Source organism: Bradyrhizobium sp. 138, assembly GCF_023074075.1.
Taxonomy (GTDB): domain Bacteria; phylum Pseudomonadota; class Alphaproteobacteria; order Rhizobiales; family Xanthobacteraceae; genus Bradyrhizobium.
The window spans coordinates 170001-226255 of the sequence record NZ_JADPKT010000003.1 but is presented as its reverse complement, the minus strand read 5'-3'; the positions used below and the strand labels follow the sequence as shown (position 1 = coordinate 226255).

General features: G+C 64.7%; 51 protein-coding genes, 2 tRNA genes, 1 rRNA gene and 1 riboswitch (1 of these 55 only partly in view). Of the genes, 29 read left to right on the top strand and 25 right to left on the bottom strand.

Annotated elements, in window-relative coordinates; translation table 11 throughout:
* From IVA79_RS02085 to IVA79_RS02050, 8 genes are all read right to left on the bottom strand, one after another.
* Positions 1-219 carry the 5' portion of a diguanylate cyclase gene (locus IVA79_RS02085; protein ID WP_247550032.1) on the bottom strand. The gene continues 1686 nt to the left of window position 1, outside the view, so 219 of the gene's 1905 nt are visible here — the first part of the coding sequence; the start codon lies at positions 217-219; its stop codon lies beyond the left edge, outside the window.
* Between the two features lie 181 nt (positions 220-400).
* Entirely contained in the window at positions 401-622 is a 222-nt protein-coding gene (locus tag IVA79_RS02080; RefSeq protein ID WP_247550018.1) for a dodecin, read from the bottom strand.
* A 292-nt stretch (positions 623-914) separates the two neighbouring features.
* A complete protein-coding gene (locus IVA79_RS02075) occupies positions 915-1472 on the bottom strand; it encodes an HNH endonuclease (protein ID WP_247310535.1) in 558 nt (185 codons plus the stop codon).
* Positions 1473-1686: 214 nt separating this feature from the next.
* Positions 1687-2664, bottom strand: coding sequence for a peptidyl-alpha-hydroxyglycine alpha-amidating lyase family protein (locus IVA79_RS02070; protein ID WP_247550015.1), 978 nt, complete (start codon positions 2662-2664; stop codon positions 1687-1689).
* Between the two features lie 31 nt (positions 2665-2695).
* Positions 2696-4471, bottom strand: coding sequence for an NAD(P)/FAD-dependent oxidoreductase (locus IVA79_RS02065; protein WP_247550012.1), 1776 nt, complete (start codon positions 4469-4471; stop codon positions 2696-2698).
* A gap of 161 nt (positions 4472-4632) precedes the next feature.
* A complete protein-coding gene (locus tag IVA79_RS02060) occupies positions 4633-6159 on the bottom strand; it encodes an acyl-CoA synthetase (RefSeq protein ID WP_247550010.1) in 1527 nt (508 codons plus the stop codon).
* Between the two features lie 23 nt (positions 6160-6182).
* Positions 6183-7367, bottom strand: a complete 1185-nt coding sequence (locus IVA79_RS02055) for an ABC transporter substrate-binding protein (RefSeq protein WP_247550008.1) — start codon at positions 7365-7367, stop codon at positions 6183-6185.
* A 35-nt stretch (positions 7368-7402) separates the two neighbouring features.
* A complete protein-coding gene (locus IVA79_RS02050) occupies positions 7403-8377 on the bottom strand; it encodes a nitronate monooxygenase family protein (RefSeq protein ID WP_247550006.1) in 975 nt (324 codons plus the stop codon).
* Between the two features lie 179 nt (positions 8378-8556).
* Between IVA79_RS02050 and IVA79_RS02045 the strand changes: the two genes are divergently transcribed.
* Positions 8557-9444, top strand: a complete 888-nt coding sequence (locus tag IVA79_RS02045; protein WP_247550005.1) for a LysR family transcriptional regulator — start codon at positions 8557-8559, stop codon at positions 9442-9444.
* Positions 9445-9541: 97 nt separating this feature from the next.
* Here IVA79_RS02045 and IVA79_RS02040 read toward each other — a convergent pair whose 3' ends face one another.
* Positions 9542-10195, bottom strand: coding sequence for a DNA-3-methyladenine glycosylase 2 family protein (locus IVA79_RS02040; protein ID WP_247550003.1), 654 nt, complete (start codon positions 10193-10195; stop codon positions 9542-9544).
* A 96-nt stretch (positions 10196-10291) separates the two neighbouring features.
* Between IVA79_RS02040 and IVA79_RS02035 the strand changes: the two genes are divergently transcribed.
* The 3 genes from IVA79_RS02035 (at position 10292) to IVA79_RS02025 (ending at position 13365) form a co-directional block, all read left to right on the top strand.
* The gene (locus IVA79_RS02035; protein WP_247550002.1) at positions 10292-11146 is read left to right on the top strand and encodes a nucleotidyltransferase domain-containing protein; all 855 of its coding nucleotides are present in this window, start codon (positions 10292-10294) and stop codon (positions 11144-11146) included.
* Positions 11146-12015, top strand: coding sequence for a tRNA glutamyl-Q(34) synthetase GluQRS (gene gluQRS / locus IVA79_RS02030; RefSeq protein ID WP_247549999.1), 870 nt, complete (start codon positions 11146-11148; stop codon positions 12013-12015). The genes IVA79_RS02035 and gluQRS overlap by 1 nt, the downstream gene beginning before the upstream one ends.
* Before the next feature lie 105 nt (positions 12016-12120).
* Positions 12121-13365, top strand: coding sequence for an ATP-binding protein (locus IVA79_RS02025; RefSeq protein WP_247549997.1), 1245 nt, complete (start codon positions 12121-12123; stop codon positions 13363-13365).
* Here IVA79_RS02025 and IVA79_RS02020 read toward each other — a convergent pair.
* Entirely contained in the window at positions 13292-14185 is an 894-nt protein-coding gene (locus IVA79_RS02020; protein WP_247549995.1) for a YihY/virulence factor BrkB family protein, read from the bottom strand. The genes IVA79_RS02025 and IVA79_RS02020 overlap by 74 nt on opposite strands.
* A 174-nt stretch (positions 14186-14359) precedes the next feature.
* On the opposite strand from IVA79_RS02020, the gene IVA79_RS02015 reads away from it, so the two are divergent.
* From IVA79_RS02015 to IVA79_RS01990, 6 genes are all read left to right on the top strand, one after another.
* Positions 14360-14554, top strand: a complete 195-nt coding sequence (locus tag IVA79_RS02015) for a twin transmembrane helix small protein (RefSeq protein WP_212079797.1) — start codon at positions 14360-14362, stop codon at positions 14552-14554.
* Between the two features lies 1 nt (position 14555).
* A complete protein-coding gene (locus IVA79_RS02010; RefSeq protein WP_247549994.1) occupies positions 14556-15128 on the top strand; it encodes a cob(I)yrinic acid a,c-diamide adenosyltransferase in 573 nt (190 codons plus the stop codon).
* Positions 15129-15251: 123 nt separating this feature from the next.
* Positions 15252-16001, top strand: a complete 750-nt coding sequence (locus IVA79_RS02005; protein WP_247549985.1) for an electron transfer flavoprotein subunit beta/FixA family protein — start codon at positions 15252-15254, stop codon at positions 15999-16001.
* Entirely contained in the window at positions 16001-16945 is a 945-nt protein-coding gene (locus IVA79_RS02000) for an FAD-binding protein (protein WP_247549983.1), read from the top strand. The genes IVA79_RS02005 and IVA79_RS02000 overlap by 1 nt, the downstream gene beginning before the upstream one ends.
* A gap of 191 nt (positions 16946-17136) precedes the next feature.
* A complete protein-coding gene (locus IVA79_RS01995) occupies positions 17137-18018 on the top strand; it encodes a 3-hydroxybutyryl-CoA dehydrogenase (RefSeq protein ID WP_247550542.1) in 882 nt (293 codons plus the stop codon).
* Positions 18019-18213: 195 nt separating this feature from the next.
* Positions 18214-18408 carry a hypothetical protein gene (locus IVA79_RS01990; protein ID WP_247549982.1) on the top strand — a complete coding sequence of 65 codons (195 nt, stop codon included), beginning with the start codon at positions 18214-18216 and terminating at the stop codon, positions 18406-18408.
* A 7-nt stretch (positions 18409-18415) separates the two neighbouring features.
* Here the strand turns inward: IVA79_RS01990 and IVA79_RS01985 are convergent, their stop codons facing one another.
* Entirely contained in the window at positions 18416-19081 is a 666-nt protein-coding gene (locus tag IVA79_RS01985) for a TlpA disulfide reductase family protein (protein ID WP_247549980.1), read from the bottom strand.
* Positions 19082-19182: 101 nt separating this feature from the next.
* On the opposite strand from IVA79_RS01985, the gene argH reads away from it, so the two are divergent.
* From argH to lysA, 3 genes are all read left to right on the top strand, one after another.
* Positions 19183-20580, top strand: a complete 1398-nt coding sequence (gene argH / locus IVA79_RS01980) for an argininosuccinate lyase (RefSeq protein WP_247549978.1) — start codon at positions 19183-19185, stop codon at positions 20578-20580.
* Between the two features lie 93 nt (positions 20581-20673).
* Positions 20674-20970 carry a lipoprotein gene (locus IVA79_RS01975; protein WP_247549976.1) on the top strand — a complete coding sequence of 99 codons (297 nt, stop codon included), beginning with the start codon at positions 20674-20676 and terminating at the stop codon, positions 20968-20970.
* Between the two features lie 24 nt (positions 20971-20994).
* On the top strand, positions 20995-22260 hold the full coding sequence (gene lysA / locus IVA79_RS01970; RefSeq protein WP_247549974.1) for a diaminopimelate decarboxylase: 1266 nt from the start codon (positions 20995-20997) through the stop codon (positions 22258-22260).
* 135 nt (positions 22261-22395) lie between these two features.
* Here the strand turns inward: lysA and IVA79_RS01965 are convergent, their stop codons facing one another.
* Positions 22396-23268: a helix-turn-helix domain-containing protein gene (locus IVA79_RS01965; protein WP_247549972.1), complete on the bottom strand. Its 873-nt coding sequence runs from the start codon at positions 23266-23268 to the stop codon at positions 22396-22398.
* A gap of 166 nt (positions 23269-23434) precedes the next feature.
* Here IVA79_RS01965 and IVA79_RS01960 point away from each other — a divergent pair, with 166 nt between their 5' ends.
* Both IVA79_RS01960 and IVA79_RS01955 read left to right on the top strand, forming a co-directional pair.
* Positions 23435-24415, top strand: coding sequence for a helix-turn-helix transcriptional regulator (locus IVA79_RS01960; RefSeq protein WP_247549970.1), 981 nt, complete (start codon positions 23435-23437; stop codon positions 24413-24415).
* A 154-nt stretch (positions 24416-24569) separates the two neighbouring features.
* On the top strand, positions 24570-26339 hold the full coding sequence (locus tag IVA79_RS01955) for a tannase/feruloyl esterase family alpha/beta hydrolase (RefSeq protein WP_247549968.1): 1770 nt from the start codon (positions 24570-24572) through the stop codon (positions 26337-26339).
* Between the two features lie 64 nt (positions 26340-26403).
* Here IVA79_RS01955 and IVA79_RS01950 read toward each other — a convergent pair whose 3' ends face one another.
* Positions 26404-27312 (bottom strand): NAD(P)-dependent oxidoreductase, encoded by a 909-nt coding sequence (locus tag IVA79_RS01950; protein ID WP_247549967.1) that lies wholly within the window; start codon positions 27310-27312, stop codon positions 26404-26406.
* A 136-nt stretch (positions 27313-27448) separates the two neighbouring features.
* Entirely contained in the window at positions 27449-27832 is a 384-nt protein-coding gene (locus tag IVA79_RS01945) for a carboxymuconolactone decarboxylase family protein (protein WP_247549965.1), read from the bottom strand.
* 167 nt (positions 27833-27999) lie between these two features.
* On the opposite strand from IVA79_RS01945, the gene IVA79_RS01940 reads away from it, so the two are divergent.
* A complete protein-coding gene (locus IVA79_RS01940) occupies positions 28000-29949 on the top strand; it encodes a TIGR02302 family protein (RefSeq protein ID WP_247549963.1) in 1950 nt (649 codons plus the stop codon).
* Positions 29937-31088, top strand: a complete 1152-nt coding sequence (locus IVA79_RS01935) for a DUF4175 family protein (RefSeq protein ID WP_247549954.1) — start codon at positions 29937-29939, stop codon at positions 31086-31088. Before IVA79_RS01940 ends, IVA79_RS01935 begins: the two co-directional genes overlap by 13 nt.
* 107 nt (positions 31089-31195) lie before the next feature.
* On the opposite strand, the gene IVA79_RS01930 is transcribed toward IVA79_RS01935, so the two are convergent.
* Together IVA79_RS01930 and IVA79_RS01925 are read right to left on the bottom strand one after the other, a co-directional pair.
* Complete coding sequence (locus tag IVA79_RS01930; protein WP_247549952.1) at positions 31196-31570, bottom strand: response regulator; 375 nt, start codon at positions 31568-31570, stop codon at positions 31196-31198.
* Between the two features lie 49 nt (positions 31571-31619).
* Positions 31620-32498 carry an MJ0042-type zinc finger domain-containing protein gene (locus tag IVA79_RS01925; RefSeq protein WP_247549950.1) on the bottom strand — a complete coding sequence of 293 codons (879 nt, stop codon included), beginning with the start codon at positions 32496-32498 and terminating at the stop codon, positions 31620-31622.
* A gap of 152 nt (positions 32499-32650) precedes the next feature.
* Here IVA79_RS01925 and ftsE point away from each other — a divergent pair, with 152 nt between their 5' ends.
* From ftsE to IVA79_RS01905, 4 genes are all read left to right on the top strand, one after another.
* Entirely contained in the window at positions 32651-33310 is a 660-nt protein-coding gene (ftsE, locus tag IVA79_RS01920; RefSeq protein WP_063694655.1) for a cell division ATP-binding protein FtsE, read from the top strand.
* The gene (locus tag IVA79_RS01915) at positions 33303-34271 is read left to right on the top strand and encodes an ABC transporter permease (RefSeq protein ID WP_247549948.1); all 969 of its coding nucleotides are present in this window, start codon (positions 33303-33305) and stop codon (positions 34269-34271) included. The genes ftsE and IVA79_RS01915 overlap by 8 nt, the downstream gene beginning before the upstream one ends.
* Positions 34272-34343: 72 nt before the next feature.
* Positions 34344-35048: a YdcF family protein gene (locus IVA79_RS01910; protein ID WP_247549946.1), complete on the top strand. Its 705-nt coding sequence runs from the start codon at positions 34344-34346 to the stop codon at positions 35046-35048.
* 23 nt (positions 35049-35071) lie between these two features.
* Positions 35072-35842 carry a lysophospholipid acyltransferase family protein gene (locus IVA79_RS01905; RefSeq protein ID WP_247549944.1) on the top strand — a complete coding sequence of 257 codons (771 nt, stop codon included), beginning with the start codon at positions 35072-35074 and terminating at the stop codon, positions 35840-35842.
* On the opposite strand, the gene IVA79_RS01900 is transcribed toward IVA79_RS01905, so the two are convergent.
* Positions 35839-36450, bottom strand: coding sequence for a gamma-glutamylcyclotransferase (locus tag IVA79_RS01900; protein ID WP_247549941.1), 612 nt, complete (start codon positions 36448-36450; stop codon positions 35839-35841). The genes IVA79_RS01905 and IVA79_RS01900 overlap by 4 nt on opposite strands.
* Before the next feature lie 110 nt (positions 36451-36560).
* On the opposite strand from IVA79_RS01900, the gene IVA79_RS01895 reads away from it, so the two are divergent.
* Positions 36561-37745, top strand: a complete 1185-nt coding sequence (locus IVA79_RS01895) for a DUF2125 domain-containing protein (protein ID WP_247549939.1) — start codon at positions 36561-36563, stop codon at positions 37743-37745.
* Between the two features lie 102 nt (positions 37746-37847).
* On the opposite strand, the gene IVA79_RS01890 is transcribed toward IVA79_RS01895, so the two are convergent.
* From IVA79_RS01890 to IVA79_RS01880, 3 genes are read right to left on the bottom strand one after another with little or no spacing between them, the layout of a single operon-like run.
* A complete protein-coding gene (locus IVA79_RS01890; protein ID WP_247549938.1) occupies positions 37848-38783 on the bottom strand; it encodes a prephenate/arogenate dehydrogenase family protein in 936 nt (311 codons plus the stop codon).
* Entirely contained in the window at positions 38780-39877 is a 1098-nt protein-coding gene (gene hisC / locus IVA79_RS01885) for a histidinol-phosphate transaminase (protein ID WP_247549936.1), read from the bottom strand. The genes IVA79_RS01890 and hisC overlap by 4 nt, the downstream gene beginning before the upstream one ends.
* Positions 39878-39912: 35 nt before the next feature.
* Positions 39913-40761: a chorismate mutase gene (locus IVA79_RS01880; protein ID WP_247549935.1), complete on the bottom strand. Its 849-nt coding sequence runs from the start codon at positions 40759-40761 to the stop codon at positions 39913-39915.
* 157 nt (positions 40762-40918) lie between these two features.
* Positions 40919-40998, top strand: a riboswitch (SAM riboswitch).
* Positions 40999-41089: 91 nt separating this feature from the next.
* Here IVA79_RS01880 and IVA79_RS01875 point away from each other — a divergent pair.
* Positions 41090-42286, top strand: a complete 1197-nt coding sequence (locus tag IVA79_RS01875; RefSeq protein WP_247550540.1) for a homoserine O-acetyltransferase — start codon at positions 41090-41092, stop codon at positions 42284-42286.
* 1 nt (position 42287) lies between these two features.
* On the top strand, positions 42288-42950 hold the full coding sequence (metW, locus tag IVA79_RS01870) for a methionine biosynthesis protein MetW (RefSeq protein WP_247549933.1): 663 nt from the start codon (positions 42288-42290) through the stop codon (positions 42948-42950).
* A gap of 51 nt (positions 42951-43001) precedes the next feature.
* Here metW and IVA79_RS01865 read toward each other — a convergent pair whose 3' ends face one another.
* A complete protein-coding gene (locus IVA79_RS01865; protein ID WP_247549931.1) occupies positions 43002-43865 on the bottom strand; it encodes an alpha/beta hydrolase in 864 nt (287 codons plus the stop codon).
* Positions 43866-44066: 201 nt separating this feature from the next.
* Between IVA79_RS01865 and IVA79_RS01860 the strand changes: the two genes are divergently transcribed.
* Entirely contained in the window at positions 44067-44840 is a 774-nt protein-coding gene (locus tag IVA79_RS01860) for a TIGR02594 family protein (RefSeq protein ID WP_247549929.1), read from the top strand.
* 151 nt (positions 44841-44991) lie between these two features.
* Here IVA79_RS01860 and IVA79_RS01855 read toward each other — a convergent pair whose 3' ends face one another.
* Entirely contained in the window at positions 44992-45780 is a 789-nt protein-coding gene (locus tag IVA79_RS01855; RefSeq protein ID WP_247549927.1) for an MOSC domain-containing protein, read from the bottom strand.
* A gap of 253 nt (positions 45781-46033) precedes the next feature.
* On the opposite strand from IVA79_RS01855, the gene clpB reads away from it, so the two are divergent.
* Complete coding sequence (gene clpB, locus IVA79_RS01850; protein ID WP_247549925.1) at positions 46034-48673, top strand: ATP-dependent chaperone ClpB; 2640 nt, start codon at positions 46034-46036, stop codon at positions 48671-48673.
* A 77-nt stretch (positions 48674-48750) separates the two neighbouring features.
* Here the strand turns inward: clpB and IVA79_RS01845 are convergent, their stop codons facing one another.
* The 3 genes from IVA79_RS01845 to IVA79_RS01835 form a co-directional block, all read right to left on the bottom strand.
* Complete coding sequence (locus IVA79_RS01845) at positions 48751-49017, bottom strand: hypothetical protein (RefSeq protein ID WP_247549923.1); 267 nt, start codon at positions 49015-49017, stop codon at positions 48751-48753.
* A gap of 87 nt (positions 49018-49104) precedes the next feature.
* Positions 49105-50724 (bottom strand): hypothetical protein, encoded by a 1620-nt coding sequence (locus IVA79_RS01840; protein ID WP_247549921.1) that lies wholly within the window; start codon positions 50722-50724, stop codon positions 49105-49107.
* Between the two features lie 144 nt (positions 50725-50868).
* Positions 50869-52932, bottom strand: coding sequence for a M23 family metallopeptidase (locus IVA79_RS01835; RefSeq protein ID WP_247549919.1), 2064 nt, complete (start codon positions 52930-52932; stop codon positions 50869-50871).
* A 1115-nt stretch (positions 52933-54047) separates the two neighbouring features.
* Here IVA79_RS01835 and IVA79_RS01830 point away from each other — a divergent pair.
* The 3 genes from IVA79_RS01830 (at position 54048) to IVA79_RS01820 (ending at position 55985) form a co-directional block, all read left to right on the top strand.
* A 16S ribosomal RNA gene (locus tag IVA79_RS01830) occupies positions 54048-55536 on the top strand.
* A 188-nt stretch (positions 55537-55724) separates the two neighbouring features.
* Positions 55725-55801 (top strand) — tRNA-Ile (locus IVA79_RS01825).
* Positions 55802-55909: 108 nt separating this feature from the next.
* Positions 55910-55985: transfer RNA gene (locus IVA79_RS01820), tRNA-Ala, on the top strand.
* Positions 55986-56255: the final 270 nt, after the last annotated feature.

Below are 56255 nucleotides of genomic sequence, written 5' to 3'. Positions count from 1 at the left end.
GACCAGGAGCGTGTCGACGAGCTCGAACGTGTCGTCCGCATGCTGGACCAGGGAGTGCGCCAGATTGGTGACTTCGACCTCGGCGTTCCCAAGATCGGCCTTACGCGCTTCCCATTCGCGCCAGGCACTCAAGCCCAGGATCGCTACGCAAATCAGCACGACGAAGCCCGCCGCCCAGAGCGGAAGACGCGTCTTGCTGAGTTCGCGACTCGTGACCATGAGGCTTGCTCCAAATTGGAGCAAACCTCCCACTTTCACCTTAACGGCCTGTTGCAATATTTGCGATGATTGCGCGAGGTCCGTACTCGACCGGAGACGGCTGTGGATATTTCGATAGCCTCGCGTTAGGCGGATGTTCACCACACGCCGCGCGTGGCGGTTCCGCCCGGCGTCCGCCGCCTCATCCCTCCAGCGTGAAGCCGACGCGCAGTGTCACCTGATAGTGGCGGACAGCGCCGTTCTCGATGTGGCCGCGCGTCTGCACCACCTCGAACCATTTCATCTCGCGAACGGTCTTGGCGGCGCGGCTGATTGCATTCTTGATCGCGTCGTCGATCGAGGTCTCGGACGATCCGACGAGGTCCAGGATCTTGTAGACGTGATCGTGTTCGGTTGCGGGCATGATGAGCCTCTCTCGGTTGCGCTGCGACACGCCTTGCCGCGTGCGCTCTGATCTGAACGAGCGCCAGTCCTCCGGGTTCCGTCCCGCATGCGCCAGGAGAGCGTGGCGCGCGCCGTCCCCACCTGCCGCCTGCACGAAGACGGCTGAGCTAACCACCACGCATGTCATGGCATCTGCGAGTGCGATGATGGTCGACCGTTGGATGAGCGGCCGGCCCCGAAGGATGGCCCGCGGCTGTTCCGATGGAATCGATTCGAAAAAGCAGGAGTTGGGAAGTCAGGCCGCAGTCACCCTACGGATCCAGCTCCGTATCCCAGTACAGATAGTCGAGCCAACTGTCGTGCAGGTAGTTCGGCGGGAACAGGCGACCGTTGCGGTGGAGCTGGTGCACGGTGGGCGCGAACGCACTTTGGCGCGGAAACATTCTTGCTTGCGCCGGCGTCAGATTGCCCTTGCGCAGGTTACACGGCGAGCAGGCCGCGACCACGTTCTCCCAGGTGGTCTGGCCACCCTTGCTGCGCGGGATGATGTGATCGAAGGTCAGGTCTTCGGGCGAGCCGCAATATTGGCAATTGAAGCGGTCGCGGAGGAAGACGTTGAAACGGGTGAAGGCGGGATGGGTGGTCGGCTTGACGAAGGATTTGAGCGAGACGACGCTCGGCAGCTGCATCTGCAGCGTGGGACTGTGGACCGCCTGATCGTAGTGAGCGACGATGTTGACGCGGTCGAGGAACACCGCCTTGATCGCGTCCTGCCACGACCAAAGAGACAGTGGGTAGTAACTCAGCGGCCGGAAGTCCGCATTCAGCACCAACACCGGCCAACTGCCTTGCGAGACATGTGCGTTCAAGTAACGCTCCCGGCCTCCAATATACGCTGCGAAGCAGCATGTATTGACATACTACATGCAGCGTGACGGGATTGTGAAGCCCGTTGAGCGACTTATTCAGGTCCAAGCAATGCGGCGGCGGGGTGGCAAAAGCGCTCAAAAAGCCGCGATCCCGGGGAGGGCCATGCGGTCGGCGCGGAACAGCCTTCACCGGTACGCTGCGCGCTACCTTTGGCTACTCCCGCATCCGCTCCAGCTTCTGCAGGCAGCGCGTCGTGCGCACCGTGGCCGGCATCTCCTGGTCCGGAAAGCTGGTCTCCCAGTTGGTGACGCCGACCTCGCCGACATAAATGTCGCCCCTTGAGTCCAGCGCGATGCCGTGGGGTGCCAGGAATTTGCCGCTGGCAATGCCCGGACCCTCCTCGCCGCCGAGCCGCGCGATGCGATTGCCCTTGGCGTCCACGATCGATAGCCTCGGGCCGAGATTGGGCACATTGCGGTTGATGGCGAGGCCGGGGCCGAGCTCGCCGATCACGAAGGTCGGGCTCTTGGCCGTGCCGCAGCAGCACAGCGCGCAGGGCCGGTGCAGATTGTTCCACTGCGTTTCGTATCTGCCCTCGCCGTTGAACACCTGGACGCGGTGGTTCTCGCGGTCGGCGACGTAGACAAAACCGTCGGCATCGGTGGCGATGTTGTGCACGATGTTGAACTGGCCGGGATCGGTGCCCGGCTCGCCCCAGCTCTTGAGCAGCTTGCCGTCGGGGCTGAACTTGTGCACGCGCGCATTGCCATAGCCGTCGGAGACATAGATCTCGCCGTTCGGCGATAGCGCCGTGTGGGTGCAGCGATGGAACGGCTCGCCGCTCATGAACGGTGACGGCTTTGCGGGGATGCCGATCGTCAGCAGCACCTTGCCGTCGGTGGTGCATTTGCGCACGGTGTGGTCGCCGTCATCGGTGCAATAGAGATTGTCGTCGGCATCGATATGCAGGCCGTGCGCGCGCGAGAACAGCCCCTCGCCGAAGCTGCGCAGGAAATTGCCCTCGCGGTCCAGCACCACCATCGGATGGGCGCCGCGGTTGAAGACGTAGATCTGGTCGCGGCTGTCGACCGCGACAGAAGCGACGTCGGTCAGCTCCCAGCCGTCCGGCAGCTTTGCGAAATTGTCGACGACGCGGTAGCGATGCTCGCCGGTGCCGAGAAAGGCTGGCATGGTCGGTCTCCTTGTTCGCAATGACGGGGGTCTACGGTGTGCTTACCTCCCGCCCCAAGATCCCTTCCTCGATCGCCTTGATCTGGAGCGCGAGATATTTCGAGTTGATGCGGCACTGCGCGAGGCTGCCGGCGATGAACCAGAGGCCGGGTTGCCCAGTGCGCGCATACATGTTGCGTAGTTCGAGGCCGTCGCCAAAACCCCAGATTGGACCGACGCGGTCCGCGATGGCATCGCCGAACAGCTTTCGTACCAGATAGTCCTGCGGCTTGTAGCCGGTCGAGAGCACGATGAGGTCGGCCGCAATGGTCGAGCCGTCCTTCATCCGCGCGCCTTCCGCGACGAAGCCCTCGATGTCGGAAAACTGCCTGAGCCCGATCTTGCCCTCGACGATCAGGTTGGAGCAGCCGACGTTGAAATAATAGCCGCCGCCGCGGGTGAGATATTTGAATTGCCACCCCGTCCCGGCCTCGCCGAAGTCGAGCTTGAAGCCGACGCGAGAGAGGCCGTCGAGCAGCTCCTGGTCGAGCGCCTTGGACTGCTCGGTCAGCATCACATGGATCTTCTTCGCCAGCGGCGTCGGCATCGAGGCGGCGACCAGATCATTGTCCTCGAGCGTGCCTTCATTGTAGGTGGCATAAGCGAGCTGCGCCGACGGTTCGATGTTGGTGACCAGCGTTGGAGAGCGCTGCACCAGCGTCACCTCGGCGCCGCTGGAATAGAGATCCTGCGCGATGTCGTGACCGCTATTGCCGGTGCCGATGACGATCGCGCGCTTGCCGGTCCAGTTCTCGCCGTCCTCGTAGCGGCTGGAATGCACCAGCGTGCCCCGGAAATTGGCGAGCGTTGGAATGTCGGGCATGTTGGCGATGCCGCTGACGCCGGTCGCCATGATGACATGGCGGGGATGCATGGTTTGCCTGCTGCCGTCGGCGCGGCGCAGTGAGACCGTCCAGCGTCCCCTGGTCTCGTCATAGGCGCCGCCTTCGAACTCGGTGCCGGTCCAGAAGTTCAGCTCCATGGCATCCACGTAAGCTTCGAACCAGTTGGCGAGCTTGTCCTTGGGAATATAGGTCGGCCAGTTCGGCGGAAACGGCATGTAGGGGAGGTGATTGACCTGCACCTGGTTGTGCAGCGTCAACGCGTGATAGCGCTTGCGCCAATTGTCGCCGATCCGCATCTCGCGATCGACGATCAGCGCGTCTACTTGCAACTGCTTCAGCCGCGCTGCGATCGCAAGCCCGGCCTGGCCGCCGCCGACCACCAGCACGGCCGGATCGCGTGTCGCATAGTCGCGCGAGGCGCTGCGCAAATCGAGCCAGTTCGGCCCGCGGAAATCGCGCGAATAGGCCTGGCCGCGCGGACGTAACATGCCGAGTTGCTCTTCGAAACCCTTGAGCTCGTCGAGGGCGGTCAGCAGCGTCCACGCCTTCAGACCATCGCCGTCGGCGCTGTCAGGAATGAGCCGGATAATGCCGCTGCCGCGCCCGATCGCGGTTTCGAAAGTGAAGATCGCTTCGATGTTATTCGCGCCGGCACGGCTCACCCAGCGTGGCGGCGCCCGGTTGGGCGCGATCTTGAAATTGCTCGGCGTCGCCTTGGCCGCGAGCGCGGCCAGCGCCTGCGCAATCGTCTCGCGGCCCGCAATCGTCTGCAGGTTCCAGCTCAGCGCCAGCACGTCGCGCCAAAAGCTGTCGGCGAGGAAGAGACGGTCCAGCGTGGCGGGATCGGGCCTGCCCAGCATACGCTCGAAGTCATCGAGCCAGGCTTGCGCGGCGACGGAAATATCCTTCGTCCTGTCCAGCATGCGACCTCGAGGCCGTCTTCGCGGCGTTTCCTCTGAGGTCGAACGCTATACGGTTTCGTCGCCCGCCAAAAGCCGGGGACCCGGGCGAAGCAGGCATGCGGCCTTGCTCGGACGGAATATGGCTGGGCATTCCGCCCGCGCCGACGCTGGCCGAAGAGCGTTCAGGCGCCCCCCGCCTTCTTGTCCGCCCAGTAGGGATCGCGCAGCTTGCGCTTGAAGATCTTTCCGGTCGCCTCGCGCGGCAGGGCGTCCAGGAATTGGATCTCCTTCGGCACCTTGAAGTTGGCCAGCCGCTCGCGCAGAAATGCCTGCACCGCGGCGGCGGAGAGTTGCGCGCCCGTCTCCGGCTCGATGCAGGCGCACAACCGCTCGCCATATTCGGCGTCGGGGATGCCGAACACGGCGCAATCGCGCACCCCCCGCATCGCGATCAGCACGTTCTCGATCTCGGCGGGGTAGATGTTGACGCCGCCTGAGATCACCATGTCGCGTTTGCGGTCGCACAGGAACAGATAACCGTCGTCGTCGAGATAGCCGACGTCGCCCACGCTGACGAGACCCTCGCGCCCCGCCTCGGCGCGCGCCTGCGCCTTGCCGTGATAGTCGAAATCCGGCACCGCGGTCTGGCGCATGTAGATTTCGCCGACCTCGCCAGCACCACAGAGGCTGCCGTCGTCGCGAAAGATCTTGACGATGCCGCCTTCGATGGCGCGGCCGACCGTGCCGGGCTTCTTCAGTGCCTCCTCCGCGGAGTGCCAGACCGGGATGCCGGTCTCGGTCGAGCCGAAATATTCATTGATGACCGGTCCCCACCACTCGATCATCGCCCGCTTGACCTCGGGCGGGCAGGGCGCAGCGCCGTGCACGACGAAGCGCAGCGAGGTGAGATCGTAGCGCTGCTTGACCTCCTCGGGCAGTCGGAGCAGACGGACGAACATGGTCGGCACCATGTGGATGTGCGTCACGCGGTGGCGTTCGATCAGCGCCAAGAGCTCCTCGGCGTCGAACCGCGGCTGGAGGACGATGGTGCAGCCGTTGCGAAACGCCATCATGCCGTAGGAATGCGGCGCCGAATGATACATCGGCCCGTTGATCAGCACGATTTGGTCCTGGCGCGGCTTGATGCCATAGGCGATCGCGCCGACGCGTTCGGAAGCGGCGGCCTGCTTGGGCTGCATCGGCCTGCGCCGCACGCCCTTCGGCATGCCCGTGGTCCCCGAGGTGTAGATCATCGCCGCCGCGCGGCGCGGCGGCTCCTGGGTTTCCGGATGCCCGTCGCGCCAGCAGTCCCAATCGGTCAGTCCGGCGGGGACCTCGGTCAGATCAGCGGGAATGGCGAAGGTCGCCGCGAGCTCCGGCGGCGTCGCGACGACGAGGAGGCGGACATCTTCCGGAATGCCGTTGCGGATCTGCGGCAACAGATCGGCGTGGCAGACCAGCACCTTGGCGCCGCTGTCGGTCAGGATGTAGCGGACCTCCTCGGCCTTGAGATGCCAGTTGATTGGCACCACCGGGCTGCCGAGTGCCGCCGAGGCCGCGACGACCTCGAACAGCGCAAAATCGTTGCGCAGCATCATGGCAACCGGCGCGCCTTCGGCAAGGCCGAGGGCGCGGAGCCCGCTCGCCGCACGCTTGATGCGTGCCTGGATCGCGTCATAGCCGATCCGGCGTTCGCCGCTGATAATCATGGTCTGTCCTTATTCCGCTGGCTTCAGCGATCATCCAGCACGTCGCCGAAGCCCACCCAGCTCTTGCCGTTGAAACGGCGGAGCTGAAGCTGCTGGAACGGCAGATAGTCGTCCGGGCCGGTGCTCACACTCATGCCCGGCAGCAGCAGCGGCAACTTCACCTCTTTCAGAGACGCGGCCTGGCGCATGATGTTGTCGCGGCTGACATCATCCTTGCAGGCCTTCAACACCGTCATCAGCAGCGTCGCATAGTGATAGCCGGCCCCGTAGTTGGAATTGGAGAGGTCTGCATTCGGCATGTATTGCTTCATGAAGGCAAAGTACTCCTTCACGCCGGGATCGTCGGCCCATTGCGGATCCATCGTGTCCTTCTGGTTGCTCGACGAGATCAGGCCGACCGCGTTGTCGAGGCCGGCAGGTTCCAGGAACGAGATCGACGAGGCCGAGGTCGGCACGAAGAACAGCTCGGGCTTCCAGCCGATCTCGGCGACGCCCTTGATCATCTGCGAGGTGAACTTGCCGAGCACGACGCCGAACAGCACATCGGCGCCTGAGGCCTTCAGGGTCGAGAGTTGCGAGCTGATCGTCGGTGCGCTGGTCTCATAGGTCTGCTCCGCGACGATCATGCTAGCTGCCCTCTCCCCGAGCGCGCGCTTGAAGCCTGCGACATAGTCGCGGCCGAAATCGTCGTTCTGGGAGAGGATGGCGATCTTGGCGCCCGGCTTGGCCCGCAGCACGTGCTTGGCATAGACCACGCCTTCGGACTCGTAGGCGGCCATGCCGGGCATGGTCCAGGGATATTTCTGCGGATCGGCCCATTTGGTCGCGCCCGAGAGCACGAACAGCTGCGGCACCTTCTTGCTGTTCAGGTAGCGCTGCACGGCGCTGTTGGTGGCGGTGCCGAGCGAGCCGAACATCATCAGCACCTCGTCCTGCTCCACCAGCTTGCGGGTCTGCTCGACCGTCTTCGGTGGCGAGTAGGCATCGTCCAGCGTGATGAACTTGACCTTGCGGCCGTTGATGCCGCCTTCGGCATTGACCTTCTCGAAGAAGGCTTCCTGCGTCCGTCCGATCGCGCCGAAGCCGGAGGCCGGGCCGCTATAGGGCAGGGTCTGTCCGATGCGGATCTCGCCCGTGCCTTCGGCACGGGCGCTGCCGCCGGCGAGCGTCAGCAACGACATACCGATCAACGCAGCTGCCAGCTTCATGGTGTCCTCCCGTTCTGTTCTTATCGTGCGAAACGTCAGGCGCTTATGCGCATCAGGAAATCCTGCCGGGCCTGATCGAATTCACCCTTCATCCGGTCGACGAGCTCGGCGACGGCAGGGACATCGGTGATCTGGCCGATGCCCTGGCCGCATCCCCAGATGTCGCGCCACGCCTTTGATTTCATGTTGCCGCCAGAGCCGAAATTCATTTTCGACTTGTCGGCGGCCGGGAGATTGTCCGGGTCCAACCCGGCGGCAGCGATCGAGGGTCCGAGATAATTGCCGTGCACGCCGGTGAACAGGTTCGTGTAGACGATGTCGTGCGCGGCGTGCTGCGTCAGCGCGGACTTGTAGACCTCGTCGGCATTGGCTTCCTGTGTCGCGATGAAGCGCGTGCCCATATAGGCGAGGTCGGCGCCCAGCGTCAGCGCCGAGGCGATGCCAAAACCGTCGCTGATCGCGCCCGACAGCAGGATCGCGCCGCCAAACCATTGCTTGACCTCGCGCACCAGCGCGAAGGGCGACAGCGTGCCGGCATGTCCGCCCGCACCGGCGCACACCAGGATCAGGCCATCGACGCCCTGCTCGGCGGCTTTCCGCGCATGTTTGACGTTGATGACGTCGTGGAACACCAGCCCGCCGTAGGAATGCGCGGCCTCGACGATCTCCGCCGGCGGCCGCAGCGAGGTGATGATGATCGGCGCCTTGTGCTTGACGCAAATCTCCATGTCCTTCATCAGCCGGTCGTTCGAGGCATGGCAGATCTGGTTGACGGCGTAGGGTGCGACCTTCTTGCCGGGATTGCGCGATTTGTACTCGCCGAGCTCGTCTTCAATGCGGCTCAGCCATTCGTCGAGCTTCTCGACCGGACGGGCGTTGAGCGCGGGAAAGGAACCGACGACGCCCGCCTTGCACTGGGCGATCACCAGCTCCGGTCCGGAGACGATGAAGAGCGGCGAGCCGACGACCGGCAGCTCCAGATTGTTCTTGAGCAGGGCAGGCAGTGCCATCCGATCCTCCTGACGACGCGCATCGCCGGTCCTTTCGGACGATGGTGAGCGCTTCCATGTCGATTGTCGCGCTGGCGGGTGCTCCGCCTCGCGGTTTGACCCCACTATAGGGTTGGACGGCGCGCGCCGGATCGTTCAAGATTGAACATACGCGTATTCAACTTTGAACGGAGCTGCCTGTGGATTGGGACCTCTGCAAGACCTTCGTCGCAGTCGCCGATACCGGCAGCTTCACCGCCGCGGCGCGGCGGCTGCATGCCAGCCATCCGACCGTCAGCCGCAAGATCGCGGCTCTGGAGGCGCAGCTCGGCACCAAGCTGCTGGCCCGCGCTGCCGACGGCTTCGTGCTCACCGCCGACGGCCGTACTTTGCGCGAGCATGCCGAGGCGATGGCGACTGCCGCGCTCCGCGCCGAGGCCGCCGTCGGCGCCGGCGGGCGCAAGGCGCGCGGAACCGTCAAGCTGTCGATCGGGGCGACGCTGGCCTCGCACTGGCTGATGCCCCGGCTGCACGCCTTTCTGAGCGCGCATGATCACATCCGGCTCGAAATCATCACCCATCCGTTTCCGGCCAGCGTGCGGCGCCGGGAAGCCGACGTCGTGCTGCGGCCGCTGGACAGCGGGGAGGAAAATCTGGTCGGCCGCAAGATCGGCCGTCTCGGCACCGGCTTCTATGCCTCGCGCGACTATGCCGCGGGCCGATCCCTGCCGGAGCGCAGCGGCGAGTGGAAGGGGCACAGCGTGATCGGCTTTGCCGATCAGGATTCCAATGCGCAACTGGCGCGCTGGAGCGATGCGATCACGCGCCAGGGCACGGTCGTGATGCGCTGCTCCTCGCAGGGCGACATGCTCGCGGCGGTGCGCGCCGGGATCGGAATCTCCGCGCTGTCGTGCTTCGTCGCGGAAAGCTATTCCGACCTCGTGCGCGTCGCTCCGCAGAAGCTCGCCAGCGTGGCCGACCTGTGGCTGCTGGCCCATCCCGACCTCGTCGAGCTCCCGGCAGTGCGCGCCGTGGTCGACTTCGTGGCCGAATGCGCCCGCGCCGATCGCGAGCGGCTGCGGGGCTAAAGCATGATCCGGAAAAGTGCGCAGCGGTTTTCCGAAAAGATCATGCTTGGACAACAACCTAAAGCGCGATGGCGAGTCGTCCAAATCGCATCGCGCTTTAGTTCGACCCGGCCAGCACGCCCTCGCGCTTCTTCACCGCGCGATAATAGCTCCACCACAAATGCGCCGCCGCCCCGCGCAGCGGACGCCAGGGTTCGGCGAGCGGCGCCATCTGCTTCTCGGTCGGCCGCGCCTGAAGGCCGAGGCCGATCTTGATGCCCTCCTGCACGGCGAGGTCGCCCGCCGGCCAGGCATCGCCGTGGCCGAGGCAAAACAACAGATAGAGGTCCGCGGTCCAGGGGCCGATGCCGGGCAGCGCGATCAGCGTATGATGCGCGGCGTCGGCATCTTCCTCGGCGAGCACGTCGAGGTTCAGCCGCTGCGCTCTGATCTCGCGCGCGAGATGCTTCAGCGTCTTGATCTTGGCGGCCGACAGGCCGAGCCGCCCCAGCCGGTCGGCGCGGGCGCGGCCCACGGTGTCATGGTCGAACGGATCGAACGCCGCCGACAGCCGCCCCCAGATCGCCGCGGCGCTCGCGGTCGAGAGCTGCTGCCCGCAGACGATGTGGGCAAGGCCCGCAAAGCCCGGCTCGCGCCGCCTCAACGCCGGCATGCCCGCGATCTCGAACACCGGTTTCAGGCGCGGGTCACGCTTGATCAGCGCGTGGACGGCCTCTTCGAGGTCGGACTGGGTTTCGAGGTGGATGGTCATGGTGATATCAGCTCGCAGTAATGCGGATTTCGCGTCCTGTGGACGGCTCGGGACGATAAGATTAAGACGATACTATCGCGATCTCGGAAGCGCTGAATGAGTTTGAGACATATTCCTCTGGAGATGGACGACGAGAAAGTCGCCTTGATCGATGCCATGCTCGACCGCGTCCTCGATGAGCATCGTGTCTTCTTGCCGCTGGCCATCGAAAGCGGAAGCCGGGCCTGGGGCTTTGCCTCTCCCGACAGCGACTATGACTGCCGTTTTGTCTATGTGCGCCGCGCGGTCGATCACATTACGCCGTGGGCAAGTCGCGATGTCATCGAGCTCCCGTTCGAGGGCGATCTCGACGCCAATGGATGGGATTTGCGCAAGGCTCTGCAGCTCCTGTTGAAGGGCAACGCGGTGATCGTGGAATGGCTGTGCCCGCCGGTCGTGTACCGGGGGCAGGCGTGGTTTCGCGACGAGTTTCTGGCGTTTGCCAGAGAGGCGGCGAGCCGGGAGGCCGTCTGCCGTCACTATCTTCATCTCGGCGAGCGGCAGCGACGGGTCTATTTTGGTGACGGGACGAGTGTTCCGCAAAAGAAGATCTTCTATGCACTTCGCCCTGCTGCCGCCTTACGATGGCTGCGCCTGCATCCGGCTGAGGCCGTTGCGCCGATGCATTTTCCGACCCTTATGGAGCAGTGTGACCCGCCGAGCGAATTGACGGCGGAAATCGTCGGCCTGATGGAACGGAAGGCGGTGACGCACGAACTCGGCTCGGCACCTCTGCCGCGCGCGGTGGCGAGCTTCATCGATTCGGAGTTTGAGCTTGCCCGCGGACTGTTTGAGGCAGGTGCGGCAAGTGCGTCGGAAGAGATGATCCAGCGGGCAGGGACGTTTTACCGCGGCGTGGTGGAGCGCCTTGAACGCGAGAACGGCACGACCCTTCCGTTCCGGCTTGCCTGATGCCACCCGTTTTCCGATTTGCCCCCAGCCCCAACGGCGTCCTGCATCTCGGCCACGCCTATTCCGCACTGCTCAATTTCGAGCGCACGCGCGAGACCGGGGGGCTTCTGTTGCTGCGGATCGAGGACATCGATGCGACGCGCTGCCGGCCGGAATTCGAGGCGGCGATCTACGAGGATCTCGCCTGGCTTGGGATCACCTGGGAGACGCCGGTGCGGCGGCAGTCGGAGCATCTCGCCGATTATCGCGCCGCGCTGGACAGACTGTCGGCGTTTGGCCTCGTCTATCCCGCCTTCGAAAGCCGCGCCGAGATCGCAAGGCTCGTTGCCGCACGTGAGGCGGATGGTCTGTGGCCGCACGATCCCGACGGCGCGCCGCTCTATCCTGGCGATTCCAAATCGCTGCCTGCCGACGAGCGGTCGCGGCTGATCGCGTCAGGCGTGCCCTACGCGCTACGGCTCGACATGGCGGCCGCCTGTCAGCGCGCCGCCGGACTGAATTGGAACGAACTCGGCGACGGCCCCGACGGAGAGCGCGGCATCGTCCCCGCCCGTCCCGAGGCGTGGGGCGACGTGATCCTGGCCCGCAAGGAGACACCGACCAGCTACCATCTATCTGTCGTCGTCGACGACGCGCTCCAGGGTGTCAGTGAGATCGTGCGGGGCCAGGACCTGTTTCACGCCACCTCGGTGCACCGCCTGCTCCAGGTCCTGCTCGGCCTGCCCGAACCCGCCTACCGCCATCACCGGCTGATTTGCGACGGTGAGGGGCGGAAGCTCTCGAAATCGAGCCGCTCGACCGGTCTGCGCGAATTGCGCGCGGCCGGCATCACGCCTGCCGGCATCCGTCAGCTGGTGGGATTAGGTTAAGTTTCTCTGGGGGTTAGCAAAACGTCGCCGTGACTCCAGGTGTTTGGGCGTGCCATGCTCAACAGACAGCCTAGGGGTCCGAAGGGGATACTTCGAAGGGGATTCATGGCGGCGAAAAAGCGCCCAGCGCACTCTACGCGGACGTCCAGCCGACCGCCTCGGAAGCGGTCCGGGGCGGCCGGACAGGTGCGCAAGCGCAAGGCGGTCGCGCCAGACGTGGTCCAGGCGGCGCTCGCCGCCTTTGCCCATGAGGTCCGCACCCCCCTGACCGGCATCCTGGCGATCAGCGATTTGCTCGCGACCTCCGATCTCGGCGAACGGGAACGGCGCTGGGCCGACACCATCAAGGCCGGTGCCGAGCATCTGGCGAGCCTGGCCACGCTGTTCGTGGATGCTGCGAGAACGGGGAAGGGCGGCAGCACGCTGCGGCAGGACCTGTTCGACCTGCAAACGCTTGCCCGCAACGCCGGCGATTCGCTGGCGGGGCGTGCCGCGGCCAAGGGGCTGAAGGCCGAGGTCGAGATCTCCAGTAAGCTGCCCGGCCTCGTGGTCGGCGATCCCGTCCGCCTGCGCGCCGCGCTGGAGAACCTGATCGACAATGCCGTGAAATTCACCGACCAGGGCGGCGTGGCGCTCGCTGTCGAGCCGTGGCGTCCCGCCAAGGGCAAAGCCAAAGGCAGGGTCGGCGTTGCTTTCGCGGTGTCCGACAGCGGCATCGGCCTGACCATGGCCGAGATCAAGCGACTGTTCCGCCCGTTCACCCAGGCCAATGTCACCATTGCCTCGCGCTTCGGCGGCGCTGGCCTCGGCCTATCCTCGGTCAAGCAGCTGGCGCGTGTGATGGGCGGCGACATCGCCGTCGCACCACGCCGCGGCGGTGGCGCCACCTTCACGCTGACGGTGTCGCTCGATGCGGCAGGACCGCGCAAATCCCGCAAAACGAAAGGCGAAGCGGATGCAGAAGCGGTCGCGGCGCTGCGCGTCCTCAGCGTCGAGGACAACCCGTTCGGACGCGTCGTGCTGAACACCATTTTGACCGAGCTCGGCCATCATGCCGAGTTCATCGGGCGCGGCGAGGACGCCGTCGGCCGGCTGGCGCAAGGCGCGTTCGATGCGGTGCTGATGGACATGGTGCTGCCGGGCATCGACGGCGTCGAGGCGATCCGGCGGATCCGCACGATGCCGGCGCCGCTGGCTCGGATTCCGATCATCGGAGTTTCCGGGCGCGGCGAGGACGAGGCGGCCTCACGCGAGGCCGGTGCCGACGCCTTCCTGGTCAAGCCTGTGTCTCCGCGGGCGCTAGCGACTGCGCTGCTTGAAGCGACACGCCGTGAGGAAGCCGCGACTTGATGATCGCGGCGTTGAGCTCGCCGCCGTAAACGAAGATCGCGGCGATGAAGTACAGAAACACCAGCGCGATGATCACCGAGGCGAGCCCCGCATACATCGTCACGTAGTTGTTGGCGAAGCGGGCCAGATATTGTCCGAACACGACGCCGGAGATCAGCGAGGCCACGATGGTGAAGACGATACCGGGCAGGATCTGGAAAAAGCTGCGCCGTCCCGCCGGCAGCCAGGCATGCAGGATGATCAGCGCCACCACCAGCGCACTGATGGTGATGCCGTAGCGCAGCCAGGTCAGGATGCTTTCGTTCGACTCGACGAACAGCGGGATATGGCGTCGCGCCGCTTCGATCAGGAGCGGGCCGAGCACGATCAGGAACGCCATGGCAAGCGCGGTGAAAGCTGCGATCAGCGTATAGGCAATCGATTCCAGCCGCAGCCAGTACCAGCGCCGCATCTCCACCACCGCATAGGCGCGGTTGAGCGCGACCCGGAGTGCCTCGACGCCGTTGGAGGCGAAATAGACCGACAGCGCCGCGCCGATGGTCAGAATGCCGGTGCGGGTCGTGGTCAGGACGTCGTGGACCTCGCCCGAGATCGAATCGGCGACCTGCTTGGGCCAGATCTGCAGCATCAGGCTGGCGGCCTGGTCGGCGAGTTCCTTGGAGCCGAAGAAGCCGGCGAGCGAGGTCAGCACGATCAGGAACGGGAATAGCGCCATCAGCGTCGACAGCGCGATGTGGCTTGCGATCGCCCAGCCGTCGTCGGCGAGGAACGTGTAGAACGCATCCTCCACGACGACGTAGATGTAGCGGATCGCTTTCATGCGCGACCTATACCGCCGCTTTCTCTCCGCGCACACGGAGAGAGGTGAGGGGAGGCGAGCGGCGCAAATCGGAGGTCATCTCGCTACCTTCTGACATTATTGCCCCAAAAGCCAGATCGCGAAGCACCCCGGAGCGCCATGGCGGACCGGCGCGCACGGTGTTATCTACCCCCAATGGCATCTATCCTCACGACTTTCATCCTGCCGATCGCGGTCGGCGCCGTGGCGCTGGTGCTGCTGCTCGGCCTCATCAACATGATGCGTGGCGGTTCGCCCAACACCTCGCAAAAGCTGATGCGCTGGCGCGTGCTGCTTCAGTTCGTGGCGATCGTCATCGCCATGGCTGCAGTCTGGGCGATGGGGCGCTGACATGGTTACGTTGAACCGCATCTATACGAAGACCGGTGACGACGGCACGACGGCGCTCGGAACCGGCGAGCGGCGTCCGAAATACGATCTGCGCATCGAAGCCTATGGCACCGTCGACGAGACCAACGCCGCCATCGGCGTCGTCAGGCTCCATACCGGCGACACGCCCGAGCTCGACGCGATGCTCGGCCGCATCCAGAACGATCTGTTCGATCTTGGCGCCGATCTCGCCGTGCCCGAGCGTGAAGGCAAAGCGGAGCGGCTGCGGGTGGTGGCGAGCCAGGTCGAGCGGCTCGAGCGCGACATCGACGCGCTCAACGACAAGCTTAAGCCGCTGACCTCCTTCGTGCTGCCAGGCGGCACGCCAGCTGCGGCTCATCTCCACGTCGCGCGCACAATATGCCGCAGGGCGGAACGCATCATCGTGGAACTGGCGGCACGACCCGGCGAGCCGGTCAGCACGGCTGGCATCCAATATATGAACCGCCTGTCGGACTTCCTGTTCGTGGCCAGCCGAGCCGCCAATGGGAATGGTGCTGGCGACGTGCTCTGGGTTCCCGGCCAGAATCGCTGACCATCGAGCCCGCATTTCAGAAGGCCAAAATTAGGCCCGTTCGCGCGTTGACCGGGGCAGATCAGGCCTTTAGGTTCCGCGCCAGTTGATAACCCCCCTCCCAAATTGAGTGAAAGAGGATCGATGAAGGTCTTAGTGCCGGTAAAGCGGGTGGTCGATTACAACGTCAAGGTCCGCGTCAAGGGCGATGGATCGGGCGTTGAACTCGCCAACGTCAAGATGTCGATGAACCCGTTCGACGAAATCGCGGTCGAGGAAGCGCTGCGCCTGAAGGAAGCCGGCAAGGCCACCGAGGTCGTGGTGGTCTCCATTGGCCCGGCGCAGGCGTCGGAGACGATCCGCACCGGTCTTGCCATGGGCGCCGACCGCGGCATCCTGGTAAAGGCGGAAGGCGCAGTCGAGCCGCTCGCGGTCGCCAAGATCCTGAAGAAGATCGCGGAAGAAGAGCAGCCGGGCCTGATCATCCTCGGCAAGCAGGCGATCGACGACGACAGCAACCAGACCGGCCAGATGCTGGCTGCGCTGCTCGGCTGGTCGCAGGCGACGTTCGCCTCGAAGCTCGAGGTCGAAGGCTCCGACTTCAAGGTCACCCGCGAAGTCGACGGCGGTCTGCAGACCGTGAAGCTGAAGGGACCGGCGATCGTCACCACCGATCTGCGTCTCAACGAGCCGCGCTATGCCTCGCTGCCCAACATCATGAAGGCCAAGAAGAAGCCGATCGCGGACAAGACCGTCGCCGATTACGGCGTCGACGTCGCCGCGCGTCTCGAGGTTCTCAAGACGACGGAGCCGGCGGGCCGCAAGGCGGGCGTCAAGGTCAAGGACGTCGCCGAGCTGGTGTCGAAACTCAAGAACGAAGCCGGGGTGCTCTGATGACGACGCTTCTGATTGCCGAACACGACAATGCGTCGCTCAAGGATGCGACCAACAAGGCCCTGACCGCAGCTAGCGCGCTCGGCGCGGACGTCGAGGTGCTGGTGGCCGGCCAGAACGCCAAGGCCGCGGCGGATGCCGCTGCCAAGCTTGCCGGCGTGAAGAAGGTGCGGCTCGCCGACGGCGACCTCTACGCGCACGATCTCGCCGAGCCGCTGGCCGCGCTGGTCGTCTCGCTGGCCTCCGGCTATGACGCGATCGTCGCGCCCGCAACCTCGCGCTTCAAGAACGTGATGCCGCGCGTCGCCGCCCTGCTCGACGTCATGCAGGTCTCGGAGATCATCAAGGTGGTCGCGCCCGATACGTTCGAGCGCCCGATCTATGCCGGCAACGCCATCCAGACCGTGAAGTCGAAGGACGCCAAGAAGGTCATCACGGTGCGGACCTCGACCTTCGCAGCAGCCGGTGAAGGCGGCAGCGCGCCGGTCGAGACCGTCGCGGCGGCCGCAGATCCCGGCCTGTCGACCTTCGTCGGCGAGGAGGTCGCCAAGAGCGACCGTCCCGAGCTGACCTCGGCCAAGATCATCGTCTCCGGTGGCCGCGCCATGCAGAGCCGCGAGAATTTTGCCAAATACATCGAGCCGCTCGCTGACAAGCTTGGGGCCGGTGTCGGTGCCTCGCGCGCGGCGGTCGACGCCGGCTATGCGCCGAACGACTGGCAGGTCGGCCAGACCGGCAAGGTCGTGGCGCCCGAGCTCTATGTCGCCGTCGGCATTTCCGGCGCCATCCAGCATCTGGCCGGCATGAAGGACTCCAAGGTGATCGTCGCGATCAACAAGGACGAGGACGCGCCGATTTTTCAGGTCGCCGATTACGGCCTGGTCGCCGACCTCTACCAGGCGGTTCCGGAGCTGACGGCCGAACTCGGCAAGCTCGGCAAGTAAAACGAGCCAAAAACACCGGCCGGAGCTATAAACTCCGGCCGGTGTTGCTTTTTTGAGGCGTTTTCTTTGGTGTGGGGCACGCCTTCGAAGCGATCCAATCTAGGTTTCGAGCCAAGGTTCTGATTAAATCGGACCTCCCGGCTCGGGGGATAGGCAGGCGCGACATGCGCGCCGTTCCGGTGGATGACAAGATGGCGGCAGTGATCAAGAAGGTCGGCGTGATCGGCGCGGGTCAGATGGGCAATGGCATCGCGCATGTAGCGGCGCTGGCCGGCTTCGATGTGGTGCTCAACGACGTCTCGGCCGATCGCCTCAAGTCGGGCATGGCCACCATCAACGGCAATTTGGCGCGACAGGTTTCCAAGAAGGCCGTCTCCGAGGACGACAAGGCCAAGGCGATGGCGCGCATCACGGCCGCCGAAAAGCTCGACGATCTCGCCGATTGCGACCTCGTGATCGAGACCGCGGTCGAGAAGGAAGAGGTCAAGCGCAAGATCTTCCACGAGCTCTGCGCGGTGCTGAAGCCGGAGGCGATCGTCGCCTCCGATACCTCCTCGATCTCGATCACGCGGCTCGCCGCCGCGACCGACCGTCCCGAGCGCTTCATCGGCATTCACTTCATGAATCCGGTGCCGCTGATGGAGCTGGTGGAGCTGATCCGGGGCATCGCCACGGACGATGCGACCTTCGAGGCGTCCAAGGAGTTCGTCGCCAAGCTCGGCAAGCAGGTCGCGGTCTCCGAGGATTTCCCGGCCTTCATCGTCAACCGCATCCTGCTGCCGATGATCAACGAGGCGATCTACACGCTGTATGAAGGCGTCGGCAATGTCGAGGCGATCGACGCGGCGATGAAGCTCGGGGCGCACCATCCGATGGGCCCGCTCGAGCTTGCCGATTTCATCGGCCTCGATACCTGCCTCTCCATCATGCAGGTGCTGCACGAGGGCCTCGCCGACTCCAAGTACCGTCCGTGCCCGCTATTGGTGAAGTACGTCGAGGCCGGCTGGCTCGGCCGCAAGACCCAGCGCGGCTTCTACGACTACCGCGGCGCCAAGCCGGTTCCGACGCGCTAAGGCGGCGGTGCCGTAGGGTGGGCAAAGGCGCGCTTGCGCCGTGCCCACGATCTCTCCATGATCGAGACAGGCGGTGGGCACGCTTCGCTTTGCCCACCCTACGGCACCATTGCCTCGGTTGGCACCCGCTTCGTGACATTTCATGTCGCGTTAACCTCTCGCGCCTAGGTTACGGCCGGTACGAGGGTTCGCGTAATGGACATGATGGCAATGGTCAGCACCATGCTGGCCGCTCAGCAAGGCGCGCTGCAGTCGAATATTGCGGCGACGCTGACCAAGCAGAACGCCGACATGGAGAAGGCCACCGTCCTGACGCTGCTCGGCGCCGGTCAGCCCTCGCTCGCCAATGTCGGTGCCGGCGTCGGCGGCAATCTCAACGTCACCGCCTGAACCATTCCTAGAGTGACGCGGCGGCCTTGCCGGTTGCCGCCCGGATCAACTTGAGCGCGTCCTCGCTCGCCCATTCCGCCGGCCCCGCGATCGTCGCGATCTCGCAGCCTTGCGGATCGACCAGCACCGAGGTCGGCATGCCCAGGGCGCGGCCTACGGCCTTAAGATCCTGGAAAACCTTGGCTTTCTGGTCGCTGAAATAGCTGAGCCTGCTCAGATTGGCCTCTTTCAGGAAGGTCTTCGGCTTCTCGGGGTCGCGGGTGTCGATATTGATCGCCACCACCTCGAAATTCGGGCCCGACAGCTTGCCCTGGAGCTCGTCCAGCGCCGGCATCTCCTTCCGGCACGGCACGCACCACGTCGCCCAGAGGTTCACCAGCAGCGTCTTGCCGCGGAAGTCGGACAGCTTTTTCGGCTTGCCGTCGGCGTCCTCGAAAGCAAGGTCGGGCAGCTTCAGCGGGGCGCTCGCCATGGTCAGCGCCGCCACCTCGCCATGGGCGAGCGGGGCGATCTTCTGCGCCGTGGCCACAGCTGGCTTGCAGGTCGGATCGCCTGATGGCGCCCGGCTCAGGCCCAGCCCGTACAGCGCGGCGAAGGCGGCCAACCCTCCGACCGCCACGGCGGCGATGACGAGGGGGACCCGGCGCGTGGCGGAGGGCTTTTTGTCGAGCATATCGTTTGTCATCCGGTCGCAGATATGGCTATCAGGGACCTCTTAATACGGCTGGCACCGGCCAGCAAACGTGCGGCAAATCAAGGCGTGAGCAGGGGATCATGAGCAACAAGATGTGGGGCGGCCGGTTCTCGGAACGTCCCGATGAGATCATGGAAGAGATCAACGTCTCCATCGACGTCGATCGTCACCTCTACGCCCAGGACATTGCCGCGTCCAAGGCTCACGCTGCGATGCTCGCCGCGAAGGGCATCATCACGGGCTCTGATGCGAAAAATATCGGCAAGGGTCTAGACACGATTTTGTCAGAAATCGGCAAGGGCGGCTTCGAATTCAAGCGCTCGCTCGAGGACATCCATATGAATGTCGAGAGCCGCCTGTCCGAGCTGATCGGCCCCGCCGCCGGAAGGCTGCACACCGCGCGCTCGCGCAACGACCAGGTCGCGACGGATTTTCGTCTCTATGTGCGCGACGTTCTCGACGAGACCGACGCCGCGCTCGCCGCGTTCCAGCAGGCGCTGGTCGAGCGCGCGCTGGAGCATGCCGGCACCGTGATGCCCGGCTTCACCCATCTGCAGACCGCGCAGCCGGTGACCTTCGGCCACCATCTGCTCGCCTATGTCGAGATGGCCGCGCGCGATCGCGGCCGCTTCCAGGATGCGCGCAAGCGCCTGAACGAATCTCCGCTCGGCGCCGCCGCGCTCGCCGGCACCTCGTTCCCGATCGACCGCCACGCCACCGCGAAAGCGCTTGCCTTCGACCGTCCCATGGCGAACTCGCTCGATGCGGTGTCCGACCGCGACTTCGTGCTGGAGACGCTGTCGGCAGCCTCGATCTGTGCTGTGCACATGTCGCGCTTTGCCGAGGAGATCGTGATCTGGACCTCGCCGCTGGTCGGCATGATCCGGCTCAGCGACAAGTTCACCACCGGATCCTCGATCATGCCGCAGAAGCGCAATCCGGATGCGGCCGAGCTGGTGCGTGCCAAGACCGGCCGCGTCATCGGCGCGCTCAACGGTCTGTTGATCGTGATGAAGGGCCTGCCGCTCGCCTATCAAAAGGACATGCAGGAGGACAAGCAGGGCGCCATGGAGGGGTTTGCCGCGCTGTCGCTCGCGATCCGCGCCATGACCGGCATGGTCCGCGACCTCGTGCCCGACGAAGCCAAGATGAAGGCCGCTGCAGGCGAGGGCTATGCCACCGCGACCGATCTCGCCGACTGGCTGGTGCGGACGCTGAAAATGCCGTTCCGCGACGCCCATCACGTCACCGGCCGCATCGTTGCCAAGGCCGCCGAGGGCGGGGTGGCACTGCATGAGGTGCCGCTCAAGGAGATGCAGGCGATCGAGCCGAAAATCACCAAGGACGTGTTCGGCGTGCTCTCGGTCGAATCGTCGGTGAAGAGCCGCACCAGCTTCGGCGGCACCGCGCCGAAGAACGTGACGGCCCAGGCCAAGGGCTGGTTGAAGCGGCTGGAAAAAGAGCGAAAATTGGGCTGAGGGTAAAATTTCGCTGATGTTTCATGGTCATCCGGCCCTCGCCAGAGCGGGCCAATCTCTGTATGGTGCACCGCGCGTAGTGGGGATTTCGTCGTGACGTCAAAGTTTCGCCCGGCCGGTTCGGGGTGGGCCATCATTGTCTTGAGCCTGACAGCGCTTGCGCTTGCCGGCTGCGGCCGCAAAGGTCCGCTGGATCTGCCGCCGACCGCCACCAACGCGCCTGCGGCCAACGGCGCCGCGCCTGCCGACACCGAGACCGCAGCCCAGAAGACGTCGAGCATGTTCAATCCCACCTCATCAGGTGCGGAGGCCGAGCCCGCGGCGGCCAAGGGCCGGAAGAAACCGTTTATTCTCGACCCGCTCCTGGACGAACCTCCCGGCAAGAAATAAGCCGGGACAACCGAGCCTAAAGCCATGAACCATTTCGACTATCGCAACGGCGTGCTGCACGCCGAGGCGGTGAACCTGTCCGAGCTGGCCGCGACCGTCGGCACGCCGTTCTATTGCTATTCGACCGCGACGCTGGAGCGGCACTATCGCGTCTTCACCGAGGCCTTCGCCGGCGAGAAGGTGCTGGTCTGCTACGCCATGAAGGCGAACTCCAACCAGTCGGTGCTGCGCACGCTGGCCAAGCTGGGCGCCGGTGCCGACGTGGTCTCGGGCGGCGAGTTGAAGCGCGCGCTGTCCGCCGGTATTCCGCCGAACAAGATCCTGTTCTCCGGCGTCGGCAAGACCGAAACCGAGCTGCGCGCCGCGCTCGCCGCCGACATCCTCTGTCTCAACGTCGAATCCGAGCCCGAACTCGAGCTGCTGTCCCGCATCGCCACCGAGATGGGCAAGACCGCGCGCATCTCGCTCCGCGTCAATCCCGATGTCGATGCGGGCACCCACGCCAAGATCTCCACCGGCAAGTCCGAGAACAAGTTCGGCATCCCGATCGCGCATGCCCGTGAAGTTTATGCCCGCGCCGCCAAGTTGCCGGGCATCGAGGTGACCGGGACCGACGTGCATATCGGCAGCCAGATCACCGAGCTCTCCGGCATGGAGACCGCGTTCCGCATCCTGTCCGAATTCGTGCAGACGTTGCGCGCCGACGGCCACAACATCAGCCACGTCGATTTCGGCGGCGGCCTCGGCATTCCCTATGACATGGACCGCGAGGCGCCGCCGGCGCCGGCCGCCTATGCCGCCATGGTCAAGCGCGTCAGCCACAATCTCGGCTGCACGCTGATGTTCGAGCCGGGCCGCATGATCGTCGGCAATGCCGGCATCCTGGTCGCCAAGGTGATCTATGTGAAGCACGGCGACGGCAAGAATTTCGTCATCATCGACGCTGCGATGAACGACCTCATTCGCCCGACGTTGTACGAGGCGCATCACGACATCCTGCCGGTGAAGCAGCCGGCCGCGGGCGCCGCCACCATCACCGCCGATGTCGTCGGCCCGGTCTGCGAGACCGGCGACTATCTCGCGCTCGACCGCACGCTGCCGACCCCCGCGCCCGGCGATCTCCTCGCCATCATGACCGCAGGCGCCTACGGCGCGGTGCAGGCCGGCACCTACAACACAAGGCCGCTGGTGCCGGAGGTGCTGGTGAAGGACGATCAGTACGCCGTGGTGCGCCCGCGCGTGGAGGTCGAGCAGCTGATCGCGATGGACACGCCCGCGCCGTGGCTGTGAGGCGGACGCAAAACCTGCAAAACAACCCCATGCACAGTAGCCCCGGGGGCGGGTCTGGTACATTGAAACCGCTTGAGACGTCGAGGCCATCGGCGGCAACGCGCAATCGCGGCGCGATTTGGGATTGGCAGGCGATCAGGCCAAGCGACCGGCATTGGCGCGAAAGGTTCGCGGGGTGACACCGGTTTCCTTGCGGAAGGACCGCACGAAGTGCGAGGGATCCGCATAGTCGAGATCATATGCGATTTCGTTGATCGGCTGATCCGAGAACGCCAGTTGCCGTTTTGCTTCGGTGACGACCCGCCGCCTGATCAGCTGTCCGGCCGTCACCCCGGTCATGCGCTTCACGTGTTTGTTGAGGCCGTCGGACGTCATCGCGAGCTTCGCCGCATAAAAGTTTAGCAGCCGCCGGCTGCGGAAATGACTTTCGATCAGCTCGAGTAGTCTTTCGATCACTGCGTCGTTGAAATGGGCTGCGGTGCCGCCCCGGCCCATCGCCAGACGCCCGACTTCAACTGCGATCAGGGCAAGGTAGCTGTTCACGGCGACATGGAACCCCTCGCGGGAGAGCAGGCGCTCTTCGCTGAGGCGCGCACTCAGGTCGGACAGGCGGGCCATGTCGTTCTCCGCGATCGAAACCACGGGGGCCATCGTCAGCCGCTTCAGGCGCGCGACCGTGTCGCCCGCAGCATCCCCGAACGTTCGTGCCACGTCCTCCGTGAAGCTGACCACCCAGCCGCTCGTCGACGATTGAAAGTGAAACCCGTGAGCCATGGTCGGAGGTACCACGATGATGGCGGGGGCGTGAAAGGGGATCGTCGAGGTCTCGTACTGGACCTCGCCGCCGCCGTGCTCGATCAGGAGGATCTGCAGAAGATTGGCATGGCGATGAACGCAGATCCGCCAGTCATGGAGCGAGCAGCGCGACGGGATGGTCTCGGCATGGACGAAATTGAACGCGCGAGGGTCGGGGGGCTCACCGTAGAGATGGAAGAACGGCAGTTCCATCGTACGAGTTTCTCGCGGTTTGCCGGGGGACGGGTCAGATGTTCATCCTAAGACCATGAGCATTCCCCAGCGAAGCGTCTCCTGGTGCAGGCGCTGCGCGTGCTGGACAAGATTGCGCGTTTGGGATTGAGTTCCGCCGGTTCCCGCTTCCAGCGCACATGGTCCGATGTTCACCGATCTCAGTAGCCGCGATGAGAGCTTCGACAGGTTCCTGAGTACGTTCAATCGGCTCGTTCCCCATGCGCGGATTGATCTGGACGGCGGCCGAAGCGCATTCCGCTGGCGCGGCCAGTTTGCCGCGACGAGCGGATTCTCCTGGTGGGATGTCGAGTCCGAGATCGACTGGACCTGCCGCCTCTCGCACCGCAAGGAGAGGCTCGGGCTCGTGCTGCCGAGTTCGGGCACGGTGAGCGGCAGGGTGCGGGATCGGACCGTGGCCATCGACCACCATTACGCGTTGGCATTGAGCGTGCCGGAAGTCAGCTCGATCGCCTATGCCGGACGCGGCAGGCACGCGCACGTCACACTGGAATTCGACGTCGCGACGGTGCGGAAGGTGCTGTCCGGCATTTTTGAGGGTGGCTCGCTGCGCAGCATGGAGCTCAACCCGCGGCTCGATCTTGCAGGTCCCACGGGCCGCATGCTCACGGCGCTGGCCGAAGCCGTCGGAGCCGGCATGCGCGACGAGGCGCTTCGATCCGAGAAGTCCATGGCGCTGCTCGGCGAAGCTATCCTGCGGCTGGTCTTCCTGAATTTCCCGCATGGCTTCAGCGATCGCCAGCGCCGCCAGCAGGACGCCACGCCGCGCCAGATCAGGGAGGCGATCGACTTCATGCGCGCCAACATGCACCAGGCGCTGACATTGAGCGAGGTGGCGGAGGCCGCGGGCATCAGCGTGCGATCCTTGCAGTACGGATTTCACCGCTTCAGGAGCGTGACGCCGCTTGCCTATCTGCGGCAGATTCGCCTCGAGGCAGTGCAAGCGGAATTGTCATCGCCGCTGAATGCGCTGTCGGTCCACGACGTCGCGCTGAAGTGGGGCTTTGCGCATATGGGGCATTTCGCGTCGAGATATCGCGAGTGCTTTGGAGAAGCGCCGTCCGAGACGGCAAGGCTTGCGAGGGCAGCGAAGGGCGCGCGCTCCTGACGCGTGCTGGTGTGCTTCTCCAGTGCGTCCCGTGGTCCCGGAAAAAATCGGCCACCGGAAGGTTTTGTTCCAGCCGATGACGATCTTGTTCTACGGCGCCCCCGCATCGTGATGCTACGACTTCCCGAAAATACCAGAGATCGGGGAGGGCATCATGGAGTATTCACGAATCCTGTTGCGCGTTTGCGCATCCACCATTGCGTTGGTCGTCGGAGCGGTCGCGCTGCCGAACGCTGCCGCGGCGCTTGCGGCACCGACATGCGCAGGCCTGGCGACGGATCCGCGGTTCGAGCTGGCGAACAATCCCGCCATCAAGTCGGCGACCAGCACGATCAAGACGACGGCGGCTCCTGCCAGCACGAAGTACTGCGGCGTCACGCTGGTCTACGGCACGAGTCCGAGCCAGAACATCACGATCGCGATAGGATTGCCGCTCAGCCCGGCGGACGGCGGTGCAGGCGGGACCGTGGCCGCGTGGAACGGTCGCACCGAAGGCCTTGGCGGCGGCGGATGCGCCGGCAATCTCAACGTCGATGCGGCCGTGAATGCCGGCTATGTCGGATCGGGGACGGATGGCGGCCATGCCGGCGGCGACTGCACGCCCGGCGTCAATGCCGACCACACCTACAATCTCCAGTTCATCCAGGATTTTTTCCGCAACGGGATCAAACAGCAGATCCTGTGGTCGAAGCGCATTGCGACCGCCTACTACAGCACGCCGCCCAGCTATAATTACTGGAACGGCTGCTCGACGGGCGGCCGGCAGGGATATCTGCTGGCCCAGGAGCTCGGGAGCCAGCTCGACGGCATCCTCGCCAGCGCTCCGGCGATGTACTGGACGCGCTTCCAGACCGCGCAGATGTGGGGCCAGATCGCGATGTTCGAGCAGGCAGGCGAGAGCCCGAGCGGAGTGATCCCTCCGGCCAAGCTGGTCGCGGCGCAGAAATCGGCGATCGCGGCCTGCGACGCCAATGACGGCGTGGTCGACGGCATCATCAACGATCCCCGCACCTGCCGCTTCAGTGCCAAGGCCAACATCTGTGGGAAGCCGGGCGCGCCGGCGGCACCAAATTGCCTGACCGCGGACGAAGCGGGGGCGGTCGACAAGATCTGGGATGGTCCACGTAACAAGCATGGCAATCGAATCTGGTTCGGGTTGGATCGCGGCAGCGACTTCTCGATCCTCAATGGTCCGACGCCGTTTCCGCTCGGCGTGACCCAGTTCGAATGGAATCTGATCGATCCGAGCTTCGCGCCGCCATCGACCAAGTGGAATACCGTCAGCCTCGGGGGCAAGGGGCTGTCCTATCCCAGAGTGGCGGAAGCGGGCTCCCGCAATATCGCCGATGTGACCGACACATTCGGCCCGCTCGATGCCTTCCGGGCCCGTGGTGGGAAGTTGATGACCTTCCTCGGCGCCAACGACCAGTTCATCTATCCGCGCGGTGTCCTCAATTATTACCGGCAGATGGCGGAGCGCTATCAGAGGAATCACGACCGAACCGGTTTCGATGGCGTGCAGAGCTTCTACCGCCTGTACCACGCACCCGGCGTCGGCCATTGTGGCCTGCCGATCTTCAGCCTCGGCACCACGGGGCCCTGGCCGCAAAATGGCGCCGACTTTGCCGCGCTCGTAAATTGGGTCGAGAAAGGCGTCGCACCGGACCAGGTTATCGGTCGCAGTTTGGCGCCGGCACTGTCGCGGCCGTTGTGCCCCTATCCGCAAACGGCAAAGTACAAGGGAACGGGTGACGTCAACGATGCCGCCAACTGGAGCTGCGGCGGCAATCTCGAGACGGCGGAGGCGGTCTGCCCCGATGTCCTCGTCAAGTACAAGGACGAGTTCGAGGGCCCGCTCGACTATCGCGCAAGCGCAGTCCATCCGAGCTTCTGCAAGGGCGGACACCGGGACGATGATCGCTGACCCGACCGGTCGGCAATGAGACGGGATCCTGGATCGGCCTGCACCGATCCAGGATGACCGCGCGTTATTGTCCCGCCAACCCGCTCATCTTTCCGCCCACCACCACGCCCGCCTTCTTCTCGATCGGCTTGATCGCCGCGGTGAAATCGGACTCGGCGCCTTCTGCGGCTATCACGGTCTCCCACAATCGCCCGACCGCGTCGGCAACCTCCATCGACAGGCCGAGCTGCTTCATCTCCGCGAGCGCCAGCCGCACGTCCTTCACCATCAGTCCCGTGGCAAAGCCGAAGTCGAATGTGCGCGGCAGCACCGAGCGAGGAAACTTGTCGCGGCTCGCCGTGTTCATGCCGGAGCCGGCATTGATGACGTCGATCATCACGGCGGGATCGAGCCCCGCCTTCACTCCCATCACCACGGCTTCCGACGTCGCCACGATCGCGGTGGCCGACAGGAAATTGTTGGCGAGCTTCATGGTCTGCGCCGTGCCGGGCTTCTCGCCGATGAAGAACACTTTTCCGATCACGTCGAGCGCGGGCTTGAGCAGCTCGAATTCAGCCTTCGGTCCGGAGACCATCACCGCCAGCGTGCCCTTCTCGGCGCCGCCGACGCCGCCGGAGACCGGGCAGTCGATCTGCACGATGTTGCGCTCCGCGAGGAGGCCGTGAATCTTCACAGCCATCGCCGAGCCGACGGTGGAGAGGTCGATGAAGCGTTTTGCGCGGCTGCCCTCGATCACGCCGTTCGCCCCGGTTGCAACCTCGAGCGACGCCTGCAGCGAGGGCAGGCTCGCCATGACGGTCTCGACCTGATCGGCGACGTCCTTCGGTGATGTCGCGGCCGTCGCGCCGAGCGCCACGAGCTTGCCCATGACCTCCTTGCGCGCGTCGAACATGACGAGCCTGTGTCCCGCCTCGATCAGCCGCCGCGCCATCGGGAAACCCATGTTTCCAAGGCCGATGAATCCGATGTCCATGGTGTTTCCCTTTTCTTTCTTCTTCGTTGTTGTGAAAGTGCTCGCTCCATCCTCGGTGTCGTCCCGGACAAGCGCGCCTCAAGCGCGCGCTGCGCTTGCGCTTGTCCGGGATGACAGCGGAGATTGGGGCTGCGGCTCACGCCTTGCCGTCGATCTCCGAAAACACCTCGCGCGCGATGCGAAAGCTGTCGACTGCGGCGGGCATGCCGCCATAGATCGCGACCTGCATCAGGATCTCGCGGATCTCCTCGCGGCTGACGCCGTTGGTGAGCGCGCCCTTGAGATGCGCGCGGAACTCGTGCTGGCGGTTGAGGATCGCGATCATGGCGATGTTGAGCATGCTGCGGGTCTTGCGCGGCAGCTCCTCGCGGCCCCACACCGTGCCCCAGCAATATTCGTTCAGCATCTCCTGGAACGGACGGTTGAAATCGTCGACGTTCTTCAGGGCATTGTTGACATAGGCCTCGCCCAGCACCGCTTTGCGGACTTCCAGGCCCTTGTCGTGCATCTTCTTGTCCATGGTGTTTCCTCTCGTCTTACGGGTGGCGGCGCGGAAATTACGGGGTTGGGCCGGACCAGTCACGTCCTCGTGTTATGCGGGAAAAGGGGTGTCTCCCGTACGGGAACGGATGCCTCAGTGCTGCCGTTGTGATAGGCTCCACTCTACCGGGCAACCTGGAGAGTTGATTGAACGGCGTCACCCCCGAGCCGTCAGACCCGATCCGCAACAGTGACGCTCTGTCGCGGTTGAAGCTGGCGCAGGCCCTCGACCGGGCCATCTATGCTATCGCGTGGGAGCGTGCCTGGCCAAATCTGGCGCGGCTTCTGACCGTCGTCGGCCTGTTCCTGGTGGTGTCCTGGGCCGGCCTGTGGCTGGTGCTGCCTTTCATCGCCCGAGCCATCGGTCTCGTCGTTTTCGCCGGCATCGCGATCGCCGTCCTGTTGCCCCTGATTCGCTTCCGCTGGCCGAGCCGCGATGAGGCGTTGGCCCGGCTCGATCGTGGCTCCGGCATCCGTCACCGCCCGGCGACGACGCTGACCGACACGCTGTCTTCGCAGGATCCGGTCGCACTGGCGCTGTGGCAGGCGCAGCGCGAGCGTACGCTGGCCTCGCTCAAACGCATCCGCGCCGGTCTGCCCCATCCGCGACTCCCGCTGCATGATCCTTGGGCGCTGCGCGCCCTCGTCATGGTGATGCTGGTCGCGACCTTCTTCGCCGCCGGCGACGAGCGCGCGATGCGGCTCGGAGCCGCCTTCGACTGGAACGGCGTGCTGGCGCCGGCGAATATTCGCGTCGATGCCTGGGTCACCCCGCCGATCTACACCGGCAAGCCGCCGGTCATCCTGTCGGCCGCCAACAAGGAGGCTGCGGCGCTGCCGGCGTCCGGCCCGCTTGCCGTTCCCGCAGGCTCGACCCTGATCGTGCGCTCCTCCGGCAGCAGCCTGGATGTCGCCGTCTCCGGCGGCCTCAAGGAGGTCGCGCCCGCAGAGGCCGCACCGAAGGGCACCAACGAGAAGCACTTCACCATCACCGCTGACGGCACCGCGCGTGTCCGCGCGCCCTCCGGCCAGCCGCAATGGGCGTTTGCGGCAACGCCGGACCGCGCGCCGACGATCGCGCTTGCCAAGGATCCCGAGCGCCAGGCGCGCGGCGGGCTCCAGCTCTCCTACAAGATCGAGGACGATTACGGCGTCACCGGCGCGGATGCGCACATCGCCTTGCGCCCCGCCGACGCCAAAGATGCCAGCAAGGATGGCAGTAAGGATTCCGACGGCAAGGCCGCGGCGCGGCCGCTGTTCGAGCCGCCGCAATTCCCGCTCGTGCTGCCGAACGCGCGCACCCGCAATGGCGTCGGCCAAACGGTGAAGGACCTCAGCGAGGATCCCTATGCCGGCGCCGACGTCACGCTGACGCTCAGCGCCAAGGACGAGGCCGGCAACGAGGCCAGAAGCGAACCCTTCAACATGCGCCTGCCCGAGCGTCTGTTCACCAACTCGCTCTCGCGCGCGCTGATTGAGCAACGCCGCATCCTCGCGCTCGACGCCAACAGGAATTCCGACGTCTACACCGCGCTCGACGCGCTGATGATCGCGCCCGAATTGTTCACGCCGGATGCCGGCTGCTATCTCGGCCTCCGGAGCCTTGCGACCCAGCTCGAGGCTGCCCGCACCGACGACGCCCTGCGCAATGTCGTGGCGAGCATGTGGGCCTTCGCGGTCACGATCGAGGACGACGGTGTCGCCGGCAGCGTCAATGCCGCGCTGCGCTCGGCGCAGGACGCGCTCAAGGCGGCGCTGGAACGCGGTGCCAGCGAGGACGAGCTCAAGGTGCTGACGCAGAAGCTTCGTGAGGCCATGGCCGGCAAGGTGCGCGATCTCGCCCGGCGCGCCGAGCAGAATCCGCTCGGTGCGCGGCAGCCGTTCCCCGCCGAGGTCCAGCTCATCCTCGACAAGGCGATCGAGCTGCGGCAGAAGACCCAGCATGCGACGCCCGAGCAGCTCGCAGAGCTGGCGCAGCAGCAAGACATCTTGCGCGAGCAGCTTCAGGCCTATCGGAAGTCGGCGAACAACCGAGCCAACAAGGCGGGGGACGACAAGACCAACCAGTTTACGCGGGACCGGAAATGCGGAAGCTAGCACGCGTACCAGTCTTGAAGGCGATGTCGATCGCCTGCCTCGCCGTCCTGTTGGGCGGCGTTCCCCCCGCCCTGGCCCAGCAGGATCAGGATCCCGATGCGCTGCTCGACAGCGCGGAAAAGGCGATGCAGGACTCCGGCGACAGCCTCAGGCAGAAGGAGTCCGGGAAGAGCCTGAACAACCAATCCGACGCCATTCAGAAGCTCGAGGACTACAAGCGCGCGACTGAGAGAAGCCAATCTTCCAGTCGCGATCGTTCCGTCATCACGCAACGGGATCTGGACGATCTCTTGCGGCAGATCGAGAAGGCGGCGCGCGAAGGCAATAAAGAAGCCGCGCAACGCATGCTCGAGCAGCTCGCGCAGATCATGGAAAATCTCCAGATGGCGCAGCCCGGGCAATCCGGCGAGAGCGAAATGGAGCAGGCGCTGAACGAGCTCAGCGACATGATCCGCAAGCAGCAGCAACTGCGCGACAAGACTTTCAAGCAGGGCCAGGACTCCCGGCGTGACCGCTCGCGCGGCAAGCAGGGCGATCAGTCGATGTCGGACCTGCAGCAGGATCAGCAGTCACTGCGCGACCGCCTGAAGAAGCTGCAGGACGAGCTCGCCAAGCGCGGCCTCGCGCAGAAGGGACAAAAGGGTCAGAAGGGACAGCAGGGTCAACAGGGACAGAAAGGCCAGCAGGGCGACAAGGGCCAGAGCGGCGACCAGGACGGCGACGACGGTGATGACGATGGCAGCCTCGACACCGCGGACGGCGCCATGGGTGATGCCGGTTCAAAGCTCGGCGAGGGCAATGCCGACGGAGCCGTGGACTCGCAGGGCAAGGCACTCGATGCGATGCGCAAGGGCGCGCAGAAGATGGCCGAGGCGATGCAGCAGGGCGATGGCGACGGGCAGGGCGATGGTCCCGGCAATCGGGCCGGTCGTCAGCAGAGCGGCGGCAATCAGACCGATCCGCTGGGGCGTCCGCTTCACGGCCGCGATCTCAGCGACGACTACTCCGTCAAGATCCCCGGCGAGATCGACGCCCAGCGCGTCCGCCGCATCCTCGAAGAGCTCCGCCGCCGCTTAGGGGACAGCTCGCGCCCGCAGATCGAGCTCGACTATATCGAGCGGCTGCTGAAGGATTTTTGAGGCGATAACCCCTCTTGTAGCCCAGATGAGCGCAGCGATATCCGGGGCCGCTGGTCCCGCATGTCGCTTCGCTCATGCGGGCTACGGGCTGCGAGCTCAGTCCGCCGTTACCCGTTCTTCGCTGCGAGGGCGTCGGCCACCGCGGTGCGGATGTCGGCGATCGAGAACGGTTTTGTCACGACGTCGTGCACCAGCGCATTCAGGTTCGAGGCGCGCTCGCGCTGGTCGGCAAAGCCGGTCATCAGCAGGATGGTCAGATCGGGGAAATCGCGCGCGGCCGAGAGCGCCAGCGCGATGCCGTCCATGACGGGCATCTGGATGTCGGTGAGCAGCAGGTCGAAGGCGCCGCCCTCGCGGGTCAGGATCTCCAGCGCCTCGGCGCCGTCCTGCGCGGTGACGGTCTCGTGGCCGTCCATGGCGATGGCGCGCGCGACCAGCGTGCGCATCGAATCCTCGTCGTCGGCGATTAATATTTTCGGCATCAGATCAATCTCTGGGACGAACCTTCCCGTGCAGGACTCTGCAAGCTGATTATACGCTGCCGCCGGCGATGTCGCGCCGGTTGAAGAAGCGAACGTCGATATTGCGGCCCTCCGGCGGCGGCGAGGCGAGGCGAGAGCGGAAGAAGGCGCGCTCGCCGGGCCGCAGCACGGTCTGCTCCAGCACCGTATTCCAGGCGTAGATCTCCGCGCCTTGCGCGTCGCGCACGGCGAAGCGCAGCCGAGGGATGTCGAGTGGCTTCTTGCCCTCGCCGACGATCACGCCCTCGATCACCAACACCTGCTTACCGTCCACGGTCTCGCTGGACAGCTTCACGTCCTTGAAGGCGAGGCCGCGCAGGTTCACCTCGAGCCCGACCATCTTGTAGAACGCCGCCGTCTGCGGCAGCAGCCGCACCATGTCGCCGCGCCAGATCACCAGCGCCAGCACCAGTGCGCCCATGGCCGCGCAGGCGGTCGGCAGGCCGAAATAGGATTTTCGCGGAGCAATGGTGGCGGCCGGGCGGCTGACCCGCGCACCGCGGCGGCTGAACAGGCCGCGGAACCAGGACTGATGCTGCGCGCCGACGACCTCCTCTTCGGCCTCGCGGGCCGCCGCTGACCACTCGTCCTCGGTTTGCTTGGCCTCTTCATCGGGCCAGTCGCTGGCGATCGAGGGGCTGTCGACCACGGGCGCATCAGCGGCGCCGTCGTCCTTGGCATAGGAGTTCCACTGCTCGGCGAGATCGGACTGGTCGTCGGCCTGGCTGGCAGCGGCCATGGCCGGGACGGACGCCTCCTCGATGGCATCCTCGGCATGGGCGATCCAGGTCTCCTTGCAACGGGAACAGCGGACCGCCCGTCCGTTCGCCCCCAGGCTCGCAAGCTTGATGGCGTAGGATGTCATACAATGGGGGCAGACGATATGCATGGACCAGCCTTGATGCATGAACGAGGACTTGGCCACGTATGCTACAAGGCGACCGTTAACGAACCGGAAACCATAACGGCGGCAAAACCCGTTGATCGCGTATGGCGGAGCGCAGCACTGCGATCCGCGCCCCCTCTCGAACGGAGCTGAGCTTGGTTCGGTTCGAAAATGTCGGATTGCGTTACGGTCTGGGGCCGGAGATCCTGCGCGACCTCAGCTTCCAGATCCCGGCGCATTCGTTCCAGTTCCTCACCGGCCCGTCCGGCGCCGGCAAGACCTCGCTGCTGCGCCTGTTGTTCCTGTCGCATCGACCGACGCGGGGCCTCGTCAATCTGTTCGGCCACGACATCTCACAGCTCGGCAAGGACGAGATCGCCGACTTGCGCAAGCGCATCGGCATCGTGCTCCAGGATTTCCGCCTGCTCGATCATATGACGACCTATGAGAACGTCGCGCTGCCGTTCCGCGTCATGGGACGCAGCGAGTCGAGCTACCGCAAGGAGGTGATCGATCTGTTGCGCTGGGTCGGGCTTGGCGAGCGCATGGACGCGCTGCCGCCGATCCTGTCGGGCGGCGAGAAGCAGCGCGCCGCGATCGCGCGCGCCGTGATCTCGCGGCCGCAGCTGCTGCTCGCGGACGAGCCGACCGGCAGCGTCGACCCGACGCTCGGACGCCGTCTGCTGCGGCTCTTCATCGAGCTCAACAAATCGGGCACCGCCGTCATCATCGCGACCCACGACATCGGCCTGATGGACCAGTACGAGGCGCGGCGGCTGGTGCTGCATCAGGGACGGCTGCACGTCTATGAATAGGACCGACGAGCGCGGCGTGCTGGTCGACCTCGGACAGGAGCGTCCGCAGCTCCCGGCCAAGGCGCGCAACATGTCGCCGATCGTGCCGCGCGCCTCGATCCACGGCCGCGCGCTGGTTGCCGTCGTCGCCATCATGACCTTTCTCGCCTCGATGACCACGGGCACGGTGCTGCTGGTCAGCGCCTCCGCCGCCGAATGGCAGTCGGACGTTGCGAGCGAGATCACCATCCAGGTTCGCCCGCAGGCCGGCCGCGACCTCGACCGCGACACCGCAGCGGTGACGGAGGCGATGCGCGCGCAGGCCGGCATCGTCGAGGTCAAGCCGTTCAGCAGGGAGGAGAGCGGCAGACTGCTCGAGCCCTGGCTCGGCACCGGGCTGTCGATGGACGATCTGCCGGTGCCGCGCATGATCATCGCGCGCGTGCAGCCCGGCACGTCGCTCGATCTCGGCACCCTGCGCGCGCGCGTGACCCAGATCGCGCCAGGCGCCAGCGTCGACGATCACCGCGCCTGGATCGAGCGCATGCGCTCGATGACCAACGCCACCGTGCTCGCCGGCCTCGGCATTCTCGCGCTCGTCATCATCGCCACCATCATCTCCGTCTCGTTCGCGACCCGCGGCGCCATGGCGGCGAACCGTCCGATCGTCGAGGTGCTGCATTTCGTCGGCGCCGGCGACCGCTACATCGCCAACCACTTCCTGCGTCATTTCCTCAGGCTGGGGCTGGAGGGCGGCTTGATCGGCGGTGGCGCCGCCATGCTGGTGTTCGGCTTCTCGGAGTCGATCGCCGGCTGGTTTTCCGGTACCCCCGTCGGCGACCAGTTCGCCGCGCTGCTCGGCACCTTCTCGCTGCGGCCATCCGGCTACATCGTGCTGGCGGTCCAGGCCGTGCTGATCGGCGCCATCACCGCAGTGGCCGCGCGCCAGACGCTGTTCGCGACGCTGAATGATGTCGACTAGGCTTGATAAACCAGACTCCACTTCGCCTCAAAACGTCATAAAATCATCTAGGGAAGGGATTGCCGACATCGCATGACGACGCCGACCGACGATCGATCGCCGAAATTGCCGCGCGGCTGGCTGCGCGCGACAATCGTGTCGGCGATTGCGTTCGCCTTCGTCGGCGCGGCGGCGGGTTTCATCGCGTTCCTGTCGCAATTGCGCGGCGCCGAGATCGCGCCGGGACGCAAGGCTGACGGCATCGTGGTGCTGACCGGCGGCTCCTCGCGGGTCTCGGATGCGATGGAGCTGCTCGCCGCCGGCTACGGCAGGCGGCTGCTGATCTCCGGCGTGCATCCGACCTCCACGGCGAGCGACATCTCCCGGACCTTGCCGGAGAACCAGTCCTTCATGACCTGTTGCGTCGATCTCGACCGCACCGCGCTCTCGACCCGCGGCAATGCCGCGGAGGCGCGGCGCTGGGCCGAGGGGCGCCGCTTCCAGTCGCTGATCGTGGTCACGTCGAACTATCACATGCCGCGCGCGCTGGTGGAGTTTTCGCATGCGATGCCGAAGACGACATTGATCCCGTTCGCGGTGGTCGGCGACAAATGGCGCGAGGAGCCGTGGTGGACCTCGGCGCCCACCTTGCGGCTGCTGTTGTCGGAATATGTCAAGTACATCGCGGCCGAGCTCAGGGTCAGGCTGGAGAATTTCGGGATTGACCTTTCGCCCGAGATGTCGGAGCAGCCTGCAAGCGTGCAGCCGAAGCGGCCCAACACTGCACAGGCCAATTGATCGGCAAATTGATCGGACCACCGATGTTCTTGATTTTCCTGCGCTCGCTGGTGTTCAACGTGCTGTTCTACGCCGTGCTGGTGTGCCTCGCGATCGTGGCGCTGCCGACCTTCGCATTGCCGCCGCGCGCGATGCTGACGGTTGCGAAGTGGTGGGCGAAGGCGACGCTGGTCCTGATGCGCGTGGTCTGCAACATCAAAGTGGAATTCCGGGGGGCGGAGAAGATTCCGCAGGGGCCGCTGGTGATCGTGGCGAAGCATCAGTCGTTCTGGGAGACCTTCGTGCTGCCGGGCTTCTTCGACCGGCCGATCTTCATCCTCAAGCGTCAGCTGATGCAGATTCCGGTGTTCGGTCAGTTCCTGGTCAAGACCGGAATGATCGCGATCGACCGTAATGCCGGCGTGAAGGCGCTGCTCGACATGACGCGCCGCGCGCGTGAGGCGGTGCGCAGCGGCCGGCAATTGGTGATCTTTCCGGAAGGCACGCGCCGCGCGCCGGGGGCGCCGCCCGACTACAAGACCGGCTTTGCGCAGATCTATTCGTCCTGCGGCGTGCCGTGCCTGCCGATCGCGCTCAACTCCGGCCTGTTCTGGCCGCGCCGCACCTTCATGCGCTATCCCGGCACGCTGGTGGTAGAATTCCTCGATCCGTTGCCGCCGGGCCTGCCGAAGGACCAGTTTCTCTCCCGCGTGCAGACGGCGATCGAGGACGCGACGGAGCGCCTCGTCGAAGCGGGCCGGAAAGAGCAGGAGCAGTTGATCGGCACATCGCCGAGCTACGCGCCGACTGGCTAGCGGTTTTCGCGGTCTTCGGTGGGCGCCGGCGCGTGCAGGGAATGTGCATCACCATGCAGCATCAATGCGAGCTGATGCAGCTGCGTGTCGCGAAAGCCTTCAGCCTCGATCGCCTTCACCGTCGCCGTCACATAGTCGCGGTTCGCACCGGACCGGCCGTGGCCCTGGATGACATGGCGGTGCTGCTCTGTAAGCGACAGCCGGCCGGCATATTGGACATGGCCGCGATCGACGACATAAGCGAGAGCGGAGACGCGCTGCCGCGCGTCGTTCTCCAGCCATACCGAGCGCATCACCTCGCGATAGACCGAGGTGACCTGCTCGCGCGCGCGCAGATAAGCGACGACCTCGGCGCGGTTCTTCTCCGCGACGCGGAAGGCGATGCCGCGGCAGGCGCCGCCGCGGTCGAGCCCGAGCACCAGGCCCGGCTTCTCCGGCGTACCGCGATGGACGAAGGAATAGACGCAGAGCGCGCGGTGCTCGCCGACCAGACGGGCCGGGACGCGCTCCTCGAAAGCGAAGCCCGGCCGCCACATCAGCGAGCCGTACCCGAACACCCAGAGGTCGCCGTTGGCCGTGGTGACGGAGGGAAGGGTGATTTCCGACATTTCGGGCACGGCTACCAGAACCGCGCCCCCAAGCGAAGCGAATTCTCCGCCTTTCGTCGCAGGCCGCCCTCGCTTACATTTGCCTGAATCTGAGGTCAAAGGGTCGCCGCATGTCCAATATGACCGTTGCCGCAGGCCGCCGCTCCCGTTGGGGCCTTTTCATCGCACCCGTCCTCGTCCTGATCCTCGCCGTCGCCTGGACCTGCTTCTGGTTCTATGCGGCGTCGCAGGCCGAGATCGCCGCCGACGCCTGGCGCGCGCAGGAGGCCAAGTCCGGCCGCATCTATGATTGCGCCAAGCGCTCGATCGCCGGCTTCCCGTTCCGCTTCGAGGTCCAGTGCTCTGGCGCCAGCGTCGCCCTGGTCTCGCAGAACGCGAGCAAGACGCCGTTCACGGCGAAGCTCGACAACATCCTGGTCCTTGCCCAGGTCTACGATCCCAAGCGCATCATCGCCGAATTCTCCGCGCCCGCGACGCTGATCGACGGCGTCACGCAAAACACCTTCGTGGTGAACTGGAGTAACGGTCGCGCCAGCGTGGCCGGCCTGCCGGCCGTACCGGACCGCGCCTCCCTCGTGTTCGACGATCCCACCCTCAACCGGCTCGACGGCAGCGTGCAGGTGCCGCTTGCGCGTGCCAAGCAGGTCGAGCTGCACGGTCGCCTCGCCGAGGGATCGTCGGCCGATCACCCAGTGATCGAGACCGTGCTCCATGTCGCGCAGGGCAGCATCCAGGGCGTTCATCCCCTGCTCGCCGAGCCGTTCGAGGCCGACACGCGCGCCAAGGTCACGGGCCTCTCCGACCTCACGCCAAAGCCCTGGCCGCAGCGCTTCCGCGAGATCCAGGCCGCCGGCGGTCACATCGAGATCGTGCAGTCGCGGATCCAGCAGGGCGAGATGATCGCGGTTGCGGCCGGCACGCTCGCCCTGTCGGCCAATGGCCGGCTCGACGGTGAATTGCAGATGACGGTGACGGGTCTCGAGCGCGTGATCCCGGCGCTCGGCATCGAGAAGATGCTGGAGGAGGGCGTGCCGCAGGCGACGCTCGACCGCGTCGCGCCCGGCGTGAAGTCGCAGGATCTCAACAACCTCTTCGGCGCGCTCGACCGCGCCGTGCCCGGCCTCGGCAAGGTGATCAAGCAGAACGCCAATGCCGGCGTTGCCGCCGGCATCAATTCGATCGGCACCGAGAGCACGCTGGAAGGCAAGAAGGCGCGCAGCTTCCCGCTGAAGTTCGTCGACGGCGCCGTGCTGCTCGGCCCGGTCAAGGTCGGCCAGATCCCGCCGCTGTATTGAATGATTTGTCGTCATTCCGGGACACGCGAAGCGTGAACCCGGAATCTCGAGATTCCGGGTTCGACGCCGCGCGTCGCCCCGGAATGACGGGAAGTGGGGAGGCTACGGCTTCTTCAGCGCCGCATGCGGCCGGCCGAAATCGGGCGCGGCGGAATCCTGGCCGATCTCGACGATGCCGCGGCGGATGGCGCGGGTGCGGGTGAAGTGGTCGAACAGCGCCTCGCCGTCACCGCGGCGGATGGCGCGGGTGAGCTTGGCGAGATCCTCGGTGAAGGTGCCGAGCATCTCCAGCACGGCCTCCTTGTTGGCGAGGAAGACGTCGCGCCACATCGTCGGGTCGGAGGCGGCAATGCGGGTGAAATCGCGAAAGCCGCCGGCGGAGAACTTGATGACCTCGGATTCCGTCACCTGCGCCAGCTCGTCGGCGGTGCCGACGATGGTGTAGGCGATCAGATGCGGCAGATGGCTGGTGATCGCGAGCACGAGATCGTGATGATCAGGCGTCATGACCTCGACCTTGGCGCCCATCGCCGCCCAGAACGCGCGCAGGCGGTCGGTGGCCGCGGCGTCGACGCCTTCCGGCGGGGTGAGGATGCACCAGCGATTGATGAAGAGCTCGGCGAAACCTGAATCCGGACCCGAATGCTCGGTGCCCGCCACGGGGTGCGCCGGCACGAAATGAACGGTCTTCGGCAGATGCGGCGCCATGTCCTTGACGATCGCGCCCTTGACCGAGCCGACGTCGGAGACAACAGCGCCCGGCTTCAGATGCGCGGCGATCTCCTGCGCCACAGCTCCGCAGGCACCGACGGGAATGCAGAGGATGACGAGATCGGCATCCTTCACTGCTTCCGCATTGGTCGCCACGACCTGGTCGACGATGCCGAGCTCAAGCACGCGCGCGCGCGTCTTCTCCGAGCGCGCGGTGGTGACGATCTCGCCTGCCAGGCCCTGGAGCTTCGCAGCGCGCGCGATCGAGCCGCCGATCAGGCCGAAGCCGATCAGCGCGACACGCTGGAAGTGCGGATCCGCGCTCATTTGCCGGCCATGAAGTCGCGCAAGGCATCGACCACGAGGCGATTGGCCTCCTCGGTGCCGATGGTCATGCGCAGCGAGTGCGGCAGGCCATAGTTCTTCAACGCGCGCAGCACCAGGCCCCGCTTGGTGAGGAAGGCGTCGGCGTCGTCAGCGGTCTTGCCCTTGTCGGTCGGGAAATGGATCAGCACGAAATTGGCGACGCTCGGCGTCACCTTCAGCCCGAGCTTGCCGATTTCCTCGGTCAGCCAGTTGCGCCAGGTCTCGGTGAACTGCTTCGACATCGTCTGGTGCGCGGTGTCCTCGATCGCGGCGACCGCGGCATACATCGCCGGCGTCGACACGTTGAAGGGACCGCGGATGCGGTTGACCGCGTCGATGATGTGCTCGGGCCCGAACATCCAGCCGATGCGCAGCGCGGCGAGGCCGTGGATCTTGGAGAAGGTATGCGTCACCACCGTGTTCTCGGTGGTGGCGACGAGCTCGATGCCCATCTCGTAATCGTTGCGCGAGACGTAATCGCAATAGGCGGCGTCCAGCACCAAGAGCACGTGCGACGGCAGGCCGGCGCGCAGCCGCTTGACCTCGTCGAACGGCACGTAGGTCCCGGTCGGATTGTTGGGGTTTGCAAGCCAGACCAGCTTTGTCTTCGGCGTCACCGCCTTGAGAATGGCGTCGACGTCGCAGGTGAGGTTGGTCTCCTGCGCAACCACGTTCTTCGCACCGACCGCCATGGTCGCGATCGGGTAGACCAGGAAGCCGTGGGTGGTGGAGATCGCCTCGTCGCCCTGGCCGAGATAGGTGTGGGCGAGCAAATTGAGGATCTCGTCCGAGCCGGCGCCGCAGATGATGCGGTTGGGATCAAGCCCGAAAGAGCGGCCGATCGCCTCGCGCAGCACCCGAGAGGTGCCTTCCGGATAATCTTCCAGATGGTTCGCCACGCGCTTGAACGCCTCGATCGCCTTGGGCGAGGGCCCGAACGGCGTCTCGTTGGCCGAGAGCTTGAACACCTTGCGGCCCGGCTCGGCGACCGGGCTCTTGCCGGGCGTGTAGGGCGCAATATCGAGAATGCCGGGATTCGGCACGGGGCGGGACATCTTCAACTCCGAAATGGCGGGGCGTGGCGCGTGGTTTACGATTTCGCCCCGGTCGGGGGCACCGTATAGCGCGTTGCGTGGCTGCCGACGAGGGCCACAGAGCGCACCGAGGCCCCCGCCTCGATCAGGGCAGACTTGATCTTGTCGATGCTGGTCGCGCCCGTGACCGAGACCAGCAGCGCCGCGCCGTCGAAGGCGGTGTCGGGCACCGCCACGATCTCGGCGAGCGGCGACAGGGCGCGCGCGACCTCGGCGTTCCACCCGGAGACGCGGACGCTGAAGGTCTCGACCTCCGTCACCAGGGCGCTGTCGGCGACCCGCGACACCGCGAACACCGGCATCGCCGCCGGATGGTCGGCGCGCTCGACGAAGGGCAGCCGCGCGATGATTTTTGGCGCACCCTCTTGCTCGAGCGAGAGCCACCATGGCGTGCGGCTGGACGTCGCCGAGACCAGCGCCAGATCGCCCTTGGACTTCGCCACCGCTTCGACCGCTGCCTGTGCGCTGAAATGCGCGACGTAGGGCACCGTAAAACCAAAATGGAAGCGCGCGGAATCGCGCATCGCCGGCTCGCTCACCGAGACGTCGGCATGCACCGAGAACGGCGCCTGCACATAAGTGAAGGTCGAGATGATGACGCGCCAGATGCTCTCGACCGTGTCGAGCGGCAGGATGCCGCGATGGCGCTGGACGAGATCACGCATCATGGCGGCCTCGCGCGCCGGCCGGAACGCCGAACCGACCTCCTGGGTCTGCTTCACCTGGATCAGGCGGTCGATGATGTCGCCGCGCTGCATCAGCAGGCGATGCATGCCCTCGTCGATCGCATCGATCTCCTTGCGCAATTCCTGCAATGATGGCGGCGCGGGCGGACGTTGGGACATGTCTGGCTGTCGATCGTTCCGAATGGGGGATGTCCTGATTAGGCAGTCGGGGCGGCGAAAGCAAAGAGAAATGACGTCCTTTTCGGCCCGCGCGACAGAGGCGAATTGGGCCGATCCGGGCCGCGACTTGACGAAAACCGCCCAAGACGGTAGCTTTTGCTCGTTCCGTGGTCATTTGAGCCGGCCGGCTTGCAGCCACGTTAAAAAACTCGCTAAACAGGCCGGGGACGCTTCCGATCCCGGCCGAACCTATCGTTCAGGCCGGGTTTTTCATGGCCTGATGCAAGTGGCGATCACGCGTTTGATCGCAAACGAGGTCGATGGTCAGATGGGCAGCGTCAAGTCGATACCGAGTCCTGCGATCAGCGCCGACGAGCGGTCGCACGAGGTGGATCATCCGAGCTCGCAGGTCGCGCACTTCGGCACCGAGCAGCCGCTGCGGCTCGATTGCGGCGTCGATCTCACCCCGTTCCAGATCGCCTACCAGACCTATGGTGAGCTCAATGCCGAACGCTCCAACGCCGTTCTGATCTGCCATGCACTGACCGGCGATCAGCATGTCGCCAATGTGCATCCCGTCACCGGCAAGCCCGGCTGGTGGGAGACGCTGGTCGGCCCAGGCCGCCCCATCGATCCCAAGCACTACTTCATCATCTGCTCCAATGTGATCGGCGGCTGCATGGGCTCGACCGGGCCGGCGTCGATCAATCCTGCCAGCGGCAAGGTCTGGGGCCTCGATTTCCCTGTCATCACCATCCCCGACATGGTGCGCGCGCAGGCCATGCTGATCGACCGGCTCGGCATCGACACGCTGTTTGCGGTCGTCGGCGGCTCGATGGGCGGCATGCAGGTGCTGCAATGGACTGCGGCCTATCCTGCCCGCGTGTTCTCGGCGCTTGCGATTGCTTGCGCCACGCGGCACTCGGCGCAGAACATCGCCTTCCACGAGCTCGGCCGCCAGGCCGTGATGGCCGATCCCGATTGGCACGGTGGCGGCTATGCCGATCACGGCATCCATCCGCATCGCGGGCTCGCGGTGGCGCGGATGGCGGCGCACATCACCTATCTCTCCGACGCGGCGCTGCATCGCAAGTTCGGCCGGCGCATGCAGGACCGCGAGCTGCCGACCTTCTCGTTCGACGCCGATTTCCAGGTCGAGTCCTATCTGCGCTACCAGGGCTCGTCCTTCGTCGAGCGCTTCGACGCCAACGCCTATCTCTATCTGACGCGCGCGATGGATTATTTCGACATCGCCGCCGACCATGGCGGCGCGCTGGCGAAGGCGTTCGCCGATATCAAGACCCGCTTCTGCGTCGTCTCCTTCACCAGCGACTGGCTGTTTCCGACCTCGGAATCGCGCGCGCTGGTGCACGCCCTGAACGCCTCGAGCGCGCGGGTGTCGTTCGCCGAGATCGAGACCGATCGCGGCCACGACGCCTTCCTGCTCGACGTTCCCGAATTCTTCGACATCTCCCGGGCCTTCCTGCAATCGGCGGGCAAGGCGCGCGGCCTGAAGGGTAGCTAGCATGTCGGTGCAGGAAGTCTTGCCGCTGGGCGGCGTTGCGACCGGGCAGTCCGGTGATTTTCGCGCCGATCATCTCCTGGTCGCCGAGATGGTCAAGCCGGGCTCGAAAGTGCTCGACGTCGGCTGCGGCGAGGGCGATCTGCTTCAGCTGCTGGAGATGCGCGGCATCGACGGCCGCGGCATCGAGCTGTCACGCGAGGGCGTCAACCGCTGCGTGGCCAAGGGTCTCGCGGTGGTGCAGGGTGATGCCGACACCGACCTCGTCAATTATCCCGATGACGCCTTCGATTACGTGATCCTGTCGCAGACGCTGCAGGCGACGCGGCAGCCGAGGGTGGTGCTGGAGAATCTGCTGCGCATCGGCCGCCGCGCCATCGTCTCGTTCCCGAATTTCGGCTTCTGGAAGATGCGGCTCCAGCTCCTGATCGGCGGCCACATGCCGCGCACCGAGAACCTGCCGGCGACCTGGTACGACACCGCCAACATCCATTTCTGCACCATCAAGGATTTCGTGCAGCTCTGCGACGAGATCAACGTCAAGATGGAGCGCTCGGTCGCACTCGATCTCTACGGCCGCCCGGTGCCGCTGAACCTGCCGTGGTGGGTGTGGAACATGTTCGGCGAGCAGGGCGTGTTCTTGCTGAGCCGGGGCGAGGGGAAGTGACGCCGTAGGCGTCATTCCGGGTTCGCTCTTCGTACCGCCCCGGAATAACGGCTAATGCGCTGCTAGCGACCTCGGATCGCGCGCCGGCCAGCGGCCGGCTTCCACCAGCCTCACGAACCGATCCACGCTTTCGTTGAACAGCGCGGGCTCTTCGAGATTGAGCACGTGGCCCGACTTCGGAAACATCGCCAGCCCCGCCGCGGGCAGATGCTTCTTCAGGAAAAGGCTCGGCCCAACGCACGGATCGTCCTCGTCGCCGCAGATGATCAGCGCTGGCGTCGTCGCCTTCTCGATCGCATCCGTCATCGTGTAGATCGAGGGGCGGCCGCCCTGGAAGCCGCGCATCGTGCGCGCCGAGCCCTTGGCGTCGTGCCGCGCCAGCGCGGCGTAGAAATCGGCGTGGCCGCGTGGGTCCTTGACCAGGAAGGGAATCCGGCTCGGCGCCTCGCGCGTGACTTTTGCGACTTCGGCGGAGCCGAGCGTCTCGAACTGCTCGGCATTGGCGCGGCATTGCTTGCGCCAGGCATCGAGGTTCTCGATCTCCGAGCCGGAGCCGACACCGGCCAGCGTCATCGACAGCGCGCGCTGCGGCGCGTTCAATCCGATCTGGAGCGACGAGTAGGCGCCCATCGACAGGCCGACGAGATGCGCGCGCTCGATCTCGAGATGATCGAGCACCGCAAGCGCGTCGCTGTAGAAATGCGTGTAGCTGTAAACCTCGCCTTCAGGCACGTCCGACGGTGTGTAGCCGCGCGCCGAATAGGTGATGCAGCGATGGCCGCGCGAGAAATAGCGCATCTGCGGCTCCCAATTGGTGTAGTCGGCCGCGAATTCGTGCAGGAAGATGATCGGCGTGCCGCTACCCGCTTCTTCGAAATAGAGACGGCACTTGTCCGCCGTGATGGCGTAGGGCATCGGGTTTTCTCCCTGAGGGTGTTGCGGCATTGGAATGCCGTTCTGCAGTTCACGCATGTGAGTTCTAACACCCGTTAACCTGCGCGCAAAATCTTCCGGAGCGCGTCTTGATCTCGCCACATCAGGATTCTGATACGCCAAGCAGATGTCGGCCACCGCACGGGCCGATCGGGAAGTGGGGGTGTCAACGAAGGATGAAGGATGTTTGAGTTGTTTGCGTCTCGCCTGTCGCGTTGTGTTGTCGCGCTGGCGATCTTCTTCGCGGCTTTTGCCGCGTTCGTCTCTCCGGCCTCAGCGCGGCCGCATCATCGTCAAAGCGCAGAGCGGCACGCTTACGTGCACCACGCCAGACATCATCATTATCGCAACCATGCACGCAGCTCGCGCTTCGAGCGCAGCGCGGCGCAGTTGCAGGCGAGCGGATTCGGCAACAGCTTTGCCAGCTATGATCCGAACGCCAATAGTCCAGGCGTTGCCATGAGCGGCACCGGTGATACGATCATTCGCGGCAGCGGTCGAATGGCTGCGAGCGGTAGCCGTCGCATGGCCATGCGCGATGGCGGTGGAATGGCCACGGGCACGAACGGCATGGCCAGTAACGGCATCAGCAGCGGTGGCTTCGGCAGTGGATCGGGTCTCGTCTCGGAGGCACGCCGCTATGTCGGCAGCAATCCGACCGGGCGAGGCAGCCTGTGGTGCGCGCGCTTCATGAACATGGTGCTTCAGCACACCGGCCATCAGGGCACGGGATCCGACATGGCGAGCTCGTTCGCGCGTTACGGCACGCGTGTTTCCGGTCCGCAGGTCGGCGCCATCGCGGTGATGTCGCGCGGCGGCCGTGGCGGCCATGTCGGCATCATCACCGGCATCGACGCGCAGGGCAATCCGATCATGATCTCCGGCAACAACGGCAACCGCGTCCGCGAGGCGCCGGTCTCGCGCGGCAAGATCTATGCGTATGTGATGCCGAATTAATGATGGAGACGTAGGGTGGGTTAGCTGGCGGTCGCGCGAAGCGCGGTCCGCTGCGTAACCCACCTCTTTGGTTTCTATGGAGACAGAAGTGGTGGGTTACGCCCTGCAGATACGCTTCGCGTATCTGCAGGGCTAACCCACCCTACGAAGCTCACAGCAGCTTCGGCTCTTCCACCGCAACCGCATCGCCGATGCCGATCTCGCCACCTTCGATCACTTCGGCATAGATGCCGCAGTCCATGTGGCCGAGCGTGCGCGAGAGCGTGGGCGGGATTTCAAGATCGCGCTTGCCGGTCTCGGGATCGACATTGGTGGCGGGGCAGCGGACGATGCGCTTGACCACCTTTAGCCGGGCCTGCCCGATCGCAAGCGTCTGGCCGACGAGATCGAGCTCCGACCAGGCCGGCCAGCCCTTCACGTAGAGATTGGCGCGAAAGCGCAGCGGATGCACCGCGGTGCCCCCGAGCATGGCCTCGATGGCGCGGACGCTGCCGAGATTGATGATGGAGACGACCTTGCGGGCGACGTCGGAAAAGCTGTGGTCGCGGCCGGACAGAACCTTGGGCGGCCCCTTCAGCTCAGGCTGAAAGTTCTCCGTGAAGTAGCGCTCGATGGCGGCGCGCCCGGCGGCGGTCTCGAGATCGCCGCTGGCGACGGTCTGACCGTTCTTGCGGATGGTCAAGACATTGGTGGCGTCGTCGAACCGGCTGTCGAGCTCGGCCAGCCGCTCATTACGTGCCAGCATCAGAAACTGGATTTTCGGCTTCCATTCGGGCGCCTCGGGGTCGAACCCGCTCGGGCCGTTCTCGATGGCGTAGCGGCGGTCCGCGGGCAGGGTCTGACCGACCCGCAACGGGACGCGCGACAGGCGTTCCGGCGTCAGGCCCTTGATCGGGTAGCGGTAGAGGCCGGTGATCTCGGCAATGTGGCTGGCTGTCATGCTGCTACTTAGGGGATTCGGCCGGCCGGAGCCAAGCCCGCCCACGTGCTTACGAAATTGTTGCGCACGAAATTGTGAAGTCGCCTCTTTCGCATCTGCAACCTGCTTCCCACATTTGCGTCAGGCCGGCGGCAACGTCGGCAATGCGACCGTTACCGGTTGAGAAACGTCAATGCGGTAATTGGAAACCCAATGAAGATGCCGTTTGGGGTGCCTTAGGGGCCCCGAGGGCAGGCCGAGGGATAGAAAAGACATGAATATCGAGAAGTACACCGAACGCTCCAGGGGCTTCGTCCAGTCTGCGCAGTCGCTCGCGATGCGTGAGGGACACCAGCAGTTTTCCACCCTGCACGTGCTGAAGGTCCTGCTGGACGACAATGAGGGCCTGGCTTCCGGCCTGATCGACCGTGCCGGCGGCAATTCCCGTGCAATCCTGAAGGCGACCGAGGACGCCCTGAACAAGGTGCCAAAGGTCTCCGGCGGCGGTGCCGGGCAGATCTATCTGGCGCCCGAGCTCGCCCGCACTTTTGATGCGGCCGAAAAGGCCGGTGAGAAGGCCGGCGATAGCTTCGTCACCGTCGAGCGGCTGCTGCTCGGCCTCACGCTGGAGAAGACCAGCGAGGCCGGTACGATCCTCAATAAGGGCGGCGTCACCCCGCAAAATCTCAACGCGGCGATCGAAGCGTTGCGCAAGGGCCGTACGGCTGACAGCGCGACCGCCGAGAACGCCTATGACGCGCTGAAGAAATATGCCCGCGACCTGACCCAGGCCGCGCGCGACGGCAAGCTCGATCCGGTCATCGGCCGCGACGAGGAGATCCGCCGTACCATCCAGGTGCTCTCGCGCCGAACCAAGAACAACCCCGTCCTGATCGGTGAGCCCGGCGTCGGCAAGACCGCCATCGCCGAAGGCCTCGCACTTCGCATCGTCAACGGCGACGTGCCGGAGAGCCTGAAGGACAAGAAGCTGCTGTCGCTGGACCTCGGCGCGCTGATCGCCGGCGCCAAATATCGCGGTGAGTTCGAGGAACGGCTGAAGGCCGTGCTTCAGGAAGTCACCGGGAGCGAGGGCACCTTCATCCTGTTCATCGACGAGATGCACACGCTGATCGGCGCCGGCAAGGGCGACGGCGCGATGGATGCCTCCAATTTGCTCAAGCCGGCGCTCGCCCGCGGTGAGCTGCACTGCATCGGCGCGACCACGCTTGACGAGTATCAGAAGCACGTCGAGAAGGATGCCGCGCTGGCCCGGCGCTTCCAGCCGATCTTCGTCAGCGAGCCCTCGGTCGAGGACACCATCTCGATCCTGCGCGGGCTGAAGGACAAGTACGAGCAACACCATGGCGTGCGGATCACCGATTCCGCGCTTGTTGCCGCGACGACGCTGTCCAACCGCTACATCACCGACCGCTTCCTGCCCGACAAGGCGATCGACCTGATGGACGAGGCTGCGGCGCGGCTGAAGATGCAGGTCGATTCCAAGCCGGAAGAGCTGGATTCGCTCGACCGCGAGATCATCCGGCTCAAGATCGAGCAGGAGGCGCTGAAGAAGGAAAGCGATCCCGGCTCCAAGTCCCGGCTCCAGACGCTGGAGAAGGACCTTGCCGAGCTCGAGGAGAAGTCGGCGGCGCTGACGGCGCGCTGGAGCGCGGAGAAGAACAAGCTCTCCGATGCCCAGAAGCTAAAGGCCGAGCTCGATGGCTTGCGTGTCGAGCTTGCCAATGCGCAGCGGCGCGGCGAATTCCAGAAGGCCGGCGAGCTGGCCTACGGCCGGATCCCGGAGCTCGAGAAGCAGCTTGCGGATATCGAGGCGCGCGAAAGCTCCGGCGAGATGATGGAGGAGGCGGTCACCGCCAACCATATCGCGCAGGTGGTCTCGCGTTGGACCGGTGTGCCCGTCGACAAGATGCTGGAGGGCGAGAAGGAGAAGCTCCTGAAGATGGAGGAGCAGCTCGGCAAGCGGGTCATCGGCCAGGCTGAGGCCGTGCGTGCGGTCGCAACCGCCGTGCGCCGCTCGCGTGCAGGCCTGCAGGACCCGAACCGCCCCACCGGCTCGTTCATGTTCTTAGGGCCCACCGGCGTCGGCAAGACCGAGCTGACCAAGGCGCTCGCCGAGTATCTGTTCAACGACGAGACCGCGATGGTCCGCCTCGACATGTCCGAATACATGGAGAAGCACTCGGTCTCGCGGCTGATCGGCGCGCCACCGGGCTATGTCGGCTATGACGAGGGCGGTGCGCTCACCGAAGCGGTGCGGCGCCGGCCCTACCAGGTGGTGCTGTTCGACGAGATCGAGAAGGCGCATCCAGACGTCTTCAACGTCCTGTTGCAGGTGCTCGACGACGGTCGCCTGACCGACGGCCAGGGCCGCACCGTCGACTTCCGTAACACGCTGATCATCATGACCTCGAATCTCGGTTCGGAGTTTTTGGTCAACCAGCCGGAGGGCGAGGACACCTCGGCCGTGCGCGAGCAGGTGATGGGAATGGTGCGCGGGCATTTCCGCCCCGAATTCCTCAACCGCGTCGACGAGATCATCCTGTTCCACCGCCTGCAGCGGAGCGAGATGGGCCGGATCGTCGAGATCCAGTTCGCACGGCTGCAGAAGCTCCTGACCGATCGCAAGATCGTGCTGAGCCTCGATGCCGCCGGCCGCGACTGGCTCGCCGCCAAGGGCTGGGATCCCGCCTATGGCGCAAGGCCCCTGAAGCGCGTGATCCAGCGCTATCTCCAGGATCCGCTCGCCGAGATGATCCTGGCCGGCGACGTCAGGGACGGCGACAGCGTCGCGATCTCGTCGGAAGGCAATGTGCTGACCTTCAACGGAAAGGCGCCGCAGACGGCGGAGATTGCCCCGTTCGAGGCGCCGGTGCCGAAGCGGAAGCTGAACTGAAGACCATCCTTCGAAGCCCGAAACGACAGGCCGCCCCGGAGAGGTCACTCTCCGGGGCGATTTGTTGTGTCGATTGGCTAGCTGACTGCGGATGCGGAGCCAGGATCGGCCGGGCCTTGCTCGTCGTCATCCTGCTCGAGCTCCGACAGAATATCGACCAGTTCGCGCACGCGGCCTTGCGCCAGCGGGCGGAGGTCGTTGATCATCGGCTCGTCATTGGCGAGCCAGGCTTGGGCCTCAGTGAGCTCCTCGACGGTCGCGCCGGTCCCAATGATCTGGGCAATGGTGACGTCGTCGGCCCGGTCCACGGCCTTGATGACGTCGTCGCGTGAGAGGCGCGTCATGGGCGATCCTCCTGCTGATCGATGTCCGTCAGCGTCTAACCGGGAACCCGCGTGTGGGTTCCGCGGTCTGGGCCGGTCTGGCGGAGGTTACTTTTTCGAGACCTTGTAAATCGCGTTCTCCACGTCTGACGAGAAGTAGATCACGCCGGAGGCGCCGACCGCGACGCCGGTCGGAATATGCGTTGGCAATCCTCCGGGTGCGCCCACGAGGCCGATCGGGAGATTGGCCGCGATCTCGGTGACCTTGCCGCTCTCCGGTTCGATCTCGATCAGCCGCTTCGCGCCGACTTCCGCCACGATCAGTTGGCCGTCGCTGCCGCGCGCGATGCCTTCCGGCATTTTCAGCTCCTTGGCGACCACGGTCTTTTCGCCGTTGCTGTCGATCCGCGACACGGTGCCCGCAAAGGCTTCGGTGACGTAGACCTCGTCAGCCTTCCCGCCGACGAGCCCGACCGGTCCCTCGAGGTCGCCGATCAGCATAGTGCGGTCCTTGCCGTGCTCGCCACTCACCTTGACCAGTGACTTGGTGCCGAGCTCGGCCACCAAAATGCTGCCGTCCGTGAGCACGATGGCATCGTGCGGCGCCTTGAAGCCGTGCAGCATGTCGCGCGTTGCGCCGGTCTTGCCGTCGATCACCTGCACCGTGCCGGTGAACCAGCTCGACAGCACCACATCGTTGCCCCGCGCCGTCGCGCTCATCGGATATTCGAGCGTGGTGCCGGCGGCGTGCATGCGCGCCTTCTCGGTGACCTCGCCGGTTGCGGCGTCCACCGTGCGATAGGCGAACACGTCGGCAACATGGATCGTATCCTTGCCGTTCTCGCTAGTGACGCCGATGCCGCCGGGCAGCGCGAGCTTGCCGATGATGATTTGCTTGGCCTGGCCGGTCGCGGCATCGACCTCCTGAATGCCGTTGTCGGCCATGTTGGAGACGTAGATCCGGTCCTTGTCGTCGATCGCGAGATTGTCCAGCGACGGCTTCAACTGCGCGACCGTGGTCTTGGTACCCGATTTGGGATCGACCCGGACGAGCTGGCCAAGCGCGGTGTCGACCACGAAGAGATTGCCCTTGGAATCGAAGTTCACCGCGGCCGGGACCTTGAAGCCGTCGGCGACGACGGTCAGCTCGGCTTTGTCGACGTCGACTTTTGCGACCTGGCCCTTGAACCAGAGCGGACCGTAGAGCTTGTCGTCGGGACCGAACTCGAAGCCGTTGAGGCCGCCCATCTTCTCCATGATCTGGCGCGGCGGTTTGACACCCTCGACGTCGATCTCATAGAGCGTGTCGCCGAGGAAAACGGTGGTGGCGTAGAGTCTGCCGTCCTTGCGGAAGGCGAGCGAGTTGATGCCCGGAAGACCGCTCGCGAGCTTCTTGATCGGGCCATCGCCCTTGCGCGCATAGAGATCGCCGGCCAAAAATCCCGTCCAGGCCATGGTGCCATCGGGCGCGAACGCGATGTCGTCGGCCATTCCGATCGGAGCGGGAATTGCAACCTTGGCGGTACCGCCTGATATGTCCACCTCATAGAGCGCCGCGCCGGCGACGCTGCCGGCGAACAGATGGCCGGCCTTGTCGATGCCGAGCCCGTGCACGCCATGGAACGCCGAGCCCGGAACGAGCTTCGTCACCTCCCAGCCGTCGGCTGATGCGTTCGTGGTGGCCAGAAGCGCAGCGACGAAGGCTGCGCAGGCGAGCCTGTTCTTCATGGCGAGACCTCCCGTTTTTTGGAAAGTATTCGCCCCTCAGGCCGCTTTGGCAAACGAAACTTGAAATTGTGACGCCGCGAGGTGGCCTCGCGCGGTCAACGTGAACTCGGATGGTGTTGGCAGATGTCCGGCCGCCGGTTTCTACTACCGGTTGGTGACCTGCAGCGGGCCGCCGGTTGCATCCGACATGCGGGCGATGGCGCCGCCACGGCCGCTCATCATGCCCTCGAGCCGGTCACGCTCCTTCTCGAAGCCTGCGAGCATCGGGCCTTCGAGCGAGCGGCCGCGCGGCAGCTTCACGCGCATCGGGTCGACGAAGCGGCCGTTGACCAGGATCTCGTAGTGGACGTGCGGTCCGGTCGACTGGCCCGTCGAACCGACGAAGCCGATCACCTGGCCCTGACGCACCTTCTTGCCCGCCTCCATGCCCTTGGCAAAGGCCGACATGTGACCGTAAGCGGTCTCGTAGCCGTTGGAATGCTTGATGCGGATGTATTTGCCATAGCCGCCCTCGGGGCCGGCCTTCTCGATCAGGCCGTTGCCGGAGGCGAAGATCGGCGTGCCGTAGGCGGTGGCCCAGTCGACGCCGGTGTGCATCTTCACATAGCCGAGGATCGGGTGGCGGCGGCCGCCGAAGCCGGAGCGCATGATGGCGTTGTTGACGGGCTTTCTGACCAGGAACTTCTTCGCGCTCTTGCCGGTCTCGTCATAGTAGTCGACGACGCCGTCGTCGGGGCTCTGGTAGCGGTAGTATTTCTTGGTCTCGCCGCCGACGGTGAGGGAGGCGAACAGCACGTCGTTCTTTTCGCTCGAGGTCACGCCCTCGTCCTCGCCGGCGTAGAACACGTCGAAGGAATCGCCCGGCTGCACCTTGCGCTGGAAATCGACGTCGTAGGAGTAGATCTTGATCATGTCCTCGATGACCGGCATCGGCACCTTGTTGCGCATCGCGGTCTCGTAGATGCTCTGGTACAGCCGCACGCCGGAGCCGTCATCGTCGTCATCGTCGTCGCTGTTGGCGCTGGCCGCTGCATCGGCGACGGTGTTCATGCTGGAAACGTCGACCGCGACGTATTTGCCGAGATCGGACAGCGCTGCGATCGCCTCGACCATGGTCTCGTTGGCGACGATGACACGGTAGGGCTGGAGGCGGGCGCCGGGGCTCGCAGGCGCCATCAGGATGCGGAGCTTCTCGCCTTCCTTGAGGCCGCCGTCGCGGCCACGCGGGCCGAGTGTCGCGGTGATCGCCTTGATCTCGTCGGCGTTGGCGCCAAGATCGCGCAGCACGCCGGCGACGCTGTCGCCCTTCTTGACCAGATGGACGCGTTCGCCGTTGGGATTGCCGCCGGTGATCTGCTCCTTGGTCTTGGGCAGCAGCGTGACGTTCTCCGGCACCACGCGCGTCTCGAAGCCGGCATAGGGATCGGACGGCGAGGCCTCGGCGGCGTAGGCCGTTCTGATGTCGGAGGGGCCGGTCGCGCCGGAGATGTCCGCGGCGGCATTGGCGAGCGAGGCGTAGCGCACCCCGCCATTGCCGCGCCAATTGGCGGCATCGCGCACCCGCATCAGGATGTCGTCGAGCGCCACCACGGCGGAAATCTTGGCCTTCGGCAGCACCGCCGACAGGTCCTTGGTGACGAAGGAGACTTCCGCGTCGGGTTCGACCGCTTCCGGATTGTTGGGGTCTTCCGCTGCCGCCTTTGGATCGGAGCCGACATCGGTGAGCAGGCGCTGGGCGTTGAAGGGCGGAATCTTCGCCGACAGATCGCTCGTCGTCATCGACAGATTGCCGGCGATCCGCACGAAGGGACGCACCCGCATCACGTCGCGGTTGCCGACGCGGGCGACCGTGGAGACGCGCACGATGTTGCGGGACGCGGTGGATTCGTTCGGCGGCGGCAGGCGGTCGCTCTTGTGCAGCGTGGCGGCGCGATCGGCGGCGCCGAATGCGCCGCGCAGCGCGCCTTCGACCCGCTCCGGCACCTTGGCGAAGGTCATCTCGCCGTCGAGAGATGCGAAAACGGCGCCGCCGATCAGGGCTGCGCCGCAGAGTCCGGTCAAGATTGTCCCGCTGAACCATTGCACCGAGACGCGGCGACGGTCGATCACGGCGGCTTCCGAACCGTCGACGGACAGCGGCGGCTCGTGGCCGAGATCGATGATCCCGGTCTCACGCCCGTAAACGCCGCGTGACGTCCTGTGGTTCACTCAAGTCCCCCAATCAACGACCCAAGAAGCCCGGTCCGAACCTTGTCCGTGTCGCCCTCTTGAAGGGGCATCGCCGGAAAAAGGCAAGCCGCACAGGCGCCCGCGCTCAGAAGGCCCCGCGAGGGGACCGGCCGAAATTACGAACAGCTGGACGGGTAAAGCTCTCTCGATGTCTCTCGAATGTCCGGGGAAGGTCGCGTCATCTGCAAGATCGCCTTCCTCGGACCCCATGAAAACCGCCGGCAGCCCCCACTGGCACCCCCGCGATTCAAGCTTGTCTCTTATCAGAACGCCGCGGGATTGTGGCTCAAGTACGGCGCCTGTCATGGAAAAAGTTTCCTGAACGGCTGGCCCTAAACGGCTCCGTTCGACGGGTGGACCGCAGCTTGGCCCGACCTCTCCATCCGGCTTGGGATATCTGGCCGGGGATCCCTCGGGCTGGGCCGGGGCGTTCCCGGCTGGGTGAAGCGGGGCCGCGCAGAAGGGATAAGGGGGAGGGCCGGGAGGGGGCTTAAGGCGCCCTCCGGAGCCCGTCGGTGGGCAAACTTTTTTTCAGATTTTTTGCCGTCCCGTCCCGTTCGCCACGATCCGTGCCTCGCTAATAGATTGGAAACACTAGAATTTTTCACGTGGTCCACTGTGCGACGATTTGTTGACGATTGGCGTTGACAGCCCGGAAGGTGGGGCCTATAACCCCAACCACTGAGCGCGGCGCCGCCGGGTCACTGACCAAGGCGAGCGAACGCGCCACTGATGCTCCTCACCTTGTTGAGTGACACAACAGTCGGCGCAAGTCGATTGGAGTTCATTCATCGTCGGTAAGGGTGTCGGAACCCTTCCTCCTAGGGAAGGTTGAGGCCTCTCCGGTCTCGGGCTGTTTGACAAGTGAAGATGAAGAAAGAGAAACGTGGACGGCGGAGTCCTTGCGGGTCTCGCTTCTGAAAAGCTTCGGCTTTTCTGATCGAGGCCGGACGAAAGACTTCGGCGGTACACGTTTTAAAGGAAACACCATCGTTGCCAGCGATGTGAATCGCAGGCAGCTCGGCGACTTCGGTCGTCGGAAAAATGGTGGGACCTCGTCAAACGTTGTGATCAGCCGGTTCAAAGTTCAAGTCCAACTTGAGAGTTTGATCCTGGCTCAGAGCGAACGCTGGCGGCAGGCTTAACACATGCAAGTCGAGCGGGCGTAGCAATACGTCAGCGGCAGACGGGTGAGTAACGCGTGGGAACGTACCTTTTGGTTCGGAACAACACAGGGAAACTTGTGCTAATACCGGATAAGCCCTTACGGGGAAAGATTTATCGCCGAAAGATCGGCCCGCGTCTGATTAGCTAGTTGGTGAGGTAATGGCTCACCAAGGCGACGATCAGTAGCTGGTCTGAGAGGATGATCAGCCACATTGGGACTGAGACACGGCCCAAACTCCTACGGGAGGCAGCAGTGGGGAATATTGGACAATGGGGGCAACCCTGATCCAGCCATGCCGCGTGAGTGATGAAGGCCCTAGGGTTGTAAAGCTCTTTTGTGCGGGAAGATAATGACGGTACCGCAAGAATAAGCCCCGGCTAACTTCGTGCCAGCAGCCGCGGTAATACGAAGGGGGCTAGCGTTGCTCGGAATCACTGGGCGTAAAGGGTGCGTAGGCGGGTCTTTAAGTCAGGGGTGAAATCCTGGAGCTCAACTCCAGAACTGCCTTTGATACTGAAGATCTTGAGTTCGGGAGAGGTGAGTGGAACTGCGAGTGTAGAGGTGAAATTCGTAGATATTCGCAAGAACACCAGTGGCGAAGGCGGCTCACTGGCCCGATACTGACGCTGAGGCACGAAAGCGTGGGGAGCAAACAGGATTAGATACCCTGGTAGTCCACGCCGTAAACGATGAATGCCAGCCGTTAGTGGGTTTACTCACTAGTGGCGCAGCTAACGCTTTAAGCATTCCGCCTGGGGAGTACGGTCGCAAGATTAAAACTCAAAGGAATTGACGGGGGCCCGCACAAGCGGTGGAGCATGTGGTTTAATTCGACGCAACGCGCAGAACCTTACCAGCCCTTGACATGTCCAGGACCGGTCGCAGAGATGTGACCCTCTCTTCGGAGCCTGGAACACAGGTGCTGCATGGCTGTCGTCAGCTCGTGTCGTGAGATGTTGGGTTAAGTCCCGCAACGAGCGCAACCCCCGTCCTTAGTTGCTACCATTTAGTTGAGCACTCTAAGGAGACTGCCGGTGATAAGCCGCGAGGAAGGTGGGGATGACGTCAAGTCCTCATGGCCCTTACGGGCTGGGCTACACACGTGCTACAATGGCGGTGACAATGGGATGCTAAGGGGTGACCCTTCGCAAATCTCAAAAAGCCGTCTCAGTTCGGATTGGGCTCTGCAACTCGAGCCCATGAAGTTGGAATCGCTAGTAATCGTGGATCAGCACGCCACGGTGAATACGTTCCCGGGCCTTGTACACACCGCCCGTCACACCATGGGAGTTGGTTTTACCTGAAGACGGTGCGCTAACCCGCAAGGGAGGCAGCCGGCCACGGTAGGGTCAGCGACTGGGGTGAAGTCGTAACAAGGTAGCCGTAGGGGAACCTGCGGCTGGATCACCTCCTTTCTAAGGATGGTTCTTCAGAAGCTTGCTTCTATCGAACCGTTTTAGAAACATCAGTGGCCAACAGATCGCCAGATCGTTGAGCTGCATTGGCGGGATTTCGCCGTCTACGTTTCTCTTTCTTCGCGGACGAACACGCGCTGGGGCTGCTAGCTTGCAGAATCCCTGGTCCTTAACAGGATATGCGTTAGGGGCTTGTAGCTCAGTTGGTTAGAGCGCGCGCTTGATAAGCGTGAGGTCGGAAGTTCAAGTCTTCCCAGGCCCACCAGCCTTCGCGCTTCGCTGCTTCGGCTAGGCAAGCCCTTCGAGAAGAAGGCTGCCACGCCGTAGCCTTGGCGAAGGCGGGCTATCAAACGAGCATTCGTCTTCTGGTTACGGGGCCATAGCTCAGCTGGGAGAGCGCGTGCTTTGCAAGCATGAGGTCGTCGGTTCGATCCCGTCTGGCTCCACCAGATGGTTTGATCACCGAGATCTTGTACCGTCGTCCGCGAAACATCACTTCGCACTTACTAGTCTGGATAGACAGTAAGCTGCGTGATTTCTGACATCGTAAAGAGGAGATCGATCCGAGTTGGATCGTGCGGCAAGCAATTGCCACGCGAGACTTCATTATCTCCGGATCATTTCGGCGCTCGTGCGTCTTTCGAAGGTAGCTCACAAGGCTGCGTTCGAGCGACAAGCGAGTTGTAAATGATCCTTTTAGCGAAGCTTGACCGCCTCGC

What these genes read in the sequence shown, in the direction of transcription:
- IVA79_RS02080 (WP_247550018.1), bottom strand. Translation starts at nt 622, where the DNA reads ATGCCCGCAACCGAACACGATCACGTCTACAAGATCCTGGACCTCGTC.
- IVA79_RS02070 (WP_247550015.1), bottom strand. Translation starts at nt 2,664, where the DNA reads ATGCCAGCCTTTCTCGGCACCGGCGAGCATCGCTACCGCGTCGTCGAC.
- IVA79_RS02065 (WP_247550012.1), bottom strand. Translation starts at nt 4,471, where the DNA reads ATGCTGGACAGGACGAAGGATATTTCCGTCGCCGCGCAAGCCTGGCTC.
- IVA79_RS02060 (WP_247550010.1), bottom strand. Translation starts at nt 6,159, where the DNA reads ATGATTATCAGCGGCGAACGCCGGATCGGCTATGACGCGATCCAGGCA.
- IVA79_RS02055 (WP_247550008.1), bottom strand. Translation starts at nt 7,367, where the DNA reads ATGAAGCTGGCAGCTGCGTTGATCGGTATGTCGTTGCTGACGCTCGCC.
- IVA79_RS02050 (WP_247550006.1), bottom strand. Translation starts at nt 8,377, where the DNA reads ATGGCACTGCCTGCCCTGCTCAAGAACAATCTGGAGCTGCCGGTCGTC.
- IVA79_RS02040 (WP_247550003.1), bottom strand. Translation starts at nt 10,195, where the DNA reads ATGACCATCCACCTCGAAACCCAGTCCGACCTCGAAGAGGCCGTCCAC.
- IVA79_RS02035 (WP_247550002.1), top strand. Translation starts at nt 10,292, where the DNA reads ATGAGTTTGAGACATATTCCTCTGGAGATGGACGACGAGAAAGTCGCC.
- gluQRS (WP_247549999.1), top strand. Translation starts at nt 11,146, where the DNA reads ATGCCACCCGTTTTCCGATTTGCCCCCAGCCCCAACGGCGTCCTGCAT.
- IVA79_RS02025 (WP_247549997.1), top strand. Translation starts at nt 12,121, where the DNA reads ATGGCGGCGAAAAAGCGCCCAGCGCACTCTACGCGGACGTCCAGCCGA.
- IVA79_RS02020 (WP_247549995.1), bottom strand. Translation starts at nt 14,185, where the DNA reads ATGAAAGCGATCCGCTACATCTACGTCGTCGTGGAGGATGCGTTCTAC.
- IVA79_RS02015 (WP_212079797.1), top strand. Translation starts at nt 14,360, where the DNA reads ATGGCATCTATCCTCACGACTTTCATCCTGCCGATCGCGGTCGGCGCC.
- IVA79_RS02010 (WP_247549994.1), top strand. Translation starts at nt 14,556, where the DNA reads ATGGTTACGTTGAACCGCATCTATACGAAGACCGGTGACGACGGCACG.
- IVA79_RS02005 (WP_247549985.1), top strand. Translation starts at nt 15,252, where the DNA reads ATGAAGGTCTTAGTGCCGGTAAAGCGGGTGGTCGATTACAACGTCAAG.
- IVA79_RS02000 (WP_247549983.1), top strand. Translation starts at nt 16,001, where the DNA reads ATGACGACGCTTCTGATTGCCGAACACGACAATGCGTCGCTCAAGGAT.
- IVA79_RS01995 (WP_247550542.1), top strand. Translation starts at nt 17,137, where the DNA reads ATGGCGGCAGTGATCAAGAAGGTCGGCGTGATCGGCGCGGGTCAGATG.
- IVA79_RS01990 (WP_247549982.1), top strand. Translation starts at nt 18,214, where the DNA reads ATGGACATGATGGCAATGGTCAGCACCATGCTGGCCGCTCAGCAAGGC.
- IVA79_RS01985 (WP_247549980.1), bottom strand. Translation starts at nt 19,081, where the DNA reads ATGCTCGACAAAAAGCCCTCCGCCACGCGCCGGGTCCCCCTCGTCATC.
- argH (WP_247549978.1), top strand. Translation starts at nt 19,183, where the DNA reads ATGAGCAACAAGATGTGGGGCGGCCGGTTCTCGGAACGTCCCGATGAG.
- lysA (WP_247549974.1), top strand. Translation starts at nt 20,995, where the DNA reads ATGAACCATTTCGACTATCGCAACGGCGTGCTGCACGCCGAGGCGGTG.
- IVA79_RS01965 (WP_247549972.1), bottom strand. Translation starts at nt 23,268, where the DNA reads ATGGAACTGCCGTTCTTCCATCTCTACGGTGAGCCCCCCGACCCTCGC.
- IVA79_RS01960 (WP_247549970.1), top strand. Translation starts at nt 23,435, where the DNA reads ATGTTCACCGATCTCAGTAGCCGCGATGAGAGCTTCGACAGGTTCCTG.
- IVA79_RS01955 (WP_247549968.1), top strand. Translation starts at nt 24,570, where the DNA reads ATGGAGTATTCACGAATCCTGTTGCGCGTTTGCGCATCCACCATTGCG.
- IVA79_RS01950 (WP_247549967.1), bottom strand. Translation starts at nt 27,312, where the DNA reads ATGGACATCGGATTCATCGGCCTTGGAAACATGGGTTTCCCGATGGCG.
- IVA79_RS01945 (WP_247549965.1), bottom strand. Translation starts at nt 27,832, where the DNA reads ATGGACAAGAAGATGCACGACAAGGGCCTGGAAGTCCGCAAAGCGGTG.
- IVA79_RS01935 (WP_247549954.1), top strand. Translation starts at nt 29,937, where the DNA reads ATGCGGAAGCTAGCACGCGTACCAGTCTTGAAGGCGATGTCGATCGCC.
- IVA79_RS01930 (WP_247549952.1), bottom strand. Translation starts at nt 31,570, where the DNA reads ATGCCGAAAATATTAATCGCCGACGACGAGGATTCGATGCGCACGCTG.
- IVA79_RS01925 (WP_247549950.1), bottom strand. Translation starts at nt 32,498, where the DNA reads ATGCATATCGTCTGCCCCCATTGTATGACATCCTACGCCATCAAGCTT.
- IVA79_RS01915 (WP_247549948.1), top strand. Translation starts at nt 33,303, where the DNA reads ATGAATAGGACCGACGAGCGCGGCGTGCTGGTCGACCTCGGACAGGAG.
- IVA79_RS01910 (WP_247549946.1), top strand. Translation starts at nt 34,344, where the DNA reads ATGACGACGCCGACCGACGATCGATCGCCGAAATTGCCGCGCGGCTGG.
- IVA79_RS01905 (WP_247549944.1), top strand. Translation starts at nt 35,072, where the DNA reads ATGTTCTTGATTTTCCTGCGCTCGCTGGTGTTCAACGTGCTGTTCTAC.
- IVA79_RS01900 (WP_247549941.1), bottom strand. Translation starts at nt 36,450, where the DNA reads ATGTCGGAAATCACCCTTCCCTCCGTCACCACGGCCAACGGCGACCTC.
- IVA79_RS01895 (WP_247549939.1), top strand. Translation starts at nt 36,561, where the DNA reads ATGTCCAATATGACCGTTGCCGCAGGCCGCCGCTCCCGTTGGGGCCTT.
- IVA79_RS01890 (WP_247549938.1), bottom strand. Translation starts at nt 38,783, where the DNA reads ATGAGCGCGGATCCGCACTTCCAGCGTGTCGCGCTGATCGGCTTCGGC.
- hisC (WP_247549936.1), bottom strand. Translation starts at nt 39,877, where the DNA reads ATGTCCCGCCCCGTGCCGAATCCCGGCATTCTCGATATTGCGCCCTAC.
- IVA79_RS01880 (WP_247549935.1), bottom strand. Translation starts at nt 40,761, where the DNA reads ATGTCCCAACGTCCGCCCGCGCCGCCATCATTGCAGGAATTGCGCAAG.
- IVA79_RS01875 (WP_247550540.1), top strand. Translation starts at nt 41,090, where the DNA reads ATGGGCAGCGTCAAGTCGATACCGAGTCCTGCGATCAGCGCCGACGAG.
- metW (WP_247549933.1), top strand. Translation starts at nt 42,288, where the DNA reads ATGTCGGTGCAGGAAGTCTTGCCGCTGGGCGGCGTTGCGACCGGGCAG.
- IVA79_RS01865 (WP_247549931.1), bottom strand. Translation starts at nt 43,865, where the DNA reads ATGCCCTACGCCATCACGGCGGACAAGTGCCGTCTCTATTTCGAAGAA.
- IVA79_RS01860 (WP_247549929.1), top strand. Translation starts at nt 44,067, where the DNA reads ATGTTTGAGTTGTTTGCGTCTCGCCTGTCGCGTTGTGTTGTCGCGCTG.
- IVA79_RS01855 (WP_247549927.1), bottom strand. Translation starts at nt 45,780, where the DNA reads ATGACAGCCAGCCACATTGCCGAGATCACCGGCCTCTACCGCTACCCG.
- clpB (WP_247549925.1), top strand. Translation starts at nt 46,034, where the DNA reads ATGAATATCGAGAAGTACACCGAACGCTCCAGGGGCTTCGTCCAGTCT.
- IVA79_RS01845 (WP_247549923.1), bottom strand. Translation starts at nt 49,017, where the DNA reads ATGACGCGCCTCTCACGCGACGACGTCATCAAGGCCGTGGACCGGGCC.
- IVA79_RS01840 (WP_247549921.1), bottom strand. Translation starts at nt 50,724, where the DNA reads ATGAAGAACAGGCTCGCCTGCGCAGCCTTCGTCGCTGCGCTTCTGGCC.